The 57,671-nt window shown below is 48.4% G+C and carries 34 protein-coding genes; 15 read left to right on the top strand and 19 right to left on the bottom strand.

What is annotated here, in order from left to right; genetic code table 11:
* Nucleotides 1-312: 312 nt before the first annotated feature.
* The gene (locus tag JWG39_RS09255) at nt 313-969 is read right to left on the bottom strand and encodes a nitrite/sulfite reductase domain-containing protein (protein ID WP_205219112.1); all 657 of its coding nucleotides are present in this window, start codon (nt 967-969) and stop codon (nt 313-315) included.
* A 321-nt stretch (nt 970-1,290) separates the two neighbouring features.
* Here JWG39_RS09255 and JWG39_RS09250 point away from each other — a divergent pair, with 321 nt between their 5' ends.
* The 6 genes from JWG39_RS09250 (at nt 1,291) to JWG39_RS09225 (ending at nt 8,394) form a co-directional block, all read left to right on the top strand.
* On the top strand, nt 1,291-1,431 hold the full coding sequence (locus JWG39_RS09250; RefSeq protein ID WP_205219111.1) for a hypothetical protein: 141 nt from the start codon (nt 1,291-1,293) through the stop codon (nt 1,429-1,431).
* Between the two features lie 393 nt (nt 1,432-1,824).
* Nucleotides 1,825-2,244, top strand: coding sequence for a hypothetical protein (locus JWG39_RS09245; RefSeq protein ID WP_205219110.1), 420 nt, complete (start codon nt 1,825-1,827; stop codon nt 2,242-2,244).
* Nucleotides 2,245-2,340: 96 nt separating this feature from the next.
* On the top strand, nt 2,341-5,928 hold the full coding sequence (locus JWG39_RS09240; protein ID WP_205219109.1) for a sensor domain-containing protein: 3,588 nt from the start codon (nt 2,341-2,343) through the stop codon (nt 5,926-5,928).
* A gap of 81 nt (nt 5,929-6,009) precedes the next feature.
* The gene (locus JWG39_RS09235; RefSeq protein ID WP_205219108.1) at nt 6,010-6,183 is read left to right on the top strand and encodes a hypothetical protein; all 174 of its coding nucleotides are present in this window, start codon (nt 6,010-6,012) and stop codon (nt 6,181-6,183) included.
* A 620-nt stretch (nt 6,184-6,803) separates the two neighbouring features.
* Entirely contained in the window at nt 6,804-7,682 is an 879-nt protein-coding gene (locus tag JWG39_RS09230; protein ID WP_205219107.1) for a Tle-like phospholipase domain-containing protein, read from the top strand.
* Nucleotides 7,683-7,800: 118 nt separating this feature from the next.
* Nucleotides 7,801-8,394: a carbohydrate-binding family 9-like protein gene (locus JWG39_RS09225; RefSeq protein WP_205219106.1), complete on the top strand. Its 594-nt coding sequence runs from the start codon at nt 7,801-7,803 to the stop codon at nt 8,392-8,394.
* A 6-nt stretch (nt 8,395-8,400) separates the two neighbouring features.
* Here the strand turns inward: JWG39_RS09225 and JWG39_RS09220 are convergent, their stop codons facing one another.
* The gene (locus JWG39_RS09220; RefSeq protein WP_205219105.1) at nt 8,401-9,015 is read right to left on the bottom strand and encodes a ferredoxin-like domain-containing protein; all 615 of its coding nucleotides are present in this window, start codon (nt 9,013-9,015) and stop codon (nt 8,401-8,403) included.
* A gap of 94 nt (nt 9,016-9,109) precedes the next feature.
* Between JWG39_RS09220 and JWG39_RS09215 the strand changes: the two genes are divergently transcribed.
* Nucleotides 9,110-9,688: an NUDIX hydrolase gene (locus tag JWG39_RS09215; protein WP_205219104.1), complete on the top strand. Its 579-nt coding sequence runs from the start codon at nt 9,110-9,112 to the stop codon at nt 9,686-9,688.
* Between the two features lie 34 nt (nt 9,689-9,722).
* On the opposite strand, the gene JWG39_RS09210 is transcribed toward JWG39_RS09215, so the two are convergent.
* Complete coding sequence (locus JWG39_RS09210) at nt 9,723-10,274, bottom strand: DJ-1 family glyoxalase III (RefSeq protein ID WP_205219103.1); 552 nt, start codon at nt 10,272-10,274, stop codon at nt 9,723-9,725.
* A gap of 242 nt (nt 10,275-10,516) precedes the next feature.
* On the opposite strand from JWG39_RS09210, the gene JWG39_RS09205 reads away from it, so the two are divergent.
* The gene (locus tag JWG39_RS09205) at nt 10,517-11,266 is read left to right on the top strand and encodes an arginine N-succinyltransferase (RefSeq protein ID WP_205219102.1); all 750 of its coding nucleotides are present in this window, start codon (nt 10,517-10,519) and stop codon (nt 11,264-11,266) included.
* Nucleotides 11,267-11,645: 379 nt separating this feature from the next.
* Here JWG39_RS09205 and JWG39_RS09200 read toward each other — a convergent pair whose 3' ends face one another.
* Together JWG39_RS09200 and JWG39_RS09195 are read right to left on the bottom strand one after the other, a co-directional pair.
* Nucleotides 11,646-13,397 (bottom strand): hypothetical protein, encoded by a 1,752-nt coding sequence (locus JWG39_RS09200; RefSeq protein WP_205219101.1) that lies wholly within the window; start codon nt 13,395-13,397, stop codon nt 11,646-11,648.
* A gap of 128 nt (nt 13,398-13,525) precedes the next feature.
* The gene (locus tag JWG39_RS09195) at nt 13,526-16,948 is read right to left on the bottom strand and encodes a transglycosylase domain-containing protein (protein ID WP_205219100.1); all 3,423 of its coding nucleotides are present in this window, start codon (nt 16,946-16,948) and stop codon (nt 13,526-13,528) included.
* Nucleotides 16,949-17,425: 477 nt separating this feature from the next.
* Here JWG39_RS09195 and JWG39_RS09190 point away from each other — a divergent pair, with 477 nt between their 5' ends.
* The 3 genes from JWG39_RS09190 to yhbY all read left to right on the top strand — a co-directional run bounded on the left by JWG39_RS09190 (nt 17,426) and on the right by yhbY (nt 21,054).
* Nucleotides 17,426-19,225, top strand: a complete 1,800-nt coding sequence (locus JWG39_RS09190) for a lytic transglycosylase (protein WP_205219099.1) — start codon at nt 17,426-17,428, stop codon at nt 19,223-19,225.
* A gap of 233 nt (nt 19,226-19,458) precedes the next feature.
* Nucleotides 19,459-20,682 (top strand): TraB/GumN family protein, encoded by a 1,224-nt coding sequence (locus tag JWG39_RS09185; RefSeq protein WP_240192068.1) that lies wholly within the window; start codon nt 19,459-19,461, stop codon nt 20,680-20,682.
* An 18-nt stretch (nt 20,683-20,700) separates the two neighbouring features.
* Nucleotides 20,701-21,054, top strand: coding sequence for a ribosome assembly RNA-binding protein YhbY (gene yhbY, locus JWG39_RS09180; protein WP_205219098.1), 354 nt, complete (start codon nt 20,701-20,703; stop codon nt 21,052-21,054).
* A 77-nt stretch (nt 21,055-21,131) separates the two neighbouring features.
* Here yhbY and JWG39_RS09175 read toward each other — a convergent pair whose 3' ends face one another.
* Nucleotides 21,132-21,893 (bottom strand): MBL fold metallo-hydrolase, encoded by a 762-nt coding sequence (locus tag JWG39_RS09175; RefSeq protein ID WP_205219097.1) that lies wholly within the window; start codon nt 21,891-21,893, stop codon nt 21,132-21,134.
* Nucleotides 21,890-22,345, bottom strand: a complete 456-nt coding sequence (dut, locus tag JWG39_RS09170) for a dUTP diphosphatase (RefSeq protein ID WP_205219096.1) — start codon at nt 22,343-22,345, stop codon at nt 21,890-21,892. Before dut ends, JWG39_RS09175 begins: the two co-directional genes overlap by 4 nt.
* A gap of 404 nt (nt 22,346-22,749) precedes the next feature.
* Between dut and JWG39_RS09165 the strand changes: the two genes are divergently transcribed.
* Nucleotides 22,750-23,715: a D-2-hydroxyacid dehydrogenase gene (locus JWG39_RS09165; RefSeq protein ID WP_205219095.1), complete on the top strand. Its 966-nt coding sequence runs from the start codon at nt 22,750-22,752 to the stop codon at nt 23,713-23,715.
* Between the two features lie 486 nt (nt 23,716-24,201).
* On the opposite strand, the gene JWG39_RS09160 is transcribed toward JWG39_RS09165, so the two are convergent.
* The 12 genes from JWG39_RS09160 to JWG39_RS09105 form a co-directional block, all read right to left on the bottom strand.
* Nucleotides 24,202-25,158 (bottom strand): formylglycine-generating enzyme family protein, encoded by a 957-nt coding sequence (locus JWG39_RS09160; RefSeq protein WP_205219094.1) that lies wholly within the window; start codon nt 25,156-25,158, stop codon nt 24,202-24,204.
* A 38-nt stretch (nt 25,159-25,196) separates the two neighbouring features.
* Nucleotides 25,197-25,988, bottom strand: coding sequence for a hypothetical protein (locus JWG39_RS09155; protein ID WP_205219093.1), 792 nt, complete (start codon nt 25,986-25,988; stop codon nt 25,197-25,199).
* A gap of 311 nt (nt 25,989-26,299) precedes the next feature.
* Nucleotides 26,300-27,253, bottom strand: a complete 954-nt coding sequence (locus tag JWG39_RS09150; protein WP_205219092.1) for a formylglycine-generating enzyme family protein — start codon at nt 27,251-27,253, stop codon at nt 26,300-26,302.
* A 210-nt stretch (nt 27,254-27,463) separates the two neighbouring features.
* A complete protein-coding gene (locus JWG39_RS09145; protein ID WP_205219091.1) occupies nt 27,464-27,835 on the bottom strand; it encodes a PH domain-containing protein in 372 nt (123 codons plus the stop codon).
* Complete coding sequence (locus tag JWG39_RS09140) at nt 27,835-28,779, bottom strand: J domain-containing protein (protein WP_205219090.1); 945 nt, start codon at nt 28,777-28,779, stop codon at nt 27,835-27,837. The genes JWG39_RS09145 and JWG39_RS09140 overlap by 1 nt, the downstream gene beginning before the upstream one ends.
* A 182-nt stretch (nt 28,780-28,961) precedes the next feature.
* On the bottom strand, nt 28,962-29,891 hold the full coding sequence (locus JWG39_RS09135) for a formylglycine-generating enzyme family protein (protein WP_205219089.1): 930 nt from the start codon (nt 29,889-29,891) through the stop codon (nt 28,962-28,964).
* A 504-nt stretch (nt 29,892-30,395) separates the two neighbouring features.
* Nucleotides 30,396-32,009, bottom strand: coding sequence for a SulP family inorganic anion transporter (locus tag JWG39_RS09130; protein ID WP_205219088.1), 1,614 nt, complete (start codon nt 32,007-32,009; stop codon nt 30,396-30,398).
* A gap of 393 nt (nt 32,010-32,402) precedes the next feature.
* Nucleotides 32,403-33,095 carry a phosphate ABC transporter ATP-binding protein gene (locus tag JWG39_RS09125; RefSeq protein ID WP_205219087.1) on the bottom strand — a complete coding sequence of 231 codons (693 nt, stop codon included), beginning with the start codon at nt 33,093-33,095 and terminating at the stop codon, nt 32,403-32,405.
* The gene (locus JWG39_RS09120; RefSeq protein ID WP_205219086.1) at nt 33,080-33,973 is read right to left on the bottom strand and encodes an ABC transporter permease subunit; all 894 of its coding nucleotides are present in this window, start codon (nt 33,971-33,973) and stop codon (nt 33,080-33,082) included. The genes JWG39_RS09125 and JWG39_RS09120 overlap by 16 nt, the downstream gene beginning before the upstream one ends.
* Nucleotides 33,970-34,812 (bottom strand): PstC family ABC transporter permease, encoded by an 843-nt coding sequence (locus JWG39_RS09115; protein ID WP_205219085.1) that lies wholly within the window; start codon nt 34,810-34,812, stop codon nt 33,970-33,972. The genes JWG39_RS09120 and JWG39_RS09115 overlap by 4 nt, the downstream gene beginning before the upstream one ends.
* Nucleotides 34,813-34,823: 11 nt before the next feature.
* Entirely contained in the window at nt 34,824-35,651 is an 828-nt protein-coding gene (locus tag JWG39_RS09110; protein WP_205219084.1) for a phosphate ABC transporter substrate-binding protein, read from the bottom strand.
* Nucleotides 35,652-35,762: 111 nt separating this feature from the next.
* Complete coding sequence (locus JWG39_RS09105) at nt 35,763-35,924, bottom strand: hypothetical protein (RefSeq protein WP_205219083.1); 162 nt, start codon at nt 35,922-35,924, stop codon at nt 35,763-35,765.
* A 177-nt stretch (nt 35,925-36,101) separates the two neighbouring features.
* On the opposite strand from JWG39_RS09105, the gene JWG39_RS09100 reads away from it, so the two are divergent.
* The 3 genes from JWG39_RS09100 to JWG39_RS09085 form a co-directional block, all read left to right on the top strand.
* Complete coding sequence (locus tag JWG39_RS09100) at nt 36,102-37,481, top strand: glutamate synthase subunit beta (RefSeq protein ID WP_205219082.1); 1,380 nt, start codon at nt 36,102-36,104, stop codon at nt 37,479-37,481.
* Nucleotides 37,482-37,512: 31 nt separating this feature from the next.
* A complete protein-coding gene (locus tag JWG39_RS09090) occupies nt 37,513-39,753 on the top strand; it encodes a molybdopterin oxidoreductase family protein (RefSeq protein WP_240192067.1) in 2,241 nt (746 codons plus the stop codon).
* A 595-nt stretch (nt 39,754-40,348) separates the two neighbouring features.
* Nucleotides 40,349-57,671: cadherin-like domain-containing protein (locus JWG39_RS09085; RefSeq protein ID WP_205219079.1), on the top strand; the 17,323-nt coding region annotated here is incomplete at its 3' end.

Genomic DNA, 57,671 nt, shown 5'->3' with positions numbered 1-57,671 from the left:
TTTAAAAAGAGATTTTAAAATTAAACAGAGAATTGCTACCATTTCCATTTTGTATTGGCAGATTCAAAGGCAGGGACGGAAAAAGCAAAAGTTTTTTGTAGAGACGCCCAATTTGGGCGTCTTCAGCACAACAGGTGGCTCATCTCACAACAGACGTTTCTGCAATGAAATTAATGTATCACCCTGTTTGTCCTGTCGTGTTTTTGGGTCAGTAAAAAATGTAATTGGTTTCATCCCACAACGGATGTCATCAGGTTGTGTTGCCCTGCTTTTTCCTGTCTCCTGTCTCCCGCCTCCTTTCTCCCTGAAAAGTTACAAAACGGGAAAGGGAAAAGCCTCATCTTTTATCAACTGATACATGCGCACCCTCTTCTCCGTTCTGCCATTATGGAAGGCAAGCAGGGTATCAAGGAGTGTAAAAACCTCTTGCTGTGATACCCCCGCAGCAATCTTCTGCCCGGCCACAGGATGTGCCCCCGCCCGTCCGCCGACATACACCTCAAAGCCGTGGACTCCGGCCACAATGCCGATATCCGCCAGCTTCGGATTGGAGCAGTTACGCGGGCAGCCGGCAATGGCCAGTTTGAGTTTGGGTTTCACCTCACGGTCCCCGAAATGCTCCAGCAGCGCCGTGCTGAAGGCCTCGGTATCAAACTGTCCACGGCGGCAGTAGCGGCTGCCGGCGCAGATTCGAGGTTTGGGAAAGGTTCCTTTACTGGCGAATTCTGCCCCCGCCCCGGCGAGGAGACTCTTCACCGTCTCAAAATCCTCTTCACAAATCTCCGCAACACGCAAATCCTGGGAAGCCTGCAGATAGAGACGCAGGGAAAAGCGTTCTGCCAGTTCCGCCGCTACGGCGGCAAGCCGTGGCGGCAGGCAGCCCGCAGGGAGTCGTACAGAGAGAGTTCGTCGATTGTTTTTCATTTTATACCATTTACATTTTGTATTGAGCAGAGAGCGCGACTGCATGGACAGCTCTTTTTGCGATTACGAATGGATAAACAGGATGTAAAAGTGATCGCAATGGTGATAACAGTGACCTTACATCATCATTGGTGAAATATCGCCACAACAGTGATTCCAACGATGATGTAGAGACAAGGCATGCCTTGTCTACACGGTGACGGTAAACGTAACAATAACGGTGCAACCGGTAACCGAATACGGAATACCGATAACCCGCGAAACATACACGCCACATTGTCACCACGGGGTAATAACGGTAACCTTACACATCATTGGTAAAATATCGCCACAACAGTGATTCCAGCGATGATGTAGAGACAAGGCATGCCTTGTCTACACGATACCGGTAAACGTAACAATAACGGTGCAACCGGTAACCGAATACGGAACACCGATAACCCGCGAAACATACACGCCACATTGTCACCACGGGGTGATAACGGTGACCTTACACATCATCAGTGAAAAATTGGCACAACAGTGATTCCAGCGATGATGTAGAGACAAGGCATGCCTTGTCTACACGGTGACGGTAAACGCAACGATACGGTGCAACCGTAACCAAATACGGAACACCGATAACCCGCGAAACATACACGCCACATTGTCACCACGGGGTGATAACGGTGACCTTACACATCATTGGTGAAAAATTGGCACAACAGTGATTCCAGCAATGGTGTTGTAGAGACAAGGCATGCCTTGTCTACACGGTGACGGTAAACGTAACGATACGGTGCAACCGTAACCGAAATTGGGCCTCCTTAAACGGGGCATAATTTAATAGAAATAATATCAGAGAGATTGTCAGGCAACCTGCCCAAAAAAAGCTGGCACAACCTTACCAGGGATAAAGATATGAAGATTTTGAACGTAATTTTAATGGTTTGTATACTTTCCCCTCTTTGTACAAGAGTTGCTCAGGCAGAAGACACGATGAAGGATGCAGTAACCTTAAAATCAATGTACATAACAGAAAGAGAGTCTGGATATATTTTACAGACAGCGTATCCCCTGGCAGGTATTTTTGGAGAATTAGTGTATCGCAATGCAATCCTGGTAAGTTCTAAAGATAATGGCAGTGGCTATGCTGTCACTACAAAATTGAACTACTTGAACCTCCTGGACCAATATCAATATGTGAAAATTACTTTTTACTATGATTATCAAGGGAATGGTGATGATTGGGAGTTTTCTGGTCATTCTGACATAATTGCACCGAGGCAGCTGACAGTCACGACACTGCTCCAGTTCCTTAAGAATGCCAACTCTCAGTAATCCTAAATAAAGGGTACCTTAAATAACCATTTTTTCGCCCATCTTCTTCGTTACAGTAAAAAAAATATTTCTTTCTATTAAATATGGATGCATTTAATGAAATATAACTCTCGTAAAATACTCTTTTTTTTCATATCTGTAGCGTTGCTGATCATGGCGATTGTTTACTCTTCATTCCGCACCGGACGCGATATTGCAGTACGCTACTTTCCTTTAGTTACTGCTGCCATGGAAATTGAGATTGAAGCGACCACCGCTCATTTGTGGTTTGAAAAGGTTATGAGTGGTGATCGAACTGTTGATATCGAGACGATATGGAATCATCTTGAAAAGTCAGAATGGTATGCACAGGCAATGCTTGATGGAGTCAAAAATGAGAAAGGAACACTCCTCGCCCTGGTTGCGCCCCAATTACAACTCCAAATTAAGAAAACAATAGTCGATCTTCAAAAATTCCGTCATATTGCTCAACAACGATGGGATGCACAATCAACATCCGGTATTGGTTCTGAGATCGATCAACAATTTGGCCAGAACTTTATAGAATTTAACATTGCTATTGATGATGTTCAAAACTCCTTGGAGAAATTCATCATTAAAGATATACAAAAGTCTAAACGTATGCAACAATTACTAATGATTTTTGTCATTATATCAGGGGCTATTACAGGAGGATTATTGCTGCGCTACAACGCCAGGATAAACAAACAGATACTGGAGTTACATAAACAAGAAGAAAGTCTCCGTATTGCGCTAAAATCTATCGGTGATGCTGTCATTGTAACAGATACAGAGGGTGCGGTTACCTACATAAACAAAATTGCCATCCAGCTTACAGGATGGACATCTGATCAAGCGTTAGGACAACCTTTAACCAGGGTCCTTAATACTGTTCATGCACACACACTTGAACCGGTCAATAATCCGGTGAAAATGGTCCTTGAAACAGGTTCGATTGCGGGATTATCTCATCACACCATGCTTATTGCTAAAGATGACACGAAATACCAGATATCAATCTCTGGTGCCCCTGCCCGCAATCCTGCGGGTAACATTAATGGAGTAGTATTTGTCTTTAGAGATGTCACCGAAGAGTATGCTCTCAATGAACAGTTATCATCAAGTCAGGCACTGATAAAAACATTGTTAGATACCGTACCAGATCTAATTTGGTTAAAAGATAAAAAAGGTGTTTATCTTGCCTGCAATGCCAAATTTGCACGAATGTATAACTCTCCAGAAAATGAAATTATAGGCAAGACAGATTATGACTTTATAGACAAAGAACGTGCTGATTATTTCCACAAAAATGATCAGCACGTATTGATTTCGGGTAAAACCACTGCTTATGAAGAATTACTTCCTTTTGCAGACGACAATCACAGTGAGTTTGTTGAAGCGATAAAAACACCTATGTTGGATAATAATGGTAACTTAATCGGGATATTAGGTGTTGCCAGAGATATCACCAAATATAAAGAATCTTTGACACAACTTAAAGAAAGTGAGTCAAGATTAAACGCGGCACAAAGTTATGCAAAGATAGGTTATTGGGAGTTGCAGGAAGATCAGAAAACAGCATTCTGGTCTGATCAAATGTATGCTTTATTTGGAACCGATAAAGGATCTAAAACGGGACCAGAAACATTATGTAAGGTTATGAATAGAAGCGATTTTCAAACTTTTACGACATCCATAAAAAAAAGTTTTTCCACGGGATATGAGCACCATATTTTCTATCAAATAACTAGACCAAACGACGGGCAGAAACGCTGGATAGAATGTCGTGGAAAACTAGAGATGAATAGTGTTGATAAAACTTTCAAGGTATCTGGTTTTGCCCAAGATATTACTGAACAAAAAAATGAACAAGAAAAGCTAAAACTATCATCCAGAGTATTTAGTGATACCCATGAAGGAATTGTCATTACGAACTCTGAACAGCTAATAGTGGATGTTAATCCAGCATTCAGTCAAATAACAGGTTATAGTCTCGAAGACAGTGTTGGCAAACCTTTAAGTATATTAAAATCAGGCAAACAAAGCCCTCAGTTTTATGCCGATATGTGGCAAACAGTCACGGAACAAGGATACTGGCAAGGCGAAGTATGGAACAGGACCAGGCAAGGTTCACTTTATGCTGAATCGCTTAACATATCATCATTAAAAAATGATCAGGATAAAGTAACTCATTATGTTGGTATGTTTTCCGATATTACGAAAAGTAAACAGCAACAAGATCAACTCAATCTGATAGCTCACTATGATGTCCTCACCAAACTGCCTAATCGTGTTTTATTTATAAACCGTTTTCATCAATCCATTATCCACAGTATGCGTACAGGTCATCAATTCGCGGTGTGTTTCCTTGATTTAGATGATTTCAAACCCGTGAATGACAACTATGGTCATGAAACTGGAGATCGCTTATTAATTGAAGTGGCAAAGCGCATCACCGCCTGTATTAGAAAAGAAGATACGGTGTCGCGCCAGGGGGGGGATGAGTTTGCCATATTACTTAATGACATTGAATCAGATTCACAATATGAAAAAACCATAAATCGGATTCATCAAGCGTTAGCGCTACCTTATTTTTTAGATGATGTTCAACATAATGTAACCGCCTCCAGTGGTGTGACCTTATACCCATCAGATGATGGAGATATAGACACCCTACTGCGTCACGCCGATCGGGCAATGTATCAATCCAAATTGCTGGGGAAGAATCGTTTCCAATTATATAACCCGGATTCCGATCAGCGCATTATTAGGAATAACCATCAACGAGGGGAGATTGAACAAGCCTTAGATCAGCATGAATTTCAACTGTATTATCAGCCAAAAGTTAATATGATCACGGGTGATGTGTTTGGAGTTGAAGCGTTAATACGTTGGATCCATCCTGAAAAAGGAATCATTCCCCCACTCAAATTTTTGCCATTTATTGAAGGAACACCATTAGAGATAAAAGTTGGGCAATGGGTTATAAATGAGGCGCTGCGGCAGCTTGATGTTTGGCAACAACAAGGTGTCAAGCTTGAAGTGAGTGTCAATATCTCATCAAATCATCTCCTCTCGTCCTCTTTTGTGATAGATCTTGAAAAAAGCCTGGAGAAGTATCCTTCTGCGAATGCTAAATATTTACAATTAGAAATATTGGAAAGTTCCGCCTTAGGAGATATCAACACAATTAACCATACTATTGAGAATTGCCAAAAACGCTTAGGAGTCAGTTTTTCGCTGGATGATTTTGGTACAGGATACTCATCGTTAACTCATTTAAGAAACTTACCTGTCAGCACCATTAAGATAGACAAAAGTTTTGTCCAGGACATGCTGGATGATCCAAGTGACTACTCAATTATTGATGGGGTCATTGCTTTAACGAAGTCATTCAACCGTAATGTTATCGCTGAAGGCGTTGAAACTACTGAACACGGTCTAATGCTATTATTAATGGGCTGTGAAGAAGCTCAGGGTTATCAAATAGCTAAACCGATGCCGGCTGCTGCCTTATCTCAGTGGCTAAGCACCTATATTCCTAATCAGGAATGGCGTCTTTGTGGTAATAAGCATCTTAATGATAAAGAAAATAGTCTGGCGATATTCAGAATTATTACTGCTCAGTGGAAAGTGAAAATCACAAGAAAGGTAGTATCATCACCAGATAACGTCATCCCCTGACCTATTCTTGATACTCAGCAATGTCACTGTGGCAGCTGGATCCATCGAGAAAATCAAGATCAATTATTTGACAAAGCAGGTATGCAAAGAGTTGAACAAGCTCATAATAAAATACATATTATTGCTCATGATATGCAAAATAAATATGAGAAAGGAGACATTGAGGCGGCACATGCTGCCCTGGCTGATCTCGAATTAGTTTTTGATGATATGAATATTGCGGTAGGTTTATGCTATCAACCCGGCGGGCATTGAAAGATAAATTCACAATTCTTTAGTAACCATTTACACCATTTACATTTTGTATTGACCATAGAACGTAACTGCGTGGAGAGCTTTTTTTTTGGCGATTACGAATGAGTACTAATTCGTGTTTATCCGTGGTTCCTTTTGCAATTTGTAACCACGAATAGACACGAATTTTCACGAACAGGGATAACACATTAAACGAAAACGTTTGTATCCGAAGTTAAGCCGTACAGTGCATCAGGATTATGAATCAACTTTGGGAGTCATTCGAAAGTCGGGGTTAAGCGTTTTACGCTCTAATATTCCGTGTTTTCCGTGGTTTACCAGGAGCATGAGAACAGACCCTGCTCCAGATGGATCGATAAGCAGAAACAATACATTGCCACAATACTCATGTAGTTTGCTACCACGGAAAACACGGAAGGACACGGAAAACATCAATTACCTCAAAGCAACCACAAGGACATTCTCTTATGGTTTTTTCAGTAATAATTCGTGTTTATTCGTGTCCATTCGTGGTTCCTTTTGTCGTTTGTAACCACGAATGGATAAACAGGATGCAAAACGGGTTACAACTTAATAGGAATGGTATAAATCAAATTCAAGGGGGGTAAGGGGGTATTATAATGTTGAAACAGAGTAAAGATACGGCCATTATTAGATCTGGTGATGAGCAAATATCAGTGACTGATGTATTAAATGGAAAACATGATACTGCCCTCAAATACCTTTCTCAGTATGCTGCTTTAAGCGCAGTTGTTTATGAAAAGAATGATAATGCAAAGAAGCTTTTTCCTGATACCCTGAAAAAGTGGAGTATTCTGGACTTAGAGTTTGATAGCTACAGACCCAACAAAAAAGGAAAATGGGTTAAAGAACTCAAAGTTGCTTCGTACTACAAGCACGAGGGTGGAATAACGTACGTAACGATAATTTTTCGAGGTACACGATTTAAAAAATGGAGGGATTGGTATGCTAATTTTAATTGGATTACTCGTTTTATACCTTTGGTCCACAATGCATACGAACAGACTATTCTTCAAATTGATACGTATATAGAAGCAATAGAAAATCACCTGATTGAGCAAAACATCGCTGAATCTACTGAAAATATTAAATTTATTTCGGCAGGACATTCTCTCGGAGGTGGGTTGGCACAGCAGGCTGCGTATGCATCACATCGTATAGAGACTGTATATGCCTATGATCCATCACCAGTTACAGGTTATCATTCTCTATCCAAATCAAAAAGACAGCAAAATTGTGAAGGTTTAAAAATTTATCGTATCTGGGAGCATGGTGAAGTATTACTTTATCTCAGACATATTACGAAAACAGCCCGAAAATTGTCATTTAGTCCAAATATCAATCCCAGAATCGTGGAAGTCAGGTTCAATTTTGTTGAGCATGAAAATGCTGTCAAAGAGCACAACATGGCAAACCTGGCGTCTGCGCTCATACAGATAGAGAAGACTCTGGAAGATACAGCAGAGCCATTCAAATAAATATGGCTGGATTACCGGAATTGTCACAGTTTACAGATATTAAAAAGTTTTTTTCACCGCGGTGAAATTCTTTGTCTTTTCCCATAACTTTTTGAAAAGTAAACAAAAGAGATACGGAATGAAAAGAGTTGAAATCGCCAATGGCAACACGATAACAGCAGCGGTAGACTGCAATAACTGGGATTTTCCGCAGTGTGCTGCTGTCACTTTCACTATCAGCCACAGCGGTGATGCCATCACACTGCGTTTTGATACGGAAGAGGAGGAGTGCCGGGCGGTAACCACCCATGCAAATGGTCCCGTATGGCAGGACAGTTGCGTGGAATTTTTTATCTCTTTTGACAAGCACAACTACTTTAATATTGAATGCAACTGCATCGGTGTGTTACATGCGGCATGGGGGCCAAACCGTGAGCAAAGGACACTGCTGCCGGAGAATCTTCTGCAGGAGATCATCACCACACCGTCCCTCGGCCACCGGCCACTGGAGTTGCCGGGGACAACACGCTGGTTTGTGGAGCTGAGAATCCCCGCCGCGATTTTCTCCCTCAGCGGAGTTCCTTCCCTGAACGGAGTAAGGGCCCGCGCCAACTTCTATAAATGCGGCGACCACCAGAAACAACCCCACTACCTTTCGTGGAATCCGATACAAACAAAAACTCCGGACTTTCATTGTCCGGAGTTTTTTGGGGAATTGTATTTTTCAGGGTGAAAAGATTCAGACCTCCGCGTAAGGGAAAGCAGTATTATCAGTCCATTGACAGAGGCGCAGTTTCTTTGCATCAACACCGTTGTGATATTCGATGATCTTCCCAACCATCTCCAGCACGGTTTTCTCATCGACATCTTTCCCGACTCTCCTGCCGATGGCAGGTCTGCTGCCACCGCGGCCGCCAGCGTAAATATCAAACCCCTTATTGGTGCCGACCACTCCGATATCGGTTGTCAGCGGATTGGAGCACATATTTTTGCAACCGGCGAGAGCAATTTTAAGCTTGGGTTTAGTGGGGATTTCAGCGTAAAGTGCGAGAATATGATCACTCAGCGCCTCAGTATCATATTTTCCGAGGCAGCAGTATTTTTCTCCGGTGCAGATACGTGGTTTATGGAGAACACCTGGTGTCTTAAAGGTTGCTCCAAGGGCGGCAAATGGAACCTTGACTGCCTCCAGGTCTTCATCCTTTACGCCGGTGAGACGAAGGTTCTGCGACAGTGAGAAATAGATTCCAAGTCCATATTTTACAGCGACCTCCTGCGCCACCTCCATCATTTCAACCGACAGGCGGCCAGAGGGAAGAATTACTGTAACTGTTGCGAATTGGGGCTTGCCCATTGTTTCTACTCCTTGTTTTTTAAATTAAACGTGGAAAAGGCAGAGAACAGATTCTCTGCCTTTCCTTTACTTTTACAATACGAATGTAAATGATATGAATGACTACAGAAAAAATGAAGTGCCCCGGGCTGCCGCAGTAGCCATTATTGAGATTGTAAAGCCGGTCCGCGAGGTACTGGTGTTACGCCGCAGTGCCAGTAAAAATGATCACTGGTCGGCACAATACGCATTTCCTGGAGGTCGCTGCCAGACTGACGACGGTTCTCCACTCTCCACCGCCATCCGTGAAACCTGTGAGGAGTGCGGCATTGAACTCTCCCCCAGGGCTCTGGTTGAGACACTGCCAACGACTCCCGCCGCCCGCAGTACCAAACATCCGGTGCCGGTACATCCCTTCCATTTTCGTCTGGACCACCGCCCCTCTCTCACCCTTCAACAACGAGAGATACAGGGGGCATGCTGGGTGAAGATAGCCGACTTTCTCAGTCCGTATGGCCACGCCATGAGGGAGATGATGCCGGGCCGGCTGCCGGGCAGGTACTATCCCTCCTGGCCACTGGACGATTACTATCTGTGGGGCTTCACCTACGAACTGACTCTGCGCACCTTTGGCAATGACAGCATGCTGAAAAATCTGCCGGTGGCACCTCTTCCGTTGACTTCAGAAGAGTAAAGGGAAAGAGCAAAACCTTTCCCCTGAAAAAAAATCAGCGCAGTGCCATCCCTTGCTCAACAGCCTCGCGTTTTTCTTTGCCTTCCAGCTTTTCGAGCATCTCAAGGGCAAAGGGAATGGACCAGCCTGCACCACGTCCGGTGACGCAGTTCCCGGCGACGACAACCCCTTCATCCTGCCGCCGCTCTGGAGCAATCTTATCCATAAAAGCGGGATGGCAGGCAGCTTTTTTACCCTCCAGCAGGCCCTGTTTTTCAAGCACTACAGCAGGAGCGGCGCAGATACCACCGAAGAGCCGCCCTTGTGCGTTCTGGTTCTTCAGAAGTTTTTCCACTTCGGGGGATTTGGCAAGATTTTCTGAACCCTTAACGCCGCCGGGGATGACGATGAGATCCCACTGAGAATCCATGCACTCATGAATCATTTTGTCGGCAGTAACCTGTACTTTATGAGAAGAGTTCACCTGCTGATTTTCACCAATTGAAGCGGTAACCACTTCAACCCCGCCACGTCGCATAACGTCAACCACTGCCAGTGCTTCTACCGTTTCAAACCCTTCTGCAAGAGCAACAAGAACTTTACTCATGATTCCCTCCGAATTTTGCAAAGTGTGTATAATATGTTATTGAAACTATTACAGGTTTCAACGTGCATAATATACATCATGGCACAGAAATACCATGGAGGAAGTGACGGTCGAAGAACAAAATATGCCATCAATTCGCGATTGACATCGCGATTGACATCGCGATTCCCATGAGCGTGGAGGAAAAGAGTTGATAAAAATTTTCCGTTGGAAATATCCAATCTTTTTACACAGGAGCAAACATGAAACAGCCATCCGAGATTAAAGAACCGTTTTCGCCTTCTCTCCACCTGCAACCAGAACAGCAGCGTAGAGGTTTTAAATGGAGTCATCTGATTCTAATGATGCTGGCAGTAATGGTTGTTACCGCTGCCGTTACCGGCTGGATCATTAAGAGCACTTTCTTTGCCTCCCCCCTGCAGCCGGTGGTATTGACCTCCCAGGAACAGACGGTGCTGGACAATAAACTTGCCGAATTCGAGGGATCCCTGCGCAGAACGGAAAGCACTCCGGCGAAGAGGAATCCCACAGCTTCGACTGATGATGACGAGGTCCAAAACGGAGTACTTCAGCCGGAAAAATATTCCGAGGAAGGTGCCTCACGCACCATCAATCTTACCGAGCGGGAAGTAAATGCTTTACTGGCCAACAACACCGATCTCGCCAACAAGGTGGCAGTCGATTTCTCTGATGATATGGTCAGCCTGCGGATACGCCTGTCCCTCGATAAAGACGTCCCTGTTCTCGGCGGCAAAACCTTGAAGATCAAGGCCGGAGCCCGGCTTACCTACGAAAACGGGCATCCCGTTGTCATTATCAAAGGAGTAAGTCTGATGGGGCTTCCGGTGCCTGCGGCCTGGCTTGGAGGATTGAAAAACGTCGATCTTGTGGAACAGAGTGGCGCCGCCGATGGTTTCTGGAAGCAGTTCGCCGCCGGGGTAACATCACTCAAGGTGACAGACGGGGCATTGCAGATGACCCTCGCGGAATAAAGGGAGAAAGAAAAAGGGAGACGGGAGACGGGAGACGGGAGACAGGAAAAATCGGCACAACAGTGATCCCAGTAATGGTGTTGTAGAGACAAGGCATGCCTTGTCTACACGGTGACGATAAACGTAATGATAACGGTGGAATGAATTGTAACGCATGGAATAAACTGACAGCAATTCTCTGTTTAATTTTAAAATCTTTTTTTAAAGTTTTTTACCTTTATTCGCATGTTTAGAGATTTCCTTTGGCAAAAAGTTTTTCGCTGTTCCGTCTTTTGCTTTTTCCTGTCTCCCGTCTCCTTTCTCCCTTTTCCCGTCCCTGCCTTTACATTCGCCAATAGAAAATGGCATTTAGTAAGATCAGAACTTAATAGGAATGGTATCACTGCGCAGGGAGCATATCAGTGGAATATCTGATCTCCACCGGTTGCGTCCACTCTGCACCCTCTCTTTCAAAGGCGGAATCAACACCATCAGCCGGAGTACCGGGCTGCACAGGGACGCCGGCGGATTCGAGTTCATTAAGACTTTGCCTGACCTTGTCCAGATTATCAATCACCTTGCTGCGAAGATCAGATGCAGGATACTTCTGCAAAATGCCCTGCAGTATATCGCGGCTCTCTTCCAGCAGCTGCTTTTTCACTGCAGGATCCTGACTTTCCGTAAAGCGCATAAAGAGTTGCGCCGCGCGGCGACGCGCATTTTGTACCGCCTCTTCAGTCAGCTCCTTAAGTTTCACCTCTGCCTTCGTGGCGTACACCGTATCACTCAGAGCAGAAACAGCAGCGATAGCCTCATCATATTTTCCGTCGCGGGCAAACGTCATCGCATCATTCCAGCGTTCCTGTGCATCTTGCGTGTCCTGCAACTGTACAGTCTCCCTGCTGACCGTCAAAGCGAGTTGAATTTCCTTCAGTTGCAACTGCTGTTCCGAGCTGATGATATCAGCAGGGATTGTCTTCAGCAGATCCTGTGCCTCCTGGAACCTGCCTGTGGCGTTGAGCTCATTCACCTGTACGAGGAAACCGTTAAACCATTCATTCTCGAGGTTGACAACGATTTCCCTGATAGAGTCGACGTTGGAAGATGCTGGCGAGTAGGGGTAGTCGGAGAGAAACTTTTCCGCCTGCCATATTACGCTGAAACCGTCTTTCTTTGGAATAAAACCGAGGAAATTGCGCAGCAGTGCAGAATATTCCGCCAACTCCGGAGAACCGAAAGCAGCACGGTCAAGCATGGAGAGCTGTACCCGCACCCACGTCTCAACACGCCCGGGATGTTTATACTCCTCAGAGATCTTTTGATACTGTTTGCGGGCCGCATCATAATCATCAGCCGCAGTGTAAAGGTCGGCCAGAACCCGGCGCAGAGAAATAAGGTCTATCGCCTGCTCTTTTGAGTTGGATATCTTATCAACGATCTCGGCATACACCAGTGCCGCCCGTTCTTCCTGATGCAGATACATCAGCGCGTTTCCGTATCTGATGCGCGTTCTGATACTGACCCGACGCGACAACTCTTCGGGGATCTCCAGCCACACCTGCACCACCTGCTCATATTCTCCGGCCGCAGAGTTGCGTTCGATGAGATTCTCAAAGTTGGCAAGGTCAGCCTTGAATTTCGTGCCCGGCAGAGGAACATCAGCCTCCTGATTAAGCATGACACCGCAGCGGCTTTCGAGGAAAGAGACATCACTTTTCTGGAGTTCAAGAAACTGCTCTCGACTGATCGCAATGTCGTCACCCCGGGCAGAAAGCATCTGAGAGCGCAGAGTATTGAAGGAGTTGGTGATAGTCTGCATACGACGAAAACAACGCACCATATCTTCTGATTTCTTTTTACTGAGGTTCGCGCCCGCTGATCTGCGGTCGAGCTCATTCCAGCGATTGAACTTGCGATTGTATTCGAGAATTCGCCCGTTGACATAGTCAAGATCCGGCATCATCACATCCATCTCTTTCTTTACCGGTTCCTCCTCTGTCATATCCCCCAAAAACTCAGAAGAGGTAACAGCTGGCTCTTCAGCAAACTGCTGCACAGCGGGTTGCGGATAAAAACGGGGATGTTCCATGGTACAACCGGTGAGACCAGTCATTCCGAGGGTGAGAAACGCACTGACTATTATCTTTTTCATATTCGTACCATTGATAAAATTACAGGGTTTTCAGTTCCACCTGAAGGATGTCACCGGATCCGGTCTTATGGGAAGATATTGAATAATTGCCCGTCTCCCGCCTCCCCTTTTCCGCCCTTTCCGCGCCGTTACAGTTCGACGTTCTCCTCTTTAACGATATCTACCGGTCTGCGGCTCAAGGTCTGAGCCTTGTCATTGCTCCAGAAGGGTTTGAAAAAAGAGGCGGCACTGAAGTGGCCAGGATTATTTACCCGGCCGAAGGTGCGAATTGCCCGGGTACCATCTTCCTCAATCGTGGCAGGGATGGCAACCCGACCGCCGGTATTACGATCAACCCTGAGATTAAGCTGTCCGAGTTCCGGCCGGAGCAGAGTCGGACCATACGCTGAAAGCGCCTGCGGATCAAGTTTCTGCACCATGCCCTCCTTCTTGAGAATGGTACTGGCGATATCGCTCCATGTGGGCAGAGCGCCGTTGGAGCCACTGATATGCAGCCTGCCGTGGCGCATGGAAGTGTTGTTGTCGAACCCGACATAAACGCCCACGGCATAACCGCCCTGCAGGGTCATCCCTTTGCCAGAGCTGTCGACTACCGGTACAAAGCCGAAAAAAGAACCGTTGGTATAATTATTGGCAGTACCCGTCTTACCAAACAGAGGAACCGGCAGGTCGAGTTTTTTCTCCGGATTAATGTAGCGCACCCTGTTCCAGGCGTAGTTGCCGGTACCAAAATGGATGACATTTCCAAGAATGGAGTTGATCTCCATACTGGTCTTTGCATCAACGATGCGGCGGGCACGTCGCATCGGCTGATAGAGGAGGTCTCCGTCTGCGGACTCAATATGGTCAATAATACTCAAGGAATCGGGTTGATCTTCCACCGGGTCGACACCGTCGGCAAAGCTCCGTCGCCCGCCCCAGGTGACAAGACTGCCACTCACTATTGTCTCATAAAGGCGGGTCATCTCAAAGGGAGTAACCACGTTAGAGCCGAGGGGAAAGGAAAGCACCGGCTGCAGATCGCTGCTGACGCCCATTTTATGACCGAGTTGAACAACATAGTGCAGTCCAAGCGCAACGCGGAAATCAGGAATATTCTCCAGGACCTCAAAGTCGTAAGGACGCCTGTCGGAAAGCTCAGCCAGTTCCAGTTGAAGCTGTTTGTTGACCCGGTCGACCGCCTGGCTGCTTATCCCGGATGTCCCGACGTGAATGCCCTCCCAGAAGAGACGCCGTTCAGTCTCACTCCTGTTCTCCAGATACTGTATGAGCGTATCGCCGTCAAAGAGGGCCATTTTTTCTGTACTTTTCGGTGAAAAGTAAAACGTACCGTCAATCATCCCTTTATAAAGAGGACCATGGATCGGTTGATGCTTTTCAAAGAAGCCGAGAGGACGTGCAAGCTCGGAGGACACCGCCGCCTGAAAGGTTTCAAGGGGTTGGCGCTGCTGCTGCAGCTGCAGATAGCTTTGCCCCAGCATCCCCCGTCGTTGAAACAATTCTGCCCTCTTTTTCGCGTCATCTGTTCGTTCTATCTGTTCCTGTAAAGATGTGAAGAGGGATGAAAAATTCCCGCCATACGGAAGGTCGCGCAGCCGCTCATACTCTGCGCCCATGCCGTCAAAAACAAAATCCGCCTCCAGTGCCTTTACTGCACGGCTGTACGCTGCTGTGTCGAGGGCCCTTCTACCAACAGTAATGCCAATGATCTTCTGCATGCGGGCAACGTAGGAACGGTAGGATTCAGTCTGGCCACTCACCCGCTGCGGTGTGAAGCCAAGCTGATCGGCCACCTCCCGAAACTGAGCACGATTGAGTTTGTCACAGAGGTGATCAAGCAGCCAGATAGAAGCGATGTTTTCAGATTTCACTCCTGCCCAGTTCATCGAAACCTCGGCAAAGGGACTGATGTGATCAGGCCGGGGAAAATAAGGTGTCCCCTGATAGTTAAAGACGGTACGTGCATTGCGCAACAGGTCGGCAGAATTCCATCCAAGCTGAACCGCCGCTGTATAGACAAGGGGCTTAAAAGCTGATCCCATGGTTCGGCGGGCATAGAAAGCGCGGTTAAAGAAGCGGTTTTCTGTCCCTCCGGCCATGGAGATAATACGTCCGTCACGCACCACAATTGCCCCCCCCTGAATCTGCGGATAGCGGGCAAGGGCGAGTTTTAATTCGCCTTCACGGACAGTCTCACCTTTTGTGTTTTCAGTTTCGGAAGGAGCTTTTACCACCCGAACCCAGACGCGGTCACCAGGTTGAAGTTCTTTCAGCAGTGCCACGAAATCGCTTTTTTCAGCCTCAGCCCTGCGGCTGCCAGGGTTAAAGCGTGCCATCCCGGTAGCAACGTCAGCAAGCCCCTCCTGATCAATTACCCCCACCCCGAGCTGCTGGTCGAGGGTGACAAAGACCCGTGTCTTCCCGTCCAGCTCTCCCACTTCGCGGAGAGTCCCGAAGAGGAACGCACCCGGTTCAACCACCGAATCACCGGTATAATCAAGGGCAGCAAGTTCCTTTTGCACTGCGCTGCGTTTGTAATCACGGATGGAGACATCCACCTCGGAGAGATGTCGCCGCAGGGTGAAGAGAGTCTCTTCCTGCAAATCTTTATCTATTGTTGTTACAACGCGAACCCCGGAGGTTGCAATGTTATCTATGTTGTGATCGGCGAGGGCATCAAGCACCTCATCGGAGGAAACGGCATCCCGTACCAGTTCCATGACATAATTCAGCGCATAACCGACCTTGCCCTTCTTGAACTCAATGGGGGAAGAAATAGCCTCATCATGAGTCGCCTGATCAATCATACCCAGATCAAGCATTTCTCCAAGGACGTAGCCAAGACGGGTCTGCGCCCGCTTTTTGGCGAGAGCCACACCCTCTTCCGTTTTTTTGCGAAAAGGATTGTAATAGTTCGGACGTTTCACACTGCCGGCAATAAAGGCACACTCCACAAGGGAAAGATCCTCTGCTTTTTTGTCAAAATAGTAGCGGGCGGCGATGCCGAGCCCGAGCCCGTTGCCACTGACATAGAACTGATTGGCGTAAAACTCAAAAATCTGTTCTTTGGTGTAAAAATGTTCAAGACGAAGAGCACGGATCAGTTCCTGCAATTTGGCCTTGTAGGAGCGTTCCGATCTTTTGAAGAGATTCTTGGCGGTCTGCTGAGTGAGGGTAGAACCGCCCTGGACCACTCGGCCTGCCTGGATGTTTTTCACCATCGCCCGCAGGATACTTTCAGGATCAAAGCCCCTGTGCTCAAAAAAACGATTGTCTTCAGAAGCGACGAGAGCATTGACAAAATCTTTGGGAATGTCTTCAAATTTTACATACTGCCGATGTTCAGTATCGAAAAAAACACCGAGAGGTGTTTTTCCGTCATTGTAGAAAACATGACTCTCCCGACTGAGCAAACTCTGGATGTGTTCAGGCTTAATTTCTCCTTCGGGGTCCTGAACAATAAGATGATGCAGCCAGAAACCACCGGCAGCGACAACCAGTACCAACAACAGGAGGAAAAAGAGGGAAACGCGAATAATTGTCTTTATCATTTTGGAAAAACGGAAACCGGAAAGAAGTATTTTCAGGAAGCCGGCCCCTTCATAAGGGTACCTTGAATAACCAGTCTTTCATCCATCTTCTTCGTTACAGTCAAAAATTTATCCTCGGAATATCAAACATATACCTCCGGTAAATTTTCTCCTGCGCCTCGAATATGAACGAAATACAAGATTATTCAAAGTACCCATAAAAAGCCGCTAAAAATGTTGCGCTTTGTCAGGATATCGGGTTTAACTACGAGCTTGTTATATACCTTGAAACCAGCGGTATTTCAAAACGTTCCATTCCGTCTCCTGTGTCAAAAGTTTCTCATCTGAGGAATACGTCCGTAAGTTGTTTTAGAAAAAAGTTTTTTTTATGTTTACTTTAAGCCGCTGTGAAACTGAATTATTTACCAACTTTACCTCTGGAACTCAACACCCGAGTTTTTTTTCACGACTCCTTTACTCGCATAAAAAACAACTGACATGCAAAAATGCCATCTGCTGCAGCTGATCTGTGCCACGGTACTAGCTTTCCCGCTCATGCTCAGCGGGTGCGCCTCTTTGAAGAATAATGCTACCGCTGATAATGTTCGCAAGGTTACCTGTCATACTACTTCCTTGAGTGCGGTTCCTTCCTCTACAGGGAAAGAAGACTCGCTGGAAGACGCTGAATCTACGCATGATATTGCCGAAGAGGTGGAGGCACTTTCCCAATCGGGAAACTGGGGACCGCCCGAAGGTCAACCCACCCGCAAGATGGAGACAGGGGAAGCACAGGAAATGCTTTACGACTTCCCGGTGGAGTTGAATAATCAGGTTCGCACCTATATTCATCTTTTTCAAACCAGTCAGCGCCGGGATTTTGCACAGAAACTCTGCCGTTCAGGAAGATATCTTGAGATGATGGAGAAGGAATTTGCCGCCTGCGGTATCCCCACAGATCTTGCCTATCTCTCCATGGTGGAAAGCGGTTTTAATCCCGTCGCCCGTTCCCAGGCCAATGCCGTAGGACTGTGGCAGTTCATCGCCAGTACCGGTCGCATGTATAACCTTAATGTAACGAAATGGATTGACGAACGCCGCAACGTGAAAAAATCAACGCATGCCGCTGCCAGCTATCTCGGTGATCTTTATCGTGACTTTGGCGACTGGCATCTCGCGGTCGCCGCTTATAATGCCGGTCCCGGCAAGATCCACAGGGGGATGCGCAAATACGGTGTCAATAATTTCTGGCCGCTTGCTGCCACCAATCACCTGCAGATGGAAACAAAACGCTATGTCCCCAAGCTCATAGCCACCATTATCATCGCCCGCAATCCCGAAAAATATGGTTTTAGCAGTGTAAAACTTGAGAAGCCGCTCAACTGGGATACCCTTACCGTTGGACCCTCCATGCGCATGGATGCCGTGGCCCTTGCAGCAGGAACCAGTACCAGAGAGATTCGTCAGCTGAACCCGGAACTGCGTAAACAGATGACTCCTGCAAGTATCGCGAGTTACCGGATAAAAATTCCCGCAGGTACAAAGAAAGTGGCGATGTCTAATATGAAACGCCTGCACACCATCGCCACTACAGATTTTAAAAATCACAAGATCAAGGCCGGTGACACCATCTCTTCAATCTGCAATCGCTATAATATAAACGCCACAACCCTTCTTAGAGTCAACAATCTCACCAGCAGCACTCTCATCCCTGGACAAAAGCTGCGTATTCCTTACAGTATTTTCACCTGTAAACTTTTGCCCAAAGGTTCCAGCAGTGCGATGCTGGCATTCAAAGACAGCCTGATCCTGTACAAGATAAAATCCGGAGATACCGTTAGCGGGATCGCTCATAAATATCATGTTCCGAAAGAACTCCTCGTGCAATGGAATGGATTGAAGAGCGAAAACAGCATCCGCGCGGGGAAACAACTCGCGCTTTTCATTGATCAGACCGGTTACTCTGACCTTTCCGGAATGAAGAAGACAGGTTCCGTCACCAATGGTTCCGTAACCATCGCCGCCACCCAGGCGACAAAATACAAAATCGCCAGAGCAGCACAGCCCGCTGGTGAACCTCTTATTACGGCGGGACAGAAAAAGATTCTCAACCCCCGCAGTCAAAGGTCTCAGATTGCCATGGCCAACAGCGCTCCGCAGTTGTACCATGTGCAGGACGGAGATTCACTGTGGATGATTTGTCTCAAATTTCAAGTGTCCATAGCTGATCTCAAAAAATGGAACGATCTGACAGATAATCAGATCCAATCCGGCCGCACCCTTAGAATCAAGCGCGGTTGAGTTCTTCTGCCCCTCCTTTTCTGCAGACCGTTCCTGAAAATGCAGATACGACTTGCAGAAAATCACTCAGCAGTCTATTTTGACGCGAATTATCCGAAATAGATGGAAGAGCACCTGTTTTTCTCCCCGCTTTCGCCTTCTTTTCAGAGATTCCCCCCCTAAATCCGGGACAACTTTTTCCGCGACTTCAATGCTCTCCGGTACTTGCCTGCCGTTACCCAGAAGGCCCATCCATGAACACCACTGACACCGTTACAGAAATGCCAGATCCTCCCTTTCCAGCACATCAATACGGCCGGGATGTCCACGAAGTGCACTGTGGTGATAAAACCATCCTTCTCATCGGGACCGCCCACATTTCGCAGGAATCTGTGGACCTGGTCACCGAAGTCCTCACCGGTGAGGAACCGGACTGTGTTTGCCTTGAGCTTGATGAGAAACGCTACCAGGCGATTACCCAGGAAAAGGTGTGGAAAGATCTCGACCTGAAAACCGTCATCAAAAACAAGCAGCTCTCGGCACTGATCGTCAACCTGATGATGGCCAGCTACCAGAAACGACTCGGCAGCAAAACCGGCGTAAAACCAGGTGCGGAACTGCTCACCGCCGCAAATATTGCCCGAAAGAACAATCTGCAGATCTCACTCTGTGACCGTGATGTGCGCATCACCTTGCGCCGGGCATGGAAATGTACGCCTCTCTGGCGCAAGGGCTGGCTTATTGCCAGCCTCTTCGCCGGTATTTTCGAGAAGGAAGAACTTTCCGAAAAACAGCTTGAGGAGATGCGTCACAAAGATGTCCTTGATGAAATGCTCAATGAAATGGGAAGCAGCCTGCCAGAATTGAAGAAGGTCTTGATCGACGAACGTGACACATATATTGTCGAGAAAATAAAGGCTTCTCCGGGCAAACGCTTTGTTGCGGTGGTCGGCGCAGGCCACGTGGCGGGAATGCTGAAGAAGTTTGATAGAGATAACCGCGATAAACTCGTAGAGATTACAACTATCCCCCCCATCTCCACCGGATTTAAGGTGGCTGGCTGGAGCATTCCGATCCTCATTATTGGATCCATCATCGCCATTGGATGGCGTGAAGGAATGGAAGCAGCAGGCAGCAATATGATCTACTGGTTCCTGGCCAACGGAATTCCTTCGGCCATCGGCGCGGCTCTTGCCTTTGGCCATCCATTAACAGTTCTTGCAGGCTTTCTCACTGCTCCCTTCACCAGCCTCACTCCTGTGATCGGAGCGGGCTATGTCTGCGCCTTCACCCAGGTGTGGCTGCAACCGCCGATGATCCATGAACTTGAAACATCCGGCAATGATATGACCACCGTACGTGGCTGGTGGAAGAACCGCCTGTTACGTATTTTCCTCGTTTTTGCCTTCTCCAGTATCGGTTCTCTGATTGGAACCTGGGTAGGCGGAATAAAAATTTTTAAAGGACTTGTCGGCTGAAAAAGTCGACAATGCGACATGGAACTACTGAAAAAGACAAAAAAGAAAGAGAAACTGGCACCAGCTCCGGAGATCACCTCAAAACAACGACAATATCTCAAGGGACTTGCTCATCCACTCAACCCGCTGGTACAGATCGGTCGGGAAGGTCTGAGTGAAGGCCTTATCGAGATGGCCAGCAGTGAGCTCTCCCTGCGGGAACTGCTCAAGGTGAAAATCTCTCAGAACAGCGGGATGGAAAAGGACGAGACTGCCACTCTGCTCGCTGAGAAAACCCATGCAGCGATGGTTCAACTCATCGGTAAAACCGTCATCCTCTACCGTCCCAACCCCAAACTCGATAAAGAGAAACGCATCCGTCTCCCTAAATAAAAGGGAAAAAAAGGAAACAGGAGAAAGGAGAAAGGAGTCTCCTTTCTCCCGCTTTTGCCTTTCTTCCCGTTTTTGTCTCAAAGCGTAATCATCGCCAGAGGTTCACTCTGGCTGGCGGTGTGCAGCTCGACTCCTGCATTGAGAACTGCCCCGGCCGCCTGCTGCGCGAGCCGGGGCAAATTATTTTTCTCACTCAAATGGGCGAGCACCAGATGACGCAGCACACCGTTCTGCACCCCCCGCAGGAACTCCGCAGCATCCTTATTACAAAGATGCCCCCTGCTGGAACGAACACGCTGCTGCAATGGCAGCGGATAGGGGCCGTTTTTCAACATTTCCAGGTCGTGATTAAATTCCAGGATCAAGCCATTACAGGCAGCAAGCCGGGTATCCATCAGGCAGGTGGTTTTGCCCGTGTCGGTGAGATAACCAAGAGAGGATTTTCCGTCGCTGACGACAAAACCAACCGGGTCGGCAGTATCGTGGGAGATGGCGAAGGAGTGAATCGAAAGGGCACCGACTTCAAGGTGTTCTCCAGTTTCAAAGGGCACCGTGTTAAAAAGTCGTCCCATCTTTTTACGACCGTTCTTGAGCGTACCTTTATTGGCATAAACCGGGATTTCCAGCTTGCGGGAGATGATACCGGCACCGTGAATATGGTCGTTGTGTTCATGGGTGAGACATATTGCCCGCACAAGACTGGCATCGCGCCCTACCGCCTCAAGCCGGAGCAGGGTCTGCCGGCCGGATAATCCGGCATCAATAAACACTGCGGTCTCGCCACTCTCGACATAGACACAATTCCCTTTACTGCCACTGCCAAGAACTGAAAAATTCATTCTCCCCCACTCCCCATTCCAGTATGTCCAAATCCGTCTGTACCCCGATCGGTGTTGTCCAGTTCACTCACCTCAACAACCTCTACCCGAACCACACTCGCCAGCACCATCTGAGCAATACGGTCACCACGCCACAAAGTAAAGGGTTCACAGCCATGATTAATGAGCGGAATCTTTATTTCACCGCGATAATCACTGTCGATGGTCCCGGGGCTGTTAATCAGGGTTATTCCATGTTTCACAGCAAGCCCGGAACGCGGCCGTATCTGCGCCTCAAATCCGTCAGGGATGGCCATGGCAAAACCGGCGGGAATAAGAACAATCTCACCAGGTTGTAAGACAACGGAGTCCTCCACTGCAGCACAGATATCCATGCCTGCAGCTCCTGCCGTCTGATACTGCGGCAGTGAGAGTCCTTCACCATTTTTCAGTTTGCAAAACTCAACTTTCATCAGTTCTCTACATGTAGAATTAATATCAAGGTACCCAGCAGGGTACCCCTCACTCCCAAAACCTATCAAAGCCACAGCAGCCTATTGTATATCTGGTTCTTTTCAATCGCTTTTTCATCATTTTTCAACAAAGATTGGCACAGGCACCTTTTTCATTTTGAGAAACTGTAACTTCTCAAAAAGATATGGAAAAAGACAAAAAATGCCGTACCGCCTTTTGCTTTTCCGTCCTTCCCGGTTTAATTTCAATGAACTTTTTGTTCTTAAATGTTTTTTTGTTGTTCACGGTTTTCTGAGAAATTACGTCTTCTCTGCCGAGAACAGGAACAGTTGACAGGAATCCCACGCATTCCATTGAAAATATAACACTGAAGAGATATCCCTTGAATCCCCGGAGAACAGCCATGAAAAACAGCACCAGAAAAATCGTCTTTCTTGACGCCGAAACCATCCCCGAACACATCACCCTTCCCCCCTTTGCTTTTCCCCATGAATACACCTCTTTTCCTTGTACAACAGAGGATGAAATCATACAAAGGGCAGCAGAAGCAGAAATCATCATGACCAATAAAGTGCCGCTGCGCCGGGAGTGCATTGCACATCTGCCAGAGTTGAGGATGATTGCAGTCACAGCCACTGGCTACGATATCATTGACCTTGATGCCTGCCGCGACCGTGGCATTATTGTCTGCAACGTCCAGAACTACGCCGAAACATCTGTCCCTGAACACGTCATTGCCATGATCTTCGCCCTGCGCCGCAACCTCCTCACCTATCACAAAGGTGTTATGGCAGGGGAATGGGCAAAAAGCAGACAGTTCTGCTTCCTCACTCATCCCATTGGCGACATCGCCGACTGCACCATTGGCATCATCGGCAGTGGCAGTCTCGGCAGCGCTGTTGGAAAGATGGCGGGAGCTCTCGGCATGAAGGTTCTCTTTGGTGAACGGCGGGGAGCAACCTCCATCCGTGAGGGTTTTCACCCCCTTGAGACTCTGCTGAAAACTGCCGATATCATCACCCTGCACTGCCCGCTCAATAACTCTACCCGCAACCTGATCGGAGCAAACGAGCTGGCAATGATGAAAGAGAATGCCATTCTCATCAATGCCGCCCGCGGAGGACTGGTTGATGAAGCAGCTCTGGCCGACGCTCTGAGGGCAGGCCGGATCGGGGGAGCAGGAATTGATGTGCTGACCACGGAGCCGCCGACCGCCGGCAATCCACTGCTCGATCCAACTCTCCCGCAGCTCATTGTTACCCCGCACATTGCATGGGGATCCGACAGCGCGATCACAAACCTCATCGGTCAGGTGGTAGAGAACATCAACCGCTATGCAGAAGGGACACCGATTCGCCGGGTGGTGTGAACCTCAATTTTTTTCAGACTGTACTTTATGCCGGGGGAGACTGGGAAAAGCAAAAAGCGATAAGACAATTTTTTTACCGCGAAGAACGCGAAGGAAGGCAAAAGCGGGAGAAAGGAGACGGGAGACGGGGAAAGGCAAAAGACAGAAAGACAAAGACTGGGCAGCCAACGAAACACGCTAAACACGCGAAGAAAGACGAAAACATTTGAGAAAAATATTTTTAAAATTAAACAGGGAGGGACGAAAGAAGGGATACAAGAGAAAGGAAGCAGGAGACCAGGAAAAGGTCTTTGTAGAGACGACCAATTTGGGCGTCTTCAGCACAACAGGTGCCTCATCCCACAACAGACATTTCTACAATGAAATGAATTTATCATCCTGTTTGTCCCGCGTTTTTGGGGGCAGTACAAATTCTCGGTAAAATTATAACAAGGAACGATTTTCATTCTTCGGCAGATTTGGGGCTGCACATCCCCTACCAGCCCGTTAATGAACTGGGAGAACAAGCCGGAATCCAAGGTCGTTACTGGAGAAATCCGGCGAGTTGTAGTTACGATTCGCAGCCCGCACGTTCCTTGGGGTATCGCCCCAGCTGCCGCCGCGATACACGCGGTAAGAACCAGAATCCGGCCCCTCAGGATTGTTGCGAGGGCTTGAATCATAGTAGTTCTCATTGAACCAGTCAGAACACCATTCCTCGACGTTACCACTCATATCATAAAGTCCCAGACTGTTGGGAGCAAAGCTGCCAACCTTCGTTGTCTGGCGTCGCCACACCCCCGTTTGGCTGTAAAACTCTTTCTCATGTGCACGCCCACTAAAATTTATCTCACGGGGATCGGCAATATCTTTACCATTGCCAAAACGAACCTTCTTTCCACCTTCACGGGCGGCATACTCCCACTCCGCTTCCGTGGGCAAACGATAGATTTTCCCACTGCTCCTGTTTAATTTGGAAAGGAAATTTTCGGTGATATCGTTCCAGCTTACGGTTTCCACAGGATAACGATTGCGATTTTTGAACATGCTCGACTTAAAGTAACTCGGATTACTGCCCACACTGTCCATAATCTTTCGCCATTCCCTCTGGGTCACCTCATATTTCCCCATATAGAAATCATCAACACAGACCTCGTGCACCGGCTTTTCATTTTTGTATTCCTCGCCAAAGGTATCTCCCATCTGATAACACCCTCCCTTCACCAGCACAAACTCCATACCGGTCGTGGGATCTCGAAACTCTTTCCCATAAGAGCCAACGTCTCCGGCAACGTCCACCTCATGTTTCTTCTGTGGGGGGGTGACAATTCCCTCCGCTTTTCGTTTTGCCGGAGCATTGGCAAGAATGCTGTCCACAGCGGAAAGCATGTTTTTGGTGCGGCCCAGGGCAATCTCTCCAGCGTTCTTCTTCAGAATCAGTGATTTTTCGTCTTTTCCGCTCATGGTATTTCTCTGGTAGTTTTTTTCGAGGGATTAGTCCATCACACCATCTTCCGAAATTCCTGCCGCAACCGTTCCCTTTCCTCTTTCAGCGCCGCCTCCTGCTCGGTGAAATACGCATCATATTTCCCGCCAAGCTGTACCACAAACTGCCAGATATTGTCCTCCTGTATCCGCTCAATCTCCGCTGCCAACTCGTCTACCCGCTGACGCAGGCCTTTGATATGCGTTCGCAGTTTTTCTTTGTCATCCATTTGTTCACTGGCGGCAACAAAAGCGCCGCTCTCGAGGCTGACGAGAATCTCCTCAACCGTGGCCTGATCGTTCATCCGGTACGCGTTGTTCAGCTCCTGATATTGCTCCTCTGCCTTCTCCTTCACCTTTTCATATTCTTTGCGGGTTTCTTCATTGTCCCCAATATGCTTTGCCTCTTCCGCCCCGGCAAGCATCACCTGAAGTTTGAGGATTTGGGAGATAATCTCCCCAAGACACACGCTGTACTGACGGTTAAAGCCATCGATGGTGTAGAGGAATTCATCCCGCTCCCCGCTGAGCAGGATCAGTCTGCGCTCCAACCCCTGCAACTCCAGCTTGAGGGCAGCGATTTCCGGGTCACCCCATGGAGTGACAGGGGTGTGAATATTGAGAAAGGTGGTAATGTGTGAAAGCGCTTCGGGGTAATCCAGGGTATCGAGACAGGAGAGGATAAGAGTCAGTTCCTCTACCTCCCCCGACCTGCAGCGGATCTTATCCACCTGAAGAGAGATGGTCTCCTCATCTTCAAGACTGATCGCCGCCTTGATAATCTCCAGCCGTTTTATCAGTTGCTGCATGATGTTTTCTCTGGTTGAATTCTACCTGAATTTTACATTTTCTGGCCTTTTTCCCAAAAGGCACTTTTCATTTTTAGAATGTATTATCGAAGCATAAACAAGCAAAAAAACATCGCTGTTATACGTCGTACTGCCTGATCTCTGATAACTTTTCACCCTTCAGGGACAGAATCACATTTCACCCTCAGAGCCAGTTCCAGATTTATTTTTTTTATTACAGAGTAAGAAAAACATGGAATCGTTGAGATTTAAAGAAGTCGTTTTATCACAGACACGTTCCATTTTTCAAATCCGCCTCCGAAACCAGTCCGTTAATGAACTGGGAGAACAAGCCGGAAGCCAAGGGTGAAGAAAGAGTAATCCGGCAAGTTGCAGGAGCGAAACGCTGCCCGTATTTGCCACGGGGAATTGCTCCAGCTGCCGCCGCGAATCACGCGGTTTGAACCTGAATCAGGCCCCTCAGGATTGTTACGAGGACTTGAGGAATAGTAGTTCTTAGCGTACCAGTCGGAACACCATTCCCAGACGTTGCCACTCATATCATAAAGTCCCAGACTGTTGGGAGCAAAGCTGCCAACCTTCGTTGTCTTCTCTCGATACACTCCCGTTTGGCTGTAATACTGTTGATACTTCGCAATCCCCTTAAAATTTATCTCACGGGGATTAGCACGATCTGTGTCAATATCTATGCGAAGACCTATGCCATTGCCAAAACGAACCTTTTTTCCCCCAGCACGGGCGGCATACTCCCACTCCACTTCCGTGGGCAGACGATAGCATTTTCCGCTGCTTCTGTTCAGTTTGGGGAGAAATTTCTCAGTGATATCATTCCAGCTTACGTTTTCCACCGGATAACAATAACCATTCTTGAATTCACTTGGATTACTGCCCATAATCTTTTGCCATTCCCCCTGGGTCACCTCATATTTCCCCATATAGAAATCATCAACACAGACTTCATGCACCGGTTTTTCATCTTTGTATCCCTCGCCAAAGGTATCCCCCATCTGATAACACCCCCCCTTCACCAGCACAAACTCCATACCGGTCGTGGGATCTCGAAACTCTTTTCTATGAGGGCCAACGTCTCTGGCAACTTCTACCTCATGCTTCTTCCGGGGAGGGGCAATTCCCTCCGTTTTTCGTTTTAGAGGAGCATTGGCAAGAATGCTGGTCGCAGCGGAAAGCATGTTTTTGGTGCGGCCAAGGGCAATCTCCCCGGCATTCTTTTTCAGAATCAGGAATTTTCCGTCTTTTTCACTCATGGCGTTTCTCTGTTAGTTTTTTCGAGGGGTTCGTCTGTATTTACAAAAAAGAGTAATAACCACCTTTAAGGCTCAGCTCCAACCTACTACACAGTAAATCCTAATTATTCACAACAGAGTCTGAGGACTGAATGTATTGGATTTTAACGACCAGGGACAATGCTTTAAACGAAAACGTTTATATCCGAATATTTAAGCAGTACTGAAGTACTACTCCGCATGTGCCATAAACTGGCGTTTGAACTCTTTTGGTTTAGAAATATTATGAAACATCTCCTTCGAGCCGCCGGTACCAACAATTATAATTGTGCCATAACCAAGAATACGGGCGATAAAAGACTGCGAAATGTTGACCGACTCTATCTTCGACAGATTCATCTCAAAGGCGTCGTGGTTAAACCAGCCCACCTTGATTACCACCCGTCGGTTGGTGATAACAAATTCACTGGTTGTCCGGTCTATTGCCGGAACGATAAAAAGAGAAAAAAGTGCCTTGAGTTTGCAAAAGAGTATCCAGTGCAATTTCGTCTCATACACCACATGCTCGTCCCTGATCAGAGTGTTGTTTACATAGTTTCCCATCACACCATCTCCCGAAATTTCTGCTGTAACCGTTCCATTTCTTCTTTCAGCGCCGCTTCCTGCTCGGTGAAATACGCATCATATTCCCCGCCAAGCTGCACCACCAGCTGCCAGGTATTGTCCGCCTGTATCCGCTCAATCTCCGCTGCCAACTCGTCCACCCGCTGACGCAGGCCTCTGATGTGCGTTCGCAGTTTTTCTTTGTCATTCATCTGTTCACTGGCTGCAACAAAGGAACCGCCGTTCTCGAGGCTGACGAGAATCTCCTCAACCCTGGCCAGATCATTCATCCGATAAGCGTTATTCAATTCCTGAAACTGTGCCGCCGCCTGCTCCTTCAAATCGTCGGCAACCATATCAGGATGGCAGAAGCGGCTTGCCTTGCGATAGGCAATTTTCAGCCGCCGGGCATCTTTCTCATTCAGTTTCTGCGGCTCCGGTTCGGCAAGGTGCTCCTCATACTCGCCGGAAAAGCGCCCATACTGCTCCTGAGCCTTTTCCCTCGCCTTTTCATATATTTTGTCACCAATATGCTTCGCCTCTTCTACCCCGGCAAGCATTACCTGAAGTTTGAGGATTTCGGAGATGGTCTTCCCAAGGTGCATACTGTATTGACGGTTGAAACCGTCAATAGTATGGAGAAATTCATCCCGCTCCCCGCTGAGCCGGGTAAGCCTGCGCTCCAATCCCTGCAGCTCCAGCTTGAGAGCAGCAACTTCCGGATCACTCCATGTAGTGACGGCGGATTGAGTGTTGAGAAAGGTGGTAATGTGCAAAAGAGCTTCGGGGTAATCAAGGGCATCGAGACAGGAGAAGATGACAGTCAGCTCCTCGACCTCTCCTGCCCTGCAGCGAATCTTCTCCAGATGGAGAGAGATGGTCTCTTCATCTTCAAGACTGATCGCCGCCTTGATAATCTCCAGCCGTTTTATCAGTTGCTGCATGATGTTTTCCTGTGATTGAATTGTACCTGAATTTTGCATTTTCTGGCCTTTTTCCCAAAAGGCCCTTTTCATTCTTTCGGCGGATTTGGAGCTGCACATCTCCGGGCTATGCGGGTTCGTCCCTTCACCCGCAATCCCTCCGATGGTCAGCCCCAAATCCGCCTCCCAAACCAGCTGACCCGTTAATGAACTGGGAAAACAAGCCGGAAGCCAAGGTAGCTGAAAGAGATGTCTGGCGAGTTGCAGGCGCGATTCGCCGCCCGCACGAGCCCCGGGTCATAGTACCAGCTGCCGCCGCGATACACGCGGTCCGAACCTGAACCTGGGCCTTCAGGGTTGTTACGAAGGCTTGACTCAGAGTAGTCCCCGAACCAGTCGGAACACCATTCCCAGACGTTGCCACTCATATCATAAAGCCCCAGACTGTTGGGAGTAAAGCTGCCCACCTCCGTTGTCTTCTCTCGAGACACTCCCGCTCGGCTGTAAGACTCTGTCCAATCTGAACACCCATCAAAATTTATCTCACGGGGATCAGCAATATCTTTGCCATTGCCAAAACGCACCTTCTTTCCACCTTCGCGGGCGGCATACTCCCACTCCGCTTCCGTGGGCAGGCGATAGCTTCTTCCACTGCTCCTGTTCAGTTTGGGGAGGAATTTCTTAGTGATATCATTCCAGCTCACGTTCTCCACCGGATAACGATCACCATCCTTAAATTCACTTGGATTACTGCCCATAATCTTTTGCCATTCCCCCTGGGTCACCTCATATTTCCCCATATAGAAATCATCAACACAGACTTCGTGTACCGGCTTTTCATTATCTTCCCCATCTCCAAAGGTATCACCCATCTGATAACAACCGCCCTTCACCAGCACAAACTCCATGCCGGTCGTGGGATCTCGAAACTCTTTTCCATAAGGGCCAACGTCTCCGGAAACTTTCACCTCATGTTTCTTCTGTGGGCGGGTGACAATTCCCTCTGCTTTTCGTTTTGCCGGAGCATTGTCAAGAATGCTGGCCGCAGCGGAAAGCATGTTTTTGGTACGGCCAAGGGCAATCTCCCCGGCGTTCTTCTGCAGAATCAGTGCTTTTTCGTCTTTTTCGTTCATGGCATTTCTCTGTTAGTTTTTTTTATTTTCGTTCCCTGGAATGGGAAGGCCTGGCAAAACAGCTGCGTGTAGAATACAGAAAACATCGAAAATGAGCGAAAAACAAGGTTCTTCAATGTACACTTGAACTCTTTTCGCTGGCAATGGTCGGTAAGGCGGAGTTTCGACTTTTTGTCATTCAAACAAACGCAAAAAGCCCCCATCCTTCTCCAGGATGGGGGCTTTTTTACATCTTTACGGCAAACAGCAAAAAATCATCTCCCGAATTATACCATTTACATTTTGTATTAACCAGAGAACGCAAAGAGTAAAGATAGAACAACAGCAATTCTCTGTTTAATTTTAAAATCTTTTTTAAAGTTTTTTGCCTTTATTCGCATGTTTCGAGCTTTCCTTTGGCAAAAAGTTTTTCGCTGTTCCGTCTTTTTCTTTTCCCTGTCTCCTGTCTCCCTTTTCCTTGTCCCTGCCTTTGAATCCGCCAATACAAAATGTAAATGACATCACTCAGTCATCGGAAATGTATTCAAAGGCAAGCTGCAGGGCATCCTCATAATTGTAATGAATACCATCATTTCCAAGCATTCGGCCGAGCCCCAGTTTCAGAATCTGGTCATCCAGCTTTTCGTTTTCCGGCATGACCAGCAGAGGCTTAATTTCTTCAGATTTCAACCGGTCAATCATCTCCGAGAGCGCATAGAGACCGGAGAGGTCCATAAAAGGAACGTGCTGGCAGTTGATAATAACTACTTTTGTTCCCATCAGTTTACTGACGTGTTCCTGCATCTTCGCAGTGGTTCCAAAGAAGAAAGCACCCTCCACGGTAATCGTCCTTATCTGGTACCTGGTCTCCTGCTGCAGCTGGCTTTCAACGTCGTTGTTGTATTCGCCGCCTTGCGTCCCTTCCATATTGATACTGGACTGTTTCGCAATCCGCCAGGTGGTCATCAGCGATGCGAGGGTTATACCCACGCCAACAGCCTCAATCAAGTCAACAAACACAGTAATAAGGAAGACCGCACACATGACAAGCAGGTCGGTTTTCGGCACAGTCCGGATCATACGCAGCAGGCGGTAGTCGAGAATATCGATACCAACCTTCATCAAAATCCCTGCCAATACCGGCTGAGGAATATGTGAAGCGTATTGCCCGAGACCAAGCAGGATGGCAAGCAGTACCAGCCCATGAGTAACCCCTGAGATGCGGGTTGTACCACCGGCTTTAATGTTGACCACCGTCCGCATTGTGGCACCAGCCCCCGGCAGACCGCCTATCAGAGATGCAGCAATGTTACCGAGTCCCTGACCAACCAGTTCCCGGTTGGGTCTGTGACGGGTCTTGGTCATGGAGTCCGCAACCACAGAGGTGAGCAGAGAGTCAATGGTCCCGAGCAGCGCCAGCGCTACTGCCATGCCGATTATCTGGGGCAGATCAATCAGGGCAAAGTGCGGCAGATGAATATCCGGCAGTGTCTGAGGAATATCTCCGATAGTGCTCACATCCATTTTCCACACCAGCGAAACAACAGTTCCGACAATGAGGGCAATAAGCGGAGAGGGCAGCGAGCGGGAGATCCGCGCCGGAGTGAGAAAGACAATCAACACGGTTAAAAGAGAGAGAAGACAGGCAGAGACATTGGCATGCATAAGAACATGGGGAAGAGCGACTGCCGCAGCTACCGGAGATCCGAGGCCGGGCAGGCCAAGCAGGGGATTAATTTCCAGCAGGATAATAATAACGCCGATACCGCTCATAAAACCGGAGATCACCGGATAAGGCATGAAACGGACGAGGGTTCCCAGCTTGAAATAGCCAAAAGCGATCTGCACAATCCCTGAGAAAAAAACAATGGTAAAAATCGAGTCCATATCACCGGGGAAGGCGACAACCGCCGCCGCGAAAATAACCGTCATCGGTCCGGTCGGCCCTGAAACCTGGGTCGGAGTACCCCCGAAGATGGCCGCGACGAGTCCCAGCGCAATCGCACCGTAAAGCCCCGCCACCGCGCCCGCACCACTCGCAACGCCAAAGGCGAGAGCGAGAGGGAGCGCGACAATACCTGCTGTTAGTCCTCCCAGTAAATCACCGCGAAAAGCCGTGGCTGAATATCCACCTTTCATAATATCACATACCCCTTATCTAAAAAAAAAGAATAGAATTCCCGCGCAACAATGGAGTGCAACTCCCTGTTGTGAAAGCAGGAAAAGAGAAAACTCGCTGTAAACAACTGTGAGAAGAGAAAAGAAAACCAGAAGTGACAGAAACGGCCGGCAGAAACCGGCACTGCGAGTCAGGGGAGGTTTGAAAAGAGTATGCTCATTTTCTTTGGAAGAAGAATTCAGACCTTTGCCAAGGCTGAAAAAATACAGAATAAGACAGAAGCTTGTACAATAAAAAAGCTGATATTTCAATAAATTCCTTAATTGAAGCGTTCCGGGTTCAAGGCCGACAGGTCAAACAACGGGACTTAAGGTTGAAGACTGCTGATAAAGGTCAGGCCGCATCTCCTGCCCTCACTCCACCACACTCAACCTTCCCTCCTCCATCCGCCACACCCGCGAAGCCACCCGTTTGATCTGTGCCTCATGGTGAGAAACCAGTATCACGGTGTGATCTTTGCCCAGTTCCTCAATCAATGTCTCAATTTTACAGGCTGCTTTACTGTCCAGGGAAGAGGTAGGTTCGTCGAGCAGCAGAATCTCCGGTTTTCCGGCGAGGGCACGGGCAATACAGAGTCGCTGCTGCTGGCCACCGGAGAGGTGGCGGGCGTCGGTATCCAGTCGTTCTTTTACCTCTTCATAGAGATGTGCCATGCGCAGTACTTCTTCAGTGCGCTCCGCAATCTGTCCTTTCTTCCAGCCACGCAACCGCAGGGGAAAGGCGATATTCCGCCGGATGCTCATCGGCAGCGGATCGGGATTTTGAAACACCATTGCCACCTTTCTGCGCAGCATGGAGGGATTCAAGTGTCGATGAATATCTACCCGTTTTCCATCAAGCACCATGCGGATTCTCCCGCATACCACACCGCCCTCTTCCTCTTCTGAGAGGCGGTTAAGCAGAGCAAGGAAGGTCGTCTTCCCCGAACCGGAAGACCCGGTGACAGCACAGACGATATTCTCTTCCACCTCCATGGAAATATCATGCAGCAGCTCCCTGCCACCACGGGAAAAGGAGAGCTGTTCCACCATTATTTTTGCAGCCATGAAGACCCCCGAAAACGAAACGAGACATAAGATTGCAGTAAAAATGCTGCGGCAAAGAACACTCCACAGAGGAGCAGCAGCGTTATAGAGGCACCGAAGCCGTACTGCAGTTCCGCAAGGTCTCTGTATTGTGATGACATGTAATAGATGTAGAACGGCAGCGCCTCGAACTGCTTGAACAGGGAGTGCATCCCCGGAGCCGAGGCCACCACACCGGTGAGCATGATCACTGCAGTATCCTCCGCCGCTCTGCCGGTGGCAAGAATCACCCCGCCGAGCAGATCTTTCGCACGGAACGGAAGCAGGACAAAAAAGATATTTTGCACCTTTGTCGCTCCGAGTGCCGGTGCGGTGCGACGCAGTTCTGCAGGAATCCCCTGCAGGGCGGTCTCAGTAGTGCGTACCAGACAGGGCAGGACAAGGAAGCCGAGAGCAAGCGCCGACCAGGCCATGCAGGGACCGGGCGCACCGGGAAAAAGGTTGTGGAGCAACACCATAAAGGAGAACCCCGCAAGTCCCACCACGATGGAAGGCAGACCGGTGAGAACATCCACCAGCAGGTTGACAATGCGGTGGGCCCACGGTCCGGCAAATTCGGCAAGGTAGATTCCGGTGAAGACACCCGGTAGAACGGCACAGAGCACGGCAACCATCACCACACTGACGGTGCCGAGGAGTGCGGGATAGATACCGTCAAATACCGGCAGCCCGTGCAGCAGAGCATCCACCGGAGGCGTATCGCCAAAGAAGAGAGAGACTGCGTCCAGTCCCCTCACCCGCAGAAGAAGAACAACAAAGAGAGAGAGAAAGGAGGTGGCAAACACCAGCAGCGCCAGCCAGGAAAATATCACCAGCAGAAGTTCAGCACATCGTTTCACTGCACCCTCCCCCGTCGAAACCTGTGGTCAACGACACGCAGGATCAGCACCAGCATGAAGGTGAAGAGATAGAGCACGAAACCACAAAGATAAATGGACTGAAACTCAAGACTGTGAAAATCCACCGCCATGACGAGGGCAATATGCGCGGTAAGGGTACGGGCACTCTCCAGCACTCCGTCGGGCATGTTGATACTGTTGCCCGCCAGCATCAGACTTATAAAGGTGTCGCCCATCGCCCGCCCGAGCCCCATCACCACACCGGAGAGCAGGCCGGGAAGCGCCTCGGAGAGCTGCAGGTAAAGCAGCCGCTGTACCGGCGTGGCCCCGAGGGCCGCAGCAGCACGCCGGGCACGGGGATCGACACCATCGAGGGCGTTGACAAAGAGCACAATCATGGTTGGAGAGATGAGCAGGCCGAGCACGAGGGACGCAGTCAGAATGGAGAATCCGGAACCGCTGTGGAACTGGCTGCGGATGAAGGGAACCAGATAGATCAGGGCGACAAAGCCATACACCACTGTCGGGACTCCAGACATCAGACGCACGCAACTGAGCAGAACGCGCCGCATCCTGCCCCGGGCAAAGACCGCAGTGACAAAGGCCACTCCGAGGCTGAGCGGTGTCCCCACAAGGAGTGCCCCGCCGGCAATGGCAGTGGAGCCGACCATCATCGGCAGGATGCCAAACTGGTCGCTGCCCGGATTCCAGCCGCCGACCAGCAGCGCGAAGAGATGGCCGTGACTGAAAAGCGGCCAGCCAAGAATCAGCATCATAAAAAAGACGGCAATGGTGCATATTCCAGTCACCACTGCCGCCGCGCGGATAAGTCGAGTCATCACTCAGCAGCTTATTTGACGCCGATGAAACCCTTCTCTTCAACGATCTTCTGTCCTTCCGGGCTGAGCAGATAGTTGAGAAGAAGTGCAGAGAGCCCGGTGGCTTTCCCTCTGGTCGAACTGTAAAGACCACGGGCCACAGGGTAGCTGCCGTCCTGCACAGACGGAATGGTTGGAACCACGCCATCAAGGGCAACCGGTGTCACCGTACTGTCAATATGACCAACGGAGACATAACCAATGCCGTAAGGGTCACCACCAATGGCTGTTTTCATCGCGCCGTTGGAAACAACAACGTTGGCCCCGCCATTTACCGCACCCTTTTTCAGCGCCTTCTTGACGAAGACTGCGCGAGTGCCGCTGGCGGAGTCACGATCGTAGAGATCAATGGCGTGATCCTCCCCGCCAAGTTCTTTCCAATTTGAGATTGTTCCGGCAAAAACCTGCTGCAGCTGTTCCGTGCTCAGGCTTTTCACAGAGTTTTTCGGGCTGACAACCACACCGACACCGTCCACAGCCCATTTGACCTGCACCAGATTATAACGGGAGATCTCCTCCTCAGTAGCCGAACGTCCAGCGTCACCAATGTCTACAAGTCCTTCACCCACCTGGCGGATTCCCACCCCGGAACCACCACCGGCAACGGTGACAATAACTTTAGGATTAAATCTCGCGATACACTTGGCGGCCTCTTTCATAACTGGAATGTGAGCGGTACCTCCAGCAACCTTGATGACACCCTCCTGTCCCTTAAATGCATCCAGTGCGCTGCCAGCAAAAACTGCATTGCAGCAACCGAGCGCCGCAATGAAAGCAAAGCAGAATACGATTCTTTTCATGTTGTCCTCTACGGAAAAATTGAAGTGTGAAAAATAACGGGAGTCTCCAAAAAAAACTTCCGGCCTACACTACACGTGTTCCTTCAAAAGGAACAAACGGTTTTCCCGATATCAAAGCGCCGCAACAATGGCAATATCCTCTATCGGCTGGCAGCAGACAATCAGAGAGAATTCAGAGTTTCGGGTACTCTCAAGGCAGCCGCCAGCTTCCTGACCACAGCTTTTCTTGAAATTCCCCTTGACGAAATTTCCCTGGAGTGTCTTTTTCATCATTAATTATCTTCTTCACCTTCAACAAAGCTCGTAGAATTCGCTCCTTCCTCAAACGACAAAGATATGAAGGATAACAGAGGAAAGCTGCACAGCTCTCTTCTTCATTTCAAGGGTGCCTTGAATAACCACTATTTCGTTTATATTTAAGGCACCCTCAAAAATAAAAGGTTACTGCCCATGCAGGAATTTAGAGACTCACCACGCAGGTATCCGCAAAAGAGAGCACCTGAAACCAGACTCAAGGATTATAACGAGATCTACGACGCCTTCGACGTAGAGACCGCCACAACTCAGGCAAAGAGATGTGTGCAGTGCGGCGATCCGCAGTGCCTCTTTGCCTGTCCCCTGCATAACTGCATTCCGTTCTGGCTGCGCAACATCGCCGCTCACGACTGGGATACAGCTTTTCAACTCTCCAATGAAACCAACCCCTTTCCGGAGATCACCGGTCGCATCTGCCCGCAGGATCGACTCTGTGAGGGTGCCTGTATCCTCAAGGATGAATATGGCGCTGTCTCCATCGGTACCATAGAGCAGTTTGTCACCGAAGAGGGCTTCAAACACGGGGCACAACTGCCGGTTGCGGAAACGATGACAGACAAAAGAGTTGCGGTGATCGGCTCAGGTCCCACTGGTATATCGGTTGCCACATTCCTGCTGCGTGCCGGAATCCAGGTTGATATGTATGAAAGACAGGCCCACCCCGGTGGATTGCTTACCTTTGGTATTCCAAATTTCAAGCTGGAAAAAAAAGTCGTATTCAACCGCTTTGAGCTGCTCAAGAAAGCGGGATTGAAGCTGTTCCTCAATACCGAACTGGGAAAAGATCTCCTCTATGAAAAACTGGGACAGGAGTACGATGCCATCTTTTTAGGTATTGGCGCAGAACAGTCCAGAGCTGCCCATATTCACGGAGAACTGGCGGAGAATTCCTTCAAAGCCATCGATTTTCTGCGCAACATGCAGCTGAAAATATTCACTGAATCGTTTGATACAACCTATAACGTCACAGGAAAAGACGTTATCGTTATTGGTGGTGGAGATACCGCCATGGACTGTATCAGAACGTCACTGCGGGAAAAAGCTGCCAGTGTCCGCTGCCTCTATCGGCGGGACAGTGCCAATATGCCTGGCAGTAAGAAGGAGTTCCAAAACGCCATGGAAGAAGGTGCGGAATTTCTCTTTAACGCCTCCCCCAAAAAGCTGGTCGACAAGGGAAACAGAGCGACTGGCATTATTGCTGAAAAAACCATCCTCACAGAAAAAGATGCCAGCGGAAGACAGAGCGTGAAAATCATCGAAGGCAGCGACTTCACTCTTGACGCAGATGTTTTCATCTTTGCCCTTGGCTTCTTTCCAAAGTCTCCGGAATTTCTCCAGGCATACGGCATTGAAACCGACGACAGGAACAGAATTGTCATCGATAAGAATTTTAGAACCACCCGGAAACATGTATGGGCCGGTGGAGATATCAGCCGCGGAGCAGATCTTGTGGTCACCGCCGCTGCCGATGGCCGGGAAGCCGCCAGAGATATCATCGCAACTCTACTGCCGTAACATATACACCACTCACCAGGAAAAAAATATCATGAAAAAAAGTGTCGTCTGTCCCTATTGCGGAACGGGCTGTGGAATAGAACTTGAGATCAGAGATAACAAAATTGTCTCTGCCGAAGGCAATGTAAACAACCCTGTCAACGAAGGGCATATCTGTTTGAAAGGACGCTACGGGTGGGATTATGTCAGTGCAAAAGATCGGCTGAAAACGCCCATGATTCGCAAGAAAAATGGCACATTCAGCAGAGACGGCGTACTTCAACCCGCGAGCTGGGATGAGGCGCTGGGGTTGATCACCTCCAAAATGAAACAGGTGAAAAACGACTTCGGCGGCGATGCCATTGTTGGCAACTTCTCGGCCAGATCAACCGTTGAAGAGAACTATCTCGCTCAGAAATTCATGCGGGCTGTTCTCAAGACGAACAATGTCGATCACTGTGCGAGGATCTGACACTCCCCCACCGTAGCAGGTCTTGCTACAACACTTGGCAACGGAGCCGCAACAAACAGTTTTATTGAAATCGGAAAATACTCGAACTGCATCATGATGATCGGGTCCAATCCGGAAGGCTCACATCCCATCGCCTCAATGCATATCCACCGCGCCTTGAAACGCGGTGCGAAACTCATTGTTATTGATCCGGTGAAAACAGAGATGGCACAGCGGGCAGACATACATATTCAGCTGCCGCCGGAATATAATATTCCGATATTGAACGCCCTTCTCTACACAATTATTGAAGAGGAACTTACAGATACAGCGTTTATTGGCAACTGTACCACTGGCTTTGAATATCCCCGGGAGACAGTGAAAGAGTATTCGCCGGAAAAAGTTGAAGAAATGACCGGCGTACCGGCGAAAGATCTGCGTGAAGCCGCACGGATGTACGCCACCACAAAACCCGCCGCGATTACTCACGGCATGGGTGTTACTCATTTCAACCACGGAACAGCCAACGTCTGCGCAATCTCCAACCTGATGCTTGCCACCGGCAACATTGGCGAACTCGGCAGCGGAGACTACCCGCTGAGGGGGCAGCAGAACGTGCAGGGTTCCACGGATATCGGTGTGCTCGCCCACAAATATCCGAATACCGGTGATGTCACTGATGCGAAACAGAGAGAGTATTTTGAGAAGTTCTGGAATGTAACAGGTCTGAGCCAGGAAGTTGGAATCGTCAAGAACAAGGTTCCAGACGCTATTCTCAGCGGGAAGGTGAAGGTGTTTTATACGGTGGGTGAAAACCCGGTGATCAGTGAACCAAACACCAACCACTTTCTAAAAGGGATTGCGGCGGTAGAGATGTATATCGTTCAGGATCTCTTCCTCACCGAGACCTCGAAGAAAGCGGATATTATCCTGCCCGCTGTCAGCGGCGCAGAAAAAACGGGGTGCTACATCAACGCCGAACGGCGGGTACAGCTGAACCACAGGAATATCGAACCGGAAGGTGATGTCAAAACCGACGGAGAGATCACCTGTGAACTGGCAAAACGCCTCGGCGCGGAGGGTTTCGAGTATGCAGACTCCGAAGAAGTCTGGGAAGAGATTAGAAAAATGGATCCCAAACGTTTCGGCGGAATGAGCTACAAACGCATCGTTGAAAATGAAGGGTTGTGCTGGCCCTGCCCCACCGAAGATCATCCCGGAACACCGAGCCTTTATCTCGATAAAGTTTTTCTTACTCCAGATGGGAAAGCAAAATTCATTCCTGTCGCCTTTACAGACAAGAAAGAGAAGATGCAGGATCTTCGCGTGGAAATGGCAGACAAGCTGCAGGTTCCCGAAGGTTATCTCTGTCTAACCGGTGCCGTGGATGAGCCCACAGATGAGGAATATCCGCTCAATCTGATCACCACCAGAAAGGTGTATCAGTACACCGTTGGCACTATGACACGGCGCTCACGGCTGCTTGAGGCCGGGGCGTATAAGAACGGTGCGACCGCAGAACTTCATCCCGAGACGGCACAGCAGTACGGCCTGAAGGACGGCGATTTTATTGAGGCATACAGCCGCTACGGGCAGATCGCCGTACGTGCCGAGGAGAACAGCAATATTCGCCCGGGATCTGTGCAGATGACCTTTCACTACTGGGAATCCAGCGCCAACGAGCTGACCAGCAACGGTGCAGATTATATCACCAGTACACCAACCTTCCGGTCAGCTATTGGCCTGCGCAAGATAAGCGAAGAGGAATATACAAGAATCAGAGCGGAAAAATTTGAGAAGTTCCAGTCTGAGAAAATTTTCTTCGATGATATTGCACACTGATTTTTCTGCAAAACCACTGGAAATAAAAAGGCTGTCCTGGTAACAGGGCAGCCTTTTCAATATCTTCAACATTAGAAAAAAACCTGACAGTGAAATAGTCTTAATTTAAGGCTGGATGAGTATAATCAGTGCAACACCGTGATATTAATATGAAAAAAGAGTGAGCTGCCGATATGGTTACGTCACTACAACTTACAGACGAAGTGCAAGGATGAGGTACGGGGCGTAAGAACTCTTTCTCAAGAGAAGATAGACAACGGCGTTCTGAATGAGTATAATAAGTGCAAATACCGTGATATAAAAAAGCGTGAGCTTTGTTGTTGAATTTGACACAGAGAAAGGTCTTAAAAGGGCTGACCCCGCTGGAAGTTTTCACCGGCAAACGTGTTGCACTTATGGGAACCTCTGTTTACGGTCAGCTCGTTTATATTGCAGTTTTCTCAACTACAGTATAGCACGAGTGGGTTACCCCTTCCAGACATACGCCCTAATCTAAATTTCTCACTATAATTCTTTGCTATCAGGATGTAACAAATTTAATATTTTTTATCTTGAATTGTGACATCTTAAAATCATTGAGACAAGGGATATTTTAATGAAAAAAAAATATGGTAGTGCTACAAAAATTGCAGCAAATATCTGGAATACTCTGTCAAAGACCACTCCCCCACATATCCAATCATCAAGCAAAGAAAGTCAGGAAAGTCCTTTACCACTATCATCTCTTATCATGGCTCTTGAACCACGCTTCATGTTTGACGGAGCCGCCCCTGCTACTGTAGATGTATTACTTGATCAACACGTTGGTGCTGACGCCTCAGTCGATGCCACCACAGTCGATACCTCAGCTACTGATCAGGGTGCAGATCTCCTCAATTCCCTTGCCAATACAATTATCCCACCTGTCGCCAACACAGAAACGACAGAATCTGGCCAAAAGAGTGACCAGGATATCCAAACTGAGAAATCAGGAGCAGATAAGCCGGCGGACGAAACACGCCTGGAGCTGTTTGAGACGACTGACAACAGTACATCTGCAATAACGTTACCAGAAGATGGTGAGAGCAGTGATGCCATCCCGACGGAGTTGACTCCAGCACACGCCCCTCCAGCAGGTCAGGGATTACATCTGCTGGACACAACTGAGAGTACCCTCCTCTCCACAGTTGAAACTACATCTGGTACAGCTTCAGAGGGTATTGAAATCGCCTTTATCGACTCCAATTTGGAAGATATCCAGACCCTGATCGACAGCATTGATCCAGAAGTCACCATTATCCTTCTTGACGGCAGCACAGACGGTATAAGTCAAATAACTGATGCCTTGAATGCAGCTGGCGATACTGTCTCCGCCATTCATATTTTAGGACACGGTAGCTCTGGTAGTGTGAGTATTGGTTCTACGGAACTCTCAAACGATACCTTACCAGAATACTCTGACGAACTTACCTCATGGCAGTCTTACTTAAGTGAAGACGCTGACATACTGATTTACGGTTGTGATGTGGCCGAGGGTGATGCAGGGAGTTCGCTGATAACCTCGCTTGCCCGTATCACCTCAGCTGACCTTGCGGCCTCCACCGATTTAACGGGTAATGCTGATCTTGGTGGTGACTGGGTGCTGGAATATACTGTTGGCGATATTGAAGCTTCAACAATAACGGATGCGCTGGGCAGTTATAGTGGTTTGTTGGATGCGCCTACTACGTCAGATCAAGCGGGAACTATAGCTGGGGAGTATGCTGTAAATTTTAATGGCTGGACGTTCGGATTTGATGATGCAGAGGATGGGGCTGGCAATATAACGGCTATTACAATTACAGAGTTACCTGACGCAGCTGATGGAGTTTTAACCCTGAATGGTGATGCTGTCACTGTGGGTACGAGAGTAACGGAAGCCCAGTTTGTTAATTTGGTGTTCACGCCCGTAAATAAAAGTGCTGAATACACTGCATCATTTGATTTTAAGGTGGAGGACTCCAGTGGGGAGCTGAGTACTTCTGCGACTTTTACGATAACTGTCGAAGCGGTTAATGATGCCCCCGTAGCTGTTACTGATGCCATCACTGCAACGGAAGATACCGGTATCGTTGTAACTGACAACCTGTTAACGAATGACACTGATGCGGATACGGCTACTGCCGACTTAACGGTGACAGAGATCCGTTTAGGTGAAACGGTTGGGACGGGCATGCAGGGTAGTATTGGCTCGGCCCTTGTCGGAGAATACGGTGCTATAACTGTTGATGCTGATGGTACCTATACCTATACCCTGGATAATAATAGTGAGGCTGTGCAGGCGTTGGGTGTTGGTGAAACGTTGACCGAGAGTTTTAATTATACCATGCAGGACGATGGAGGATCCTCTTCCTCGGCCGTGCTTACTGTGACCATTGATGGTACCAATGATGCACCCGTTGCCACCTCTAAGGTAATACTGATATCGACATCTGTGCCGGAAAATAGCACGGATGCAGAAAATCCTGGGACGGCCGTTTCAGAATTCCTGCAAACAATTTCAGGTGCTAGTTTAGTTGCTGATGTTGATACGAATGACACCACCTTCGGTATTGCTGTGTATGGCAGTGAAACAACGAATGGCATGACCGGAACATGGCAGTATCAATTAAGCGGGAGTTCGGATTGGACTGCTTTTACCCCGAGTGTAACCGCCGCGACGTTAATCCCCTCTGATGCTGTGGTTCGATTCGTGGCTGCTGACAGTGCGATTGATTCACAAGAATCAGGTGATGCTACGTTGAAGTATTATGCCTGGGATGGTCAGCTTTATGCCCAGACGGATACACCCGATGTCTCTGATGGAAACAGAGGCGAAAATACGGCATTTAGCGAGAATGGTATTTCTGCCGTGATTGAGATTACCTCACGAAATGATAGCCCGACATTGGTACAGGGCGATATATCCTTGGACGAGTACACCTCTGTGACTGTGGATGCGACCATGCTTCCAGTGGTGGATCCCGATAGTTCTTTAGAGCAGATTGTTTATCGCGTGGAGGCAGTACCTGAAAAGGGTGGGCTGTTTAAAAACGGTATTGCACTGTCGGTCGGTTCATTGTTTACCCAGCAAGATATAGATAATAATATAATAACGTATGTGTGCGACGATAGTGCTGCCGATCTGGCGGCTGATACAACCGATACGTTCAAGGTTAGTATCCGTGATGGTGCTGGTGGAGTAATTGGTGAGGATGGGGAGACCGGAGATAATCCTTGGGCAACTATCACAGTAGATATTAAGGATGTTAACGCCCAAGTTGGTGTAGGGAGTGCCTCTTTTAGTACCGTAGAAAACACGACTGCTGGTGACGGGGTGATTCTCCTGACCACTCTTCTGCCCAGTGACGCGGATGAGGATGGATCTCCGGATGGCTATCCCTTGATGATGGTCGAGAGTCTGCCCGCTGAAGGTAGTTTGCAGTATTGGGATGGTTCTGCCTATGTTGATTTTACGGATGCTGATCTCAAAGGTGGCAGTGCGGAAAAATCGTTTACCGTAGCCGAGCTTGAAGCCAATCCGTTGCAGTATGCTCCGAGTACCACAGAGCCTGACGTTTATGGTGGTTCGGTTTCTTTCGCTGTCTACGTGAATGACGGAGGAAGAACCGATGGTTCACTGGCGGCCACTGAGGTTAGTCCGACGATTGAAATTACCGTGTCTCCCATCAACGATGTACCTATTGTGGACAACGAGGTTTTGCAAGTCACGGTTGATAATGAGGATGAGGGTTCAAGGACTGAAGTTATTTCAGGGTTTGCAGTTAATGAGGTTACAGATACTAGTGCTACGAATGGGAGTCGGCTAGGCATTATAGACGCAGATAGCTTGGATGCTACCCAGCAGGTGTATACGTTGAAGGCTACGCCTAGCGAGGGCTCTTTGTCGCTCAATGGCAATAAGTTGGGCACGGGGTCTACGTTTACTCAGCAGGATGTAATAGATGGGGCCTTGACGTATACAAACAGCGGTACTGGTTTTGACGACTCATTCACGTATTCTCTGAATGATGGGGATGGCGGCGTTGTCTTTGGCCAATTTGATATAGAGATTACTTTTCCTTCGGGGTCATCTTCCTCGAATATTGAGGTCACCCTGCTAGAGGGGGAGACGGCAGTTCTATCCGATACACAGGTAACTGGTGACTCTTCGTATACGGTGACCACTAACGTGGTCTACGGCGAGCTTCAGTTGCTGACGAGTGGCACATGGGATGTTTTGGCGGCTGCTGACACCTTTACTCAAGATGATGTCGACGCTGGTTCTCTGCGGTATGTAAATAACGGAGATATTGAGCCGTTGGCGTATGTAACGCAGCAAGAAGATGTTTTTACGTTTACTGGCTCATCCTCTGGTGAGCAGACCATAACGTTCGAAGTCACTCCGGTTAATGATACTCCAAGTATTGATCAGACGGAGTTGAGTGTTGATTTGTCAGAAGGGGCGTCTGATGCTGCCGTACCCACAACCTATGACTTTACTCAGGCTAATGCCGTTAAGCTGACAGTTGATAACCTCCAGTATGTCGATGCGGAGGTGGATCAAGGTGTTGAAGATGCAGCAAACCTCAGCTATGTGGTTGATAGTTCTTTTGCCGGAGGCTCTAAGTTATTGCAGTGGACGGGGAGCGCATGGATAGAGTTGAGTGCGGGAAGTCGCTTCACTGCCACGGATATTGAAAATGGTAATATTGCCTACTGGCATAACCCCGACTCAGAAGTCAGGACCGATGTACTCACTGTCCACCTCGTAGATGGCGGTACTAATGATGATGGAACTGAGACGAGCAGTGCATCGGCCACCGTGACTTTTAACCTGCCTAATGTGAATGACGCTCCGGTTTCTTCTGATGGCGGCTTTGAGGTGCAGGAAGGCGGAACGCAGGTTTTATCTACCTCGATCTTGTCAGTCAGCGATAGTGACAATACAGTTTCCGATTTTGAGAATGATGCAAATGGCTATTATAAAATAGTGGATCTGCCCGAACATGGTTCGCTTTACCTCAACGGAAACTTGGTAACAGCGGATACGCAATTTAGTTATTCAGACCTCGCAAATGGTAATCTGGAATACCGTCATGACGGTACAGAGCCAGATACATATTCGTATACGGATACATTTACCTATCTTGCCTCCGACGCAGATGAAGAGGGAAACACAGCAACGGTTTCGGTGAATGTATTGCCTGTGAATGATGTGCCTGTGGTCGGTAATAACACAGGGGTAACCGTTGATGAGGGTTCGTCCGATACCGTTATTACAGCGGGGATGTTGAGTTCCTTCATTGATTTGGATATCGATCCAGATAATACCGACACGCAGGTACAATACCAGATAACCGCTGGAGTAGAATACGGCACGCTGTATCTGGATAAAGACGGTGTGATAACCACCCTGGGCGTGGGGGGGGCTTTTACGCTTGCAGATATTCAAGCAGGCTATTTGAAATATGATCACGATGGTTCCGAGCCACACCTGTACGGGTTTGAGGACAGTTTCGGATTCACGGTTTCTGATGCTTCGGGTATGGCAGAGCCCAGTGACGTTTTTGTTATTACCATAGACCCAGTTGATGATGAGCCCACCTTAGTGCCCACTTTTTTCGGAGAAGTAGCCTATCAAGAAGATGGTGATCCTGTGGCGATTGGTTCCACAGTGCGTTTTAGTGATCCAGATTTGAATGGTACGGGTGATACGCCTAATCTAGATGGCGGAACGTTGGTGGTAAGTTATGCTGCTGGAAGTTTGACTTTAGATGATAGTGATGTGCTGGGTATTGCTGCGGACAGCGGCTTCACCATAAACGCAACGACTGGTGATATTACCTATGGTGGTGTTGTTATTGGTTCGGTAGACAGTACTAACGACGGTACCGACGGCAAGTCTTTGTCCATTACCTTTACTGCTGCTCTGACTGATAGTGCGGTTGTACAAGATTTAATCAATGCGCTCACATTTTCTAACAGTGATGATGCCAACCCAACCGAAGGGATTCGTAACTTAGAGATTATCTATACCGATGGAGATACTTCGCTTGCATCGGTTACTGGTACCGCCAATGTCATTGTGAGCCAGGCAAACGATGCCCCTGTAATGGTCAATGCGGCGGACCCTTACTCCGTTAGTGTCTCGGAAGATTTCCCGAGTGAGGTAATCCCCGTTGGAGACTTATACAATAGTAATGCGAGTGATGTCGATACTTCGGCGAAAGAAGGGATTGCTATTACGAGTTTAGATTCTGGGAACGGGACTTGGGAGTATTCTACTGACTCGACGAATGGAACCGATGGAACTTGGACTGTTGTGGACTCTGCCTCGGTAAGTAGTGCTCTGCTCCTGGGCTCAGACGATTATATTCGCTTTATTCCAGACGACGCCAATGCAACAACGGGCACCTTTGACTATCATGCCTGGGATCAAACTGTCGGTACGGCTGGCGGACGTGGTAATCTCACTGACACAGGCGGCACGACCGCGTATTCGATAGTAGCAAATACGGCTACGGTTAATACAGTTGATATAAATGATGCTCCCACCCTTGATGCGGCAGAGACTCCGACGGTGACTCAAATTGAGGATGATGTTGTTCCAGTAGGGGATGTTGGCACCTTGGTATCCACCTTAGTGGCAGGTATCGATGATGTGGATAATGGCGCGGTAGATGGGATTGCCATCACTAATAATAGTAATGACTATGGTATTTGGTACTATTCTACGGATAACGGTATTAACTGGTATAAGATGGGTACGACCAGCATAGATGAGAGTTCCGCCTTACTTTTAGCGGCAGATAGTAATACGCGGCTTTATTTTAAACCGAATGCAGATTATAACGGAACGCAAGATACGTCGCTGACCTTCCGTGCGTGGGATATGACGACTGGTAGCAATGGGAGTTTTGGTAATACCACCACTAATGGTACAACCACGGCTTATTCCACTGAGAGTGATTACATTAGAGTAGTGGTGGATCCAGTAAATGATACTCCGACAATTAGTGGTGATAGTACAGTCGTTGGCACAGATGAAGGTACAGCTGTAACCCTTTCTTCCGGCGGTGATATCATTGTTTACGATGTTGAGGCGTTTAGAGATGAGGGGACTGGCGATACTCAGGGCAAGGTCTCGGTGACGATCGCGTTGGATAATGACCAAACGCATGGGATAATCCATATAGGAGATACCACTATTGTCGACAGTGGTAATGACACGAATATCGTCACAATTACAGGATCGTTAACGGAGGTCAATGCGGCATTGGCTGCTATGACTTTTACCCCAGGAGATGATACTGGTACGACAGAAACAATAACAGTAACTGTCAATGATCTGGGCAATAATGGCACAACCACAACGACGGCAGAGTCTGCAACTCAAACAATTACGGTCAATAACATTACCCCGATTAATGATGTTCCAACTTCTGAAGCACCTTCAACGGTGACCGCCACAGAAGATGTGGTGTATGCTTTTACTGGGGACAATGCACTGACGGTTGCGGATGTCGATTCTCGTGATAATGATATTGAAGTGTCTCTTAGTATCCCCAATGGAACGCTGTCACTTGCTAACGTGAGTGGGCTGACTTTTATGGAAAGTACCGCAAATGATAGCTCAACAATGGTTATACGCGGAACTGTAGACGAATTGAACACCGCCCTGGCGGGTCTGACGTATACTCCAGACACAGATGATAATACAAATAATGTCGATGAGGCTAACCGTACTTTGACATTTGAGGTTGATGACTTGGGGTATGGCAAAGGGGACGATGCCGATACCACTGGGTTAAATGCTATTAAGACCGTTGTTATTGCGCTTACCGCAGTGAACGATAATCCAAAAATTACTGTTACTACCCCAGCACAAAGTGTGACTGAAGATACAGCAACGGCTATTACGGACATTAGCGTGAGCGATATCAGTGATTCAGCGGATACTGACTACGCTGATAGTACGAAGCCGACGTTGACCATTACCGCGTTGCACGGAACGTTTAGCGATAGTAATGCCGGGAATGTTACGGCAACCGTATCTGCTGATGGTAAGACGATTACACTGGTAAGTAGCAGCACGGGAGCTGCTGCGCTGACAGAAATTGATGCGTACATTAGCGCTGGTAATCTTAAATATACGAGCGTTGCTGGCTTTTCGGGCGTTGATCAGTTGAGTCTGGTCTTGGATGATCAAGGGAATAGTGGTTCGGGTACAAGTACTAATGCCACGGGTACCATCGATCTCACTGTGGCAGGCGTAAATGATGCCCCTGTTATTGAACATATGGATAATATTCTGGTCTTTGTTGAGGATCAGGCAGATCCGGTGGTGCTTGATGAGAGTGCTACCTTTGCTGACGAAGAACTGTCAGAGTACGATAATTGGGAAAATGCCGTTTTAACTATTAAGCGAGACAGCGTTGCAGCGGGCAACAGTGACGATGTGTTCAGTTTGACGGGGAGTGGTGATACTGGAGTTAATTTCTCTGGGGAGGATATTCGTATTGACACTACTGTAGTGGGTACATTTACGAATGAGAATGGCGTGCTTACAGTCATCTTCGGAAATGATACGACCACAGAACAGGCAAACACCGTGCTGCAGGCGGTAACCTATCGGAACGATAACGATAATCCGCCAAGCCAGGTGGTGGTGGGTTATACTATTAATGATGGTAATGATAACACGGGAGATAATCCGCAGGGAACGGGGGATGATAAAGAAGGGACTGGTTTTGTCACGGTTAATATTACCGCCAATAATGATGCCCCGATTATTGCTGATATCGAGGATACGAGCTACACCGAAGATGGCGTGCCGATTGTGTTGGATTCGGCGCTGAGTCTCTCTGATCCTGAATTATCATTTTTAGAGAGTTCAACGGGCGACTGGGATGCCGCTGTCTTGACCCTGCAACGAAGTGGTACAGCTAATGCAGAAGATGTTTTTGGTGTGAGTGGTAGTGGTGATACGGGCGTGAATTTTTCCGGAACGGATATTCGTATCGGTACCACGGTAGTGGGTACATTCACCAACACGGCTGGCGTGCTTGAAATTACATTTACCAATGATGCCACAACCGAGCAGGTTGAAACCGTTGCCGAGGCGATAACGTATGAAAATACGCGTGACACTCAGGCGGGTACTGAGCAGGAAGACATAGACTTGGTTTGGACGATTAATGATGGAAATACGGGTGACGCTACTACAGAAGGTCCGCAGGGATTAGGTGGCGATAAAGAAGCTACACTTACCCAAACCATCACCTTTAACGGTACCAACGATGCTCCGGTTCTTGCGGATACCGTGTTGACGACTTCGTCGATTACAGAGGATGTGGGTGCACCGACTTCGAGTGATAATGGCTTTTTGGTTTCTACCCTGACCGGCGGGATATCGGATGTTGATAATGGCGCCCTTCAAGGCGTTGCTATTACCGATTTGGATACTTCTCACGGGATTTGGTGGTATCGCACTGATGGTGGGGTTTGGACTGAGATCACAACGGATCCTACGGATGCGGCTGCGCTGTTGCTTGAGACTGATGCGGAGCTGTATCTACAGATGACGGATCAAGATTGGAACGGCGAGATAACGGATGCGGTCACATTCCGTGCTTGGGATCAGAGTGATGGTGTTGTAGAGGGTTCTATCGTGGATACCTCCGGCGCTAATAATGGCGAAGCTACCGCTTTTTCGGCGGATAAGGACACGCTAGATATCACCGTTGATCCGATTAATGATGCTCCGGTCGCAACGGGTACAGCTACTTTGGCTCCGGTTGATGAAGATACGATTGACACTTCGATTACTGGCGCAACAGTGTCAACGCTTGTTAATGCTAATTTTAGCGATGTGGCGGATACGGTTGTGGGCGGTTCTATTGCCAATGATTTAGCGGGTGTGGCGATTGTTAATTATACTCCGAACACCGATCAGGGCGCTTGGGAGTATTGGGATGGCGATTCGTGGGAGTCTGTGGGAACGCGAACGGCTAGTACGGCGCTTTTGGTTGAAGCTACTGATAGCCTGCGATTCGTTCCTACTGATGACTTTCACGGTACGCCAGAGTCGTTGGATGTACGCTTGGTTGAAGTTGGTGATGTCACGATCAACAGTGGTGAAATTCTTGATTTAAGTAATGCCAGTTCGTACGGCGATGCAACGCAATATTCCAGTGATACTGTTCAGCTTAGCACGAGTATTACGAGCATAAATGACAGCCCGACTACTGGGGCTGTTACATTAGCTGAACTAACTGAAGGGGATAGTGATCCGGATGGTAGTGCCATTGATGTCCTGTTTGTTGGTACAAAATTCTCTGATGTAACAGATGATCAAACATCCGCAGCTGGAGGTAACGATTCAGCCTCGGTGATCCAAGGCTTGGCTGTTGTCGGTAATACCGCAGATGCAACAACGGAAGGTATCTGGCAGTATTCTACAAACGGTACTGATTGGAGCGATATAGCAACCGGTACCTTGTCTGACACTAACGCGCTGATACTGACGGCAGCTACGGAATTACGTTTCTTGCCCACGGGTGATGGGAATGTAGATGGGGAAAGCGACTATAATGGTACGCCTCCTGCGCTGACGGTTCGTGTTTCTGATACGACTGTTGCTAGCAATCAAGAGAGGCAGAACTTAGGGACCCTCGATACGACCTCGCAATGGTCAGAAACGACCGAGATTGGTGTGACCGTTGTGGCTCGCAATGATGCGCCGGTAATCGGTACCTCAGCCACCACCACCGACGATGGTTCTGGTAATCTGACGCTTACAGATTCTATCTCCATTACTGAAGATAATGGCGATAATACGGGTACAGCCTCAACGGCGGTGAATTTGTTGTCGGATGTAAATGTATCGGATCTAGATTTTGATCTGTTGGGCTCTGATAATTTTGGTGGCGGTACAATAACAGTGAGCTCTTCTGACGGCTTTATAGAGGGAGATGTTATTAGCATTGCAGATGGTAGCGGTACTGGTTCCGTACGCTTAGTGGGAGATGAGGTACAGTACTCTGCCGATGGCAGTACCTGGGAAGCTATCGGGACGGTAAATGAGGGTACTGAAATTATGACTGACTCTGTGTTTAGCAGTTCAGCCGGTTGGACTGCATCATCAGATGTTCGAATATCTGATGGGGTTTTGACATTTTCGTATACGGATGGTGCAACGGTCTATCGAGAGTACACTTTGAACGGTGAAACTGCACTTTCGTTTAGTGCGACCGTAAATGCGGACAGCGACGCTAACTCTGGGCATCTCGAGTTGAGCTTTTGGGATGCATCTGGGGATCAAGTGGGTAGCACCATTGAGGGCCCTGTGATTACACAGACAGATACCGCTCAGGTAACCAGTTTGAATGGAATTACTGTACCAGATGATGCGGCGACAGTAAAAGTGGTGTTTGTTCAGGACAATGAAGTCCGCTATTGGGCTGGATACTATGGTGTCTCTTTTTCAGATCCTGAATTGGTGTCCAGCTGGACCGTGGATTTAAATTCCAATGCTACCGTGGCGGCAGTTGAGGCTACTCTTGAGGCATTAACCTATACGAGTACTTCAGATAACCCGACTAATTATGGTACGGATACAAGTCGCTCATACACTGTTGTTTTAAACGATGGTGAAAATGATGGGAATGCAGACAGTCGTAACGGTGATTATTCACTTACTTCCAACTCTATCAGTGGAACCATCGAATGGACAGCGACCAACGATACTCCTGTATTGGATCTGGATGATTCCGCAGATGGTACGGGTTATGAGGTGACTTATAACGAACAGGAAACGGCGATTAGCATTGTGGATAGCGATGTCTTGATTACCGATTTGGATGATCAAAATATTGAGTCGGCGACTATCGAGCTGACCAATATTAAAACGGGAGATGTGTTGGCATTGGATGCCACTGATTTACCAGCGGGTATTTCTATTGACTCACAGGATACTGATACCATTGTTCTGACTGGTTCTGCTACTTTAGCTGAATACCAGACGGCGTTGCAGGCCATTAAATTTAGCAATACTTCTGACGCACCAAACGTAGAGAATCGCGTAATCAATATTAAGGTCAACGATGGTGATGTGAATAGTAGTATCGCTGTTTCCACGATCCTTGTCACTCCAGTCAATGATGCGCCGACGGTGACGCTACCGGCGATCGCAGATGTGACGGAGGATAGCTTCGGATATATTAACGGTATTACCGTGGACGATCCTGACAGCGGAGCCACTGGTGAAAGCGCAACGACTACGCTTACCCTTACTGTGGATTACGGAACATTAAAATTTGCAACGACTGACTTGGGAACTGCTACTGTTACCAGTGGAAATGATACGGGTGAAGTGGTTATCACTGGTACTGTGGCGGATATCAATGACCTGTTGGCGATCAATAATAATCTAACCTATGAGGGGAATAACGATTTTTCTGGTATTGAAACGTTAGATGCCGTGATTAGTGACAATGGCAATGTTGGAAGCGGCGGGGTCTTGAGCGATTCGGCCACTGTTGAATTTACGGTTGCCGGTGACAACGATGCGCCGACGTTAACGACGCCAAGCCCGCTGACGGTTGACGAAGATACTAGTGGAACCCTCTTTGGTAGTTTCTCTATTGTCGACCCCGACATTGTTGATTACGACATGCAAGTAGTTGTTTCGGTTGAGCATGGTACGCTTGATTTTGAAACCGGCTTTGATACTACGGGGCTTACCTTGGTTGCTGGCTCATACGGGAGTTCCACTTTTACCTTAGAAGGAACGCGGGAAACCTTGAATGCGGCGCTGGCTAAAATTGAGTATGCGCCTACCGCCAACTACCATGGTAACGATTTGCTTACTATTGAAGTTGCCGATCTTGGCGATGTAAATACGGAACAGGGAACGAATACTGGTGCTGCTGGGACTAGTATTAATAACATCATTACCGAAACTGTAGCGATTACGGTAGCTCCCGTAAATGATCAACCCACGGCGGATGATAGTTCGGCGATCGTCATTGCGGTGACCGAGGATGTTATTACGAGCGGTGCCACTTTTGATAGTCTGTTGAGTGGTCGCTACGATGATTTAACCGATAATCAGTCGGCCAACAGCGGCGGTAATAGCGCGACAGATCTGAGCTATGTGGCTATTACCGGTAATGCGGCGACTGCGGTACAGGGTACCTGGCAGTATTCCACCAATGGAACTGATTGGATTCCCATCCCCGATTCTGGGCTAACCGATAGCTCGGCCATTGTTTTGGCCGCAGATACGCAGTTACGTTTTTACCCAGCGGGTGATTACCAAGGTGAGCCAGGTGACTTGACCGTGCGGGTTGCAGATGATAGTGCGACCCTGACCGTCAGTGCCGATGAAACGGATCTGCTCGATTTGAATGAAACAGCCAATGGCGATTTAGATCTGCAAACGGGCTCTTGGGCTTCGGATGCACTGATCATAAGTCCGACGGTAGCGAATGTGAATGATGCTCCGACCGTGGTCACAGGGGAGGAAGTACAGACGTTGGTTGCAGTGGATGAAGATATTTCAAGCGGAGCCAATTCCGGTTCAACGGTTACTGATCTCTTTGGCTCGGCCTTCTCCGATGCGACGGATGATACCAGTGGTATTACCGGCGGAACTGATGTGTCCACCGACTTTGGTGGCATTGCGATTGTGGATAATGACGTAACGGCTGATCAGGGCGTCTGGGAATATTCGACTGATGGCACAACGTGGACTGCGATTCCTTCCGATGTATCTGATCTCAACGCTGTGGTCTTACCGACTGATGCCCAGCTTCGCTTTAATCCGGCTGAAAACTATAATAGTACGCCAGGCGGGTTGACGGTCCGTATGTCCGATACGCCGGTGGTGGTGGATGCGGATGCAGATTTGTCCGGTTTGGTTGGCGGCTCTGAGCATTGGTCAACCGCAGTGCTTGCACTGAATACTTCTGTTGCTGCGGTTAATGATGCGCCGGTGGCTCAGGCGGATACTGGTAGTGTGAATGAAGGGGCCACCTTGACGCTTAATGAGGCTAATGGCGTTATTCTGAGTGGTAGTGTAGTGGCTGGTGTTGATAGTGATGTCGATGGTGATGTCTTAACTGTTACGGGTGTGACAACCGGTACTGCGGCTACGGCGGCGAGTATCGTTACAGATGGTGCGGCTAATATTGATTCATCATTGCTTGGAGCATACGGGCACCTGACGCTTGCGGATGACGGTAGTTATATCTATGTAGCGGATACAGATGCAGCAAATGAGCTTAAGGCTGGGGCGAATGCGACAGATATCTTTAGTTATGCAATTACTGATAACAATGGCGGTACGGACTTTACGACGCTGACCCTTACGATTACCGGTACGAATGATGCGCCGACTTTGTCTGGAACAGCGATTGGCAATCAAACGTCCAATGATGCCGATACTATGATTTCAGTGGCTACGGCGGGCGCTTTTGATGAGGTGGATACGGGCGATAACTTGGTGTATACCGTTTCTAGCCTGCCAGCTGGTCTGACGATCAATGCGACAACAGGCGTTATCTCTGGCACGATTGATAATTCGGCTGGCGTTTCAGGACCATACTCCGTGACGGTTACTGCTACAGACGGTTCTGGTGAAAGTGTGGATATTGATTTTACTTGGACAGTAAGCAATCCGGTTCCGACGGCTACGGATAATACTGCCGCCATCAATGAAGATGCGACCAGCGTGGCTGGTAACGCGCTCACCGATGGTACGCCTGACAGCGATCCTGACGGTGATGATCTGGAGGTGAGTGCAATTCGCACGGGTGCGGAGACCGGTACTGGTACGAGTGGTATGGTTGGTTCTGATTTGCTTGGAGCCTACGGTACCCTAACCTTGAATGATACCGGTGGTTACACCTACGCAGTGGATAACACAAATCCGGCGGTCCAAGAATTGGGCATCGGCGATGACCTGACAGATACTTTTACCTATACTGTCAGCGACGGTGAAGGCGGCACGGATACTGCCGAACTGATTGTGACGATTAATGGCATAAATGATGCGCCGACGACCACGGGGATTTCAACGCAAAATTCGACGGATGGTGAGGTTGTCAGTTTTGATACTTCCAGTCTATTTGATGATGTGGATACGACTGATTCCTTGGACTACACGGCCACAGGCTTGCCCGATGGATTGACTATCGACCTTGATTCTGGAATCATTTCCGGTACTGTCGATAACTCCGCTTCTGTGACGGGTACGTATTTAGTGACTGTTGTTGCCACTGATGAATCAGGCGTTCACGTGGATGCGCCCTTCCTCTGGAAGGTGACTAATGTAGCTCCTGTCGCCGATAATGATACGGTTGATGTGACGGAAGATGCAGGTGTTAACCCAGCGTCTGGCAATGTTCTGACGAATGATGCTGATGGAGTACCTGATTCGGATACTATTGTTGTTTCGGCGATTCGTACCGGCACAGAAACGGGTAGCGGCACGACGGGGGTTGTGGATGGTAGTACGGCTCTGACAGGTAGTTATGGTAGCTTGACTATCGATGCAGCTGGTGTCTATTCCTATAATTTGGATAATGCCAATACGACGGTCCAAGCGTTGAAAGAGGGCGATCCGCTTACTGAAACCTTTACATATACGATAAGTGACGGCGAGGGCGGCACGGATACTGCAGAATTGACAGTAAATATTACAGGAACCAACGATGCGCCAGTAGCTGTGGTGGATACCGATACGGCCGTTGAAGCGGGTGGTATCGTGAATGCAACTGCAGGTACGAATCCTACCGGAAATGTTCTGACGAATGATACGGATGCAGATGCGGGCGACACAAAGGTAGTGAGCGCGATCACCGGTGGTACGGTGGATGGTAATACCGTCGGAACCTACGGTACGCTGGTACTTGGTAACAACGGAATATACACCTATACGGTGAACAATGATTTGGTTGCGGTTCAGGAGCTTGCTGGAACAGCCAACACATTGACGGATACCTTTACTTACACTGTTAAAGACAGTGAAAATGCCACTTCTGAGACGACTTTGACTATTACGATCGAGGGCGCGAATGATAATCCTGTTGGCGTAAACGATACGGCTGAAGCTATCGAAGCGGGTGGTGTAGCAAATGGGACGGATGGGACGAACCCGACCGGTAATGTGCTTACGAATGATACCGATGTGGATGCCGGAGATACAAAAACTGTCAGTGCTGTAACAGGCGGTATAGTGGATGGCAATACGATCGGAACATACGGCACCTTGGTATTGAATAATAATGGTACCTATACCTATACAGTGGATAATGATAATACCACGGTTGAGGCACTGTCCGGACCGACTGATATATTAACAGAGGATTTTACCTATACGGTACAAGATACAGACGGAACCACGGCGACGGCTATATTGACGGTCACAATCAAAGGATCTGATGATACTTCAGTTATTTCTGGCGACGTGATTGGTGCGGTAACGGAAGGGGATGTCGGTGATACAGTAACTGATTCCGGTTCTATAAGTATCAGTGATGTCGATACTGACGACAGTCCGACGTTTGCTGATCAAGTCTCAACGCCTGGCGATAACGCACTGGGAAGCTTTGAGTTGATTTCTGGTACGTGGACCTATACCGTGGATCAGAATGCTGTTCAATATCTTGATGAAGGCCAGGAAGTTACGGATACCATAACCTATACGGCGACTGATGGTTCCACGCAGCAGATTACGATTACCATTACGGGTGCTGATGACAATCCGACCGCGACGACCATTGTTGCTCAAGATAGCGAGGATGGGGAGGCGATTGCAGGAGTGGATGTCAGTTCTAGTTTTGGTGTGATTGATACGCTTGATAGTATTGTTGGTTATAGCGCAACTGGTTTGCCGGATGGGCTGACTATTGACGTGAATGGCATAATCAGTGGAACGATTGCCAAAGATGCCAGTCAGGATGGCACTTCAGGTGCGTACACGGTAACTGTTATCGCCACCGATGATGATGGTAACACCGCCTCAACGGACTTCACATGGACGGTTACGAATCCGGCACCGGTTACCATGGATGATGGCCTGACAGTTATTGAGGACACGGCTCCAACTAAAGTGGGCAATGTTTTAGATAATGACACGGACAGTGATGGCGACACCCTCACTGTTACGACCATTGAAAACAGCAATAATGATGCGGGTGTTATTGATAGTACGACCGCGCTCTCTGGTATTTATGGTGTACTGCGCATAGGAACCAATGGGGCCTATAGTTATACCTTGGATAACGATAGCGCCGTCGTTCAGGCTTTGGCTGTTGACGAAACGTATACCGACGTATTTACCTATAAAATTACTGACGCTGATGGGGCCGTAAGTAATGAGTCGACTATCACTATCACCATTGAGGGTACGAACGATCAGCCGGTGCTTGCCATCGGGGATGTGATTGGTTCGATGAACGAAGGCGATGGTGCTGCCAGCCTGAGTGATTCGGGCGCGCTGAGCTTCGTGGATTTGGACACGACCGATACGGTCACCGTCAGCCAGACCTCCAATAGCGACATCGCCTGGGACGGTGGAACCTTGACTTCCGCGCAAAAAACGGCGTTAGTTAAAGGGTTTACGGTTGATCAGGATAGCTGGAACTACGCAACGAACGAAAATCTTGACTTCCTCGCCTTAGGTGAAACGATCACATTCAGCTACGAGGTCGTTGCGACGGACGATTCCGGTGCGCTGAATGCGGCTTCTGTGGCTGAAACGGTAACAATTACCATTACCGGAGCAACCGATGCGCCGGTGATCGCAGTAGTTGACGTGGCTGGCGATATTATTGAAGGGACGACGTTGAGTGATACCGGTTCGATCACCTTCACTGATGTGGATCTGACGGATCTTCCGTTGGCAACAGAAG

It is taken from the genome of Desulforhopalus vacuolatus, assembly GCF_016918505.1.
GTDB lineage: Bacteria > Desulfobacterota > Desulfobulbia > Desulfobulbales > Desulfocapsaceae > Desulforhopalus > Desulforhopalus vacuolatus.
This window is presented reverse-complemented; position numbering and strand designations above follow the sequence as displayed.

Bases quoted from the DNA above. Each gene is read 5' to 3' on its own strand.
- JWG39_RS09255 (WP_205219112.1), bottom strand. From the start codon at position 969: ATGCAGTCGCGCTCTCTGCTCAATACAAAATGTAAATGGTATAAAATG.
- JWG39_RS09250 (WP_205219111.1), top strand. From the start codon at position 1,291: ATGCCTTGTCTACACGATACCGGTAAACGTAACAATAACGGTGCAACC.
- JWG39_RS09245 (WP_205219110.1), top strand. From the start codon at position 1,825: ATGAAGATTTTGAACGTAATTTTAATGGTTTGTATACTTTCCCCTCTT.
- JWG39_RS09240 (WP_205219109.1), top strand. From the start codon at position 2,341: ATGAAATATAACTCTCGTAAAATACTCTTTTTTTTCATATCTGTAGCG.
- JWG39_RS09235 (WP_205219108.1), top strand. From the start codon at position 6,010: ATGCAAAGAGTTGAACAAGCTCATAATAAAATACATATTATTGCTCAT.
- JWG39_RS09230 (WP_205219107.1), top strand. From the start codon at position 6,804: ATGTTGAAACAGAGTAAAGATACGGCCATTATTAGATCTGGTGATGAG.
- JWG39_RS09225 (WP_205219106.1), top strand. From the start codon at position 7,801: ATGAAAAGAGTTGAAATCGCCAATGGCAACACGATAACAGCAGCGGTA.
- JWG39_RS09220 (WP_205219105.1), bottom strand. From the start codon at position 9,015: ATGGGCAAGCCCCAATTCGCAACAGTTACAGTAATTCTTCCCTCTGGC.
- JWG39_RS09215 (WP_205219104.1), top strand. From the start codon at position 9,110: ATGAATGACTACAGAAAAAATGAAGTGCCCCGGGCTGCCGCAGTAGCC.
- JWG39_RS09210 (WP_205219103.1), bottom strand. From the start codon at position 10,274: ATGAGTAAAGTTCTTGTTGCTCTTGCAGAAGGGTTTGAAACGGTAGAA.
- JWG39_RS09205 (WP_205219102.1), top strand. From the start codon at position 10,517: ATGAAACAGCCATCCGAGATTAAAGAACCGTTTTCGCCTTCTCTCCAC.
- JWG39_RS09200 (WP_205219101.1), bottom strand. From the start codon at position 13,397: ATGAAAAAGATAATAGTCAGTGCGTTTCTCACCCTCGGAATGACTGGT.
- JWG39_RS09195 (WP_205219100.1), bottom strand. From the start codon at position 16,948: ATGATAAAGACAATTATTCGCGTTTCCCTCTTTTTCCTCCTGTTGTTG.
- JWG39_RS09190 (WP_205219099.1), top strand. From the start codon at position 17,426: ATGCAAAAATGCCATCTGCTGCAGCTGATCTGTGCCACGGTACTAGCT.
- JWG39_RS09185 (WP_240192068.1), top strand. From the start codon at position 19,459: ATGAACACCACTGACACCGTTACAGAAATGCCAGATCCTCCCTTTCCA.
- yhbY (WP_205219098.1), top strand. From the start codon at position 20,701: ATGGAACTACTGAAAAAGACAAAAAAGAAAGAGAAACTGGCACCAGCT.
- JWG39_RS09175 (WP_205219097.1), bottom strand. From the start codon at position 21,893: ATGAATTTTTCAGTTCTTGGCAGTGGCAGTAAAGGGAATTGTGTCTAT.
- dut (WP_205219096.1), bottom strand. From the start codon at position 22,345: ATGAAAGTTGAGTTTTGCAAACTGAAAAATGGTGAAGGACTCTCACTG.
- JWG39_RS09165 (WP_205219095.1), top strand. From the start codon at position 22,750: ATGAAAAACAGCACCAGAAAAATCGTCTTTCTTGACGCCGAAACCATC.
- JWG39_RS09160 (WP_205219094.1), bottom strand. From the start codon at position 25,158: ATGAGCGGAAAAGACGAAAAATCACTGATTCTGAAGAAGAACGCTGGA.
- JWG39_RS09155 (WP_205219093.1), bottom strand. From the start codon at position 25,988: ATGCAGCAACTGATAAAACGGCTGGAGATTATCAAGGCGGCGATCAGT.
- JWG39_RS09150 (WP_205219092.1), bottom strand. From the start codon at position 27,253: ATGAGTGAAAAAGACGGAAAATTCCTGATTCTGAAAAAGAATGCCGGG.
- JWG39_RS09145 (WP_205219091.1), bottom strand. From the start codon at position 27,835: ATGGGAAACTATGTAAACAACACTCTGATCAGGGACGAGCATGTGGTG.
- JWG39_RS09140 (WP_205219090.1), bottom strand. From the start codon at position 28,779: ATGCAGCAACTGATAAAACGGCTGGAGATTATCAAGGCGGCGATCAGT.
- JWG39_RS09135 (WP_205219089.1), bottom strand. From the start codon at position 29,891: ATGAACGAAAAAGACGAAAAAGCACTGATTCTGCAGAAGAACGCCGGG.
- JWG39_RS09130 (WP_205219088.1), bottom strand. From the start codon at position 32,009: ATGAAAGGTGGATATTCAGCCACGGCTTTTCGCGGTGATTTACTGGGA.
- JWG39_RS09125 (WP_205219087.1), bottom strand. From the start codon at position 33,095: ATGGCTGCAAAAATAATGGTGGAACAGCTCTCCTTTTCCCGTGGTGGC.
- JWG39_RS09115 (WP_205219085.1), bottom strand. From the start codon at position 34,812: ATGACTCGACTTATCCGCGCGGCGGCAGTGGTGACTGGAATATGCACC.
- JWG39_RS09110 (WP_205219084.1), bottom strand. From the start codon at position 35,651: ATGAAAAGAATCGTATTCTGCTTTGCTTTCATTGCGGCGCTCGGTTGC.
- JWG39_RS09105 (WP_205219083.1), bottom strand. From the start codon at position 35,924: ATGATGAAAAAGACACTCCAGGGAAATTTCGTCAAGGGGAATTTCAAG.
- JWG39_RS09100 (WP_205219082.1), top strand. From the start codon at position 36,102: ATGCAGGAATTTAGAGACTCACCACGCAGGTATCCGCAAAAGAGAGCA.